Annotated in this window: 60 protein-coding genes (2 of these 60 only partly in view); 30 read left to right on the top strand and 30 right to left on the bottom strand. The window is 68.4% G+C overall.

Translation table 11 applies throughout. The annotated features are described in order from the left end of the window. The 6 genes from BLV63_RS04020 to BLV63_RS04000 all read left to right on the top strand — a co-directional run. Positions 1-3, top strand: partial view of an IclR family transcriptional regulator domain-containing protein gene (locus BLV63_RS04020; RefSeq protein ID WP_066216452.1) — the end only. 801 nt of this gene lie to the left of the window's left edge; 3 of the gene's 804 nt are visible here — the last part of the coding sequence; its start codon lies beyond the left edge, outside the window; it ends in the stop codon at positions 1-3. A 49-nt stretch (positions 4-52) separates the two neighbouring features. Beyond that, on the top strand, positions 53-244 hold the full coding sequence (locus tag BLV63_RS04015) for a hypothetical protein (RefSeq protein ID WP_066216308.1): 192 nt from the start codon (positions 53-55) through the stop codon (positions 242-244). 446 nt (positions 245-690) lie between these two features. Next, positions 691-1,107: a hypothetical protein gene (locus BLV63_RS18285; protein WP_139244642.1), complete on the top strand. Its 417-nt coding sequence runs from the start codon at positions 691-693 to the stop codon at positions 1,105-1,107. Positions 1,108-1,116: 9 nt separating this feature from the next. Next, complete coding sequence (locus tag BLV63_RS04010) at positions 1,117-1,872, top strand: ATP-binding cassette domain-containing protein (RefSeq protein ID WP_254780452.1); 756 nt, start codon at positions 1,117-1,119, stop codon at positions 1,870-1,872. A gap of 59 nt (positions 1,873-1,931) precedes the next feature. After that, a complete protein-coding gene (locus BLV63_RS04005; protein ID WP_139244641.1) occupies positions 1,932-3,212 on the top strand; it encodes a hypothetical protein in 1,281 nt (426 codons plus the stop codon). A 212-nt stretch (positions 3,213-3,424) separates the two neighbouring features. Next, positions 3,425-3,820 carry a hypothetical protein gene (locus tag BLV63_RS04000; RefSeq protein WP_139244640.1) on the top strand — a complete coding sequence of 132 codons (396 nt, stop codon included), beginning with the start codon at positions 3,425-3,427 and terminating at the stop codon, positions 3,818-3,820. 109 nt (positions 3,821-3,929) lie between these two features. Here the strand turns inward: BLV63_RS04000 and BLV63_RS03995 are convergent, their stop codons facing one another. Together BLV63_RS03995 and BLV63_RS03990 are read right to left on the bottom strand one after the other, a co-directional pair. Further along, the gene (locus BLV63_RS03995) at positions 3,930-5,405 is read right to left on the bottom strand and encodes a hypothetical protein (protein ID WP_066216295.1); all 1,476 of its coding nucleotides are present in this window, start codon (positions 5,403-5,405) and stop codon (positions 3,930-3,932) included. Positions 5,406-5,505: 100 nt separating this feature from the next. Next, positions 5,506-5,754, bottom strand: a complete 249-nt coding sequence (locus BLV63_RS03990; protein ID WP_066216292.1) for a DUF3073 domain-containing protein — start codon at positions 5,752-5,754, stop codon at positions 5,506-5,508. Positions 5,755-6,055: 301 nt separating this feature from the next. Here BLV63_RS03990 and BLV63_RS03985 point away from each other — a divergent pair, with 301 nt between their 5' ends. Beyond that, complete coding sequence (locus BLV63_RS03985) at positions 6,056-6,988, top strand: septum formation family protein (protein WP_066216289.1); 933 nt, start codon at positions 6,056-6,058, stop codon at positions 6,986-6,988. A 90-nt stretch (positions 6,989-7,078) separates the two neighbouring features. On the opposite strand, the gene clpB is transcribed toward BLV63_RS03985, so the two are convergent. Next, a complete protein-coding gene (gene clpB, locus BLV63_RS03980; protein WP_066216286.1) occupies positions 7,079-9,670 on the bottom strand; it encodes an ATP-dependent chaperone ClpB in 2,592 nt (863 codons plus the stop codon). Positions 9,671-9,849: 179 nt separating this feature from the next. Here clpB and BLV63_RS03975 point away from each other — a divergent pair, with 179 nt between their 5' ends. Together BLV63_RS03975 and BLV63_RS03970 are read left to right on the top strand one after the other, a co-directional pair. After that, positions 9,850-10,767: a DUF4031 domain-containing protein gene (locus tag BLV63_RS03975; protein WP_066216284.1), complete on the top strand. Its 918-nt coding sequence runs from the start codon at positions 9,850-9,852 to the stop codon at positions 10,765-10,767. Further along, entirely contained in the window at positions 10,767-11,549 is a 783-nt protein-coding gene (locus BLV63_RS03970; RefSeq protein WP_066216281.1) for a 2-phosphosulfolactate phosphatase, read from the top strand. The genes BLV63_RS03975 and BLV63_RS03970 overlap by 1 nt, the downstream gene beginning before the upstream one ends. A gap of 26 nt (positions 11,550-11,575) precedes the next feature. On the opposite strand, the gene BLV63_RS03965 is transcribed toward BLV63_RS03970, so the two are convergent. The 4 genes from BLV63_RS03965 to BLV63_RS03950 form a co-directional block, all read right to left on the bottom strand. Continuing rightward, positions 11,576-12,703: a sensor histidine kinase gene (locus tag BLV63_RS03965; RefSeq protein WP_066216278.1), complete on the bottom strand. Its 1,128-nt coding sequence runs from the start codon at positions 12,701-12,703 to the stop codon at positions 11,576-11,578. Beyond that, on the bottom strand, positions 12,700-13,380 hold the full coding sequence (locus tag BLV63_RS03960) for a response regulator transcription factor (protein WP_066216276.1): 681 nt from the start codon (positions 13,378-13,380) through the stop codon (positions 12,700-12,702). Before BLV63_RS03960 ends, BLV63_RS03965 begins: the two co-directional genes overlap by 4 nt. A 43-nt stretch (positions 13,381-13,423) precedes the next feature. Next, the gene (locus BLV63_RS03955) at positions 13,424-14,023 is read right to left on the bottom strand and encodes a M15 family metallopeptidase (protein ID WP_066216447.1); all 600 of its coding nucleotides are present in this window, start codon (positions 14,021-14,023) and stop codon (positions 13,424-13,426) included. Between the two features lie 80 nt (positions 14,024-14,103). Continuing rightward, positions 14,104-14,505, bottom strand: coding sequence for a YccF domain-containing protein (locus tag BLV63_RS03950; protein ID WP_066216274.1), 402 nt, complete (start codon positions 14,503-14,505; stop codon positions 14,104-14,106). A 201-nt stretch (positions 14,506-14,706) separates the two neighbouring features. Between BLV63_RS03950 and BLV63_RS03945 the strand changes: the two genes are divergently transcribed. After that, positions 14,707-16,146: an amino acid permease gene (locus BLV63_RS03945; protein WP_066216272.1), complete on the top strand. Its 1,440-nt coding sequence runs from the start codon at positions 14,707-14,709 to the stop codon at positions 16,144-16,146. Between the two features lie 92 nt (positions 16,147-16,238). On the opposite strand, the gene BLV63_RS03940 is transcribed toward BLV63_RS03945, so the two are convergent. Further along, positions 16,239-16,838 (bottom strand): phosphoribosylanthranilate isomerase, encoded by a 600-nt coding sequence (locus tag BLV63_RS03940; RefSeq protein WP_066216269.1) that lies wholly within the window; start codon positions 16,836-16,838, stop codon positions 16,239-16,241. A 147-nt stretch (positions 16,839-16,985) separates the two neighbouring features. Between BLV63_RS03940 and BLV63_RS03935 the strand changes: the two genes are divergently transcribed. Together BLV63_RS03935 and BLV63_RS03930 are read left to right on the top strand one after the other, a co-directional pair. Then, the gene (locus tag BLV63_RS03935) at positions 16,986-17,594 is read left to right on the top strand and encodes a HutD/Ves family protein (RefSeq protein WP_066216267.1); all 609 of its coding nucleotides are present in this window, start codon (positions 16,986-16,988) and stop codon (positions 17,592-17,594) included. 53 nt (positions 17,595-17,647) lie between these two features. Further along, positions 17,648-18,298, top strand: a complete 651-nt coding sequence (locus BLV63_RS03930) for an MBL fold metallo-hydrolase (protein ID WP_066216265.1) — start codon at positions 17,648-17,650, stop codon at positions 18,296-18,298. Positions 18,299-18,403: 105 nt separating this feature from the next. On the opposite strand, the gene BLV63_RS03925 is transcribed toward BLV63_RS03930, so the two are convergent. Beyond that, on the bottom strand, positions 18,404-20,041 hold the full coding sequence (locus BLV63_RS03925; RefSeq protein WP_066216263.1) for a DEAD/DEAH box helicase: 1,638 nt from the start codon (positions 20,039-20,041) through the stop codon (positions 18,404-18,406). A 58-nt stretch (positions 20,042-20,099) separates the two neighbouring features. Further along, complete coding sequence (locus BLV63_RS03920) at positions 20,100-21,473, bottom strand: MFS transporter (protein ID WP_066216261.1); 1,374 nt, start codon at positions 21,471-21,473, stop codon at positions 20,100-20,102. A gap of 331 nt (positions 21,474-21,804) precedes the next feature. Between BLV63_RS03920 and BLV63_RS03915 the strand changes: the two genes are divergently transcribed. Beyond that, positions 21,805-22,200: a VOC family protein gene (locus tag BLV63_RS03915; RefSeq protein WP_066216260.1), complete on the top strand. Its 396-nt coding sequence runs from the start codon at positions 21,805-21,807 to the stop codon at positions 22,198-22,200. A gap of 13 nt (positions 22,201-22,213) precedes the next feature. Here the strand turns inward: BLV63_RS03915 and BLV63_RS03910 are convergent, their stop codons facing one another. Further along, entirely contained in the window at positions 22,214-23,728 is a 1,515-nt protein-coding gene (locus tag BLV63_RS03910; RefSeq protein ID WP_082724273.1) for an MFS transporter, read from the bottom strand. On the opposite strand from BLV63_RS03910, the gene soxR reads away from it, so the two are divergent. Then, positions 23,727-24,242 carry a redox-sensitive transcriptional activator SoxR gene (gene soxR / locus BLV63_RS03905; RefSeq protein WP_066216259.1) on the top strand — a complete coding sequence of 172 codons (516 nt, stop codon included), beginning with the start codon at positions 23,727-23,729 and terminating at the stop codon, positions 24,240-24,242. The genes BLV63_RS03910 and soxR overlap by 2 nt on opposite strands. Positions 24,243-24,365: 123 nt before the next feature. Continuing rightward, entirely contained in the window at positions 24,366-25,052 is a 687-nt protein-coding gene (locus tag BLV63_RS03900; RefSeq protein ID WP_066216258.1) for a hypothetical protein, read from the top strand. Between the two features lie 7 nt (positions 25,053-25,059). Here BLV63_RS03900 and BLV63_RS03895 read toward each other — a convergent pair whose 3' ends face one another. Beyond that, entirely contained in the window at positions 25,060-26,247 is a 1,188-nt protein-coding gene (locus BLV63_RS03895; RefSeq protein WP_254780586.1) for an MFS transporter, read from the bottom strand. Positions 26,248-26,497: 250 nt separating this feature from the next. Between BLV63_RS03895 and BLV63_RS03890 the strand changes: the two genes are divergently transcribed. From BLV63_RS03890 to BLV63_RS03880, 3 genes are read left to right on the top strand one after another with little or no spacing between them, the layout of a single operon-like run. Then, a complete protein-coding gene (locus tag BLV63_RS03890; protein ID WP_066216254.1) occupies positions 26,498-27,853 on the top strand; it encodes an MFS transporter in 1,356 nt (451 codons plus the stop codon). 20 nt (positions 27,854-27,873) lie between these two features. Next, a complete protein-coding gene (locus BLV63_RS03885; RefSeq protein WP_066216253.1) occupies positions 27,874-28,638 on the top strand; it encodes an SDR family NAD(P)-dependent oxidoreductase in 765 nt (254 codons plus the stop codon). Then, a complete protein-coding gene (locus BLV63_RS03880; RefSeq protein WP_066216251.1) occupies positions 28,635-29,060 on the top strand; it encodes an RbsD/FucU domain-containing protein in 426 nt (141 codons plus the stop codon). Before BLV63_RS03885 ends, BLV63_RS03880 begins: the two co-directional genes overlap by 4 nt. Positions 29,061-29,205: 145 nt before the next feature. On the opposite strand, the gene BLV63_RS03875 is transcribed toward BLV63_RS03880, so the two are convergent. Next, positions 29,206-29,958: an IclR family transcriptional regulator gene (locus tag BLV63_RS03875; RefSeq protein WP_066216250.1), complete on the bottom strand. Its 753-nt coding sequence runs from the start codon at positions 29,956-29,958 to the stop codon at positions 29,206-29,208. A gap of 116 nt (positions 29,959-30,074) precedes the next feature. Between BLV63_RS03875 and trmB the strand changes: the two genes are divergently transcribed. The 5 genes from trmB (at position 30,075) to BLV63_RS03855 (ending at position 34,845) form a co-directional block, all read left to right on the top strand. After that, complete coding sequence (gene trmB, locus BLV63_RS03870; protein ID WP_066216439.1) at positions 30,075-31,025, top strand: tRNA (guanosine(46)-N7)-methyltransferase TrmB; 951 nt, start codon at positions 30,075-30,077, stop codon at positions 31,023-31,025. Next, positions 31,022-31,675: a DNA-3-methyladenine glycosylase I gene (locus BLV63_RS03865; RefSeq protein ID WP_066216249.1), complete on the top strand. Its 654-nt coding sequence runs from the start codon at positions 31,022-31,024 to the stop codon at positions 31,673-31,675. Before trmB ends, BLV63_RS03865 begins: the two co-directional genes overlap by 4 nt. A gap of 34 nt (positions 31,676-31,709) precedes the next feature. Further along, entirely contained in the window at positions 31,710-32,054 is a 345-nt protein-coding gene (locus BLV63_RS03860; RefSeq protein WP_066216248.1) for a VOC family protein, read from the top strand. 434 nt (positions 32,055-32,488) lie between these two features. After that, a complete protein-coding gene (locus BLV63_RS18280) occupies positions 32,489-33,571 on the top strand; it encodes a hypothetical protein (protein ID WP_139244639.1) in 1,083 nt (360 codons plus the stop codon). After that, positions 33,568-34,845: an MFS transporter gene (locus BLV63_RS03855; protein ID WP_066216246.1), complete on the top strand. Its 1,278-nt coding sequence runs from the start codon at positions 33,568-33,570 to the stop codon at positions 34,843-34,845. Before BLV63_RS18280 ends, BLV63_RS03855 begins: the two co-directional genes overlap by 4 nt. On the opposite strand, the gene BLV63_RS03850 is transcribed toward BLV63_RS03855, so the two are convergent. The 8 genes from BLV63_RS03850 to BLV63_RS03820 all read right to left on the bottom strand — a co-directional run bounded on the left by BLV63_RS03850 (position 34,805) and on the right by BLV63_RS03820 (position 38,924). After that, on the bottom strand, positions 34,805-35,734 hold the full coding sequence (locus tag BLV63_RS03850; RefSeq protein ID WP_066216244.1) for a diacylglycerol/lipid kinase family protein: 930 nt from the start codon (positions 35,732-35,734) through the stop codon (positions 34,805-34,807). The two genes, BLV63_RS03855 and BLV63_RS03850, sit on opposite strands and share 41 nt — an antisense overlap. A gap of 270 nt (positions 35,735-36,004) precedes the next feature. Further along, on the bottom strand, positions 36,005-36,190 hold the full coding sequence (locus tag BLV63_RS03845; RefSeq protein WP_066216242.1) for a hypothetical protein: 186 nt from the start codon (positions 36,188-36,190) through the stop codon (positions 36,005-36,007). A gap of 96 nt (positions 36,191-36,286) precedes the next feature. Next, positions 36,287-36,547, bottom strand: coding sequence for a GlsB/YeaQ/YmgE family stress response membrane protein (locus tag BLV63_RS03840; protein ID WP_066216241.1), 261 nt, complete (start codon positions 36,545-36,547; stop codon positions 36,287-36,289). A gap of 44 nt (positions 36,548-36,591) precedes the next feature. Beyond that, a complete protein-coding gene (locus BLV63_RS03835) occupies positions 36,592-37,203 on the bottom strand; it encodes a hypothetical protein (RefSeq protein ID WP_066216240.1) in 612 nt (203 codons plus the stop codon). After that, the gene (locus BLV63_RS03830) at positions 37,203-37,754 is read right to left on the bottom strand and encodes a DUF6286 domain-containing protein (protein WP_066216239.1); all 552 of its coding nucleotides are present in this window, start codon (positions 37,752-37,754) and stop codon (positions 37,203-37,205) included. The genes BLV63_RS03835 and BLV63_RS03830 overlap by 1 nt, the downstream gene beginning before the upstream one ends. After that, positions 37,751-38,143, bottom strand: coding sequence for an Asp23/Gls24 family envelope stress response protein (locus BLV63_RS03825; protein ID WP_066216238.1), 393 nt, complete (start codon positions 38,141-38,143; stop codon positions 37,751-37,753). Before BLV63_RS03825 ends, BLV63_RS03830 begins: the two co-directional genes overlap by 4 nt. 4 nt (positions 38,144-38,147) lie before the next feature. Further along, positions 38,148-38,324 (bottom strand): DUF2273 domain-containing protein, encoded by a 177-nt coding sequence (locus tag BLV63_RS18275; RefSeq protein WP_107004201.1) that lies wholly within the window; start codon positions 38,322-38,324, stop codon positions 38,148-38,150. A gap of 84 nt (positions 38,325-38,408) precedes the next feature. Further along, complete coding sequence (locus BLV63_RS03820) at positions 38,409-38,924, bottom strand: Asp23/Gls24 family envelope stress response protein (RefSeq protein ID WP_066216236.1); 516 nt, start codon at positions 38,922-38,924, stop codon at positions 38,409-38,411. Between the two features lie 165 nt (positions 38,925-39,089). Here BLV63_RS03820 and BLV63_RS03815 point away from each other — a divergent pair, with 165 nt between their 5' ends. From BLV63_RS03815 to BLV63_RS03795, 5 genes are all read left to right on the top strand, one after another. Further along, positions 39,090-39,656, top strand: coding sequence for an RNA polymerase sigma factor (locus BLV63_RS03815; RefSeq protein ID WP_074783998.1), 567 nt, complete (start codon positions 39,090-39,092; stop codon positions 39,654-39,656). Continuing rightward, positions 39,653-40,225 carry a hypothetical protein gene (locus BLV63_RS03810; RefSeq protein WP_066216232.1) on the top strand — a complete coding sequence of 191 codons (573 nt, stop codon included), beginning with the start codon at positions 39,653-39,655 and terminating at the stop codon, positions 40,223-40,225. Before BLV63_RS03815 ends, BLV63_RS03810 begins: the two co-directional genes overlap by 4 nt. Continuing rightward, a complete protein-coding gene (locus BLV63_RS03805) occupies positions 40,225-41,046 on the top strand; it encodes a glutamate racemase (protein ID WP_066216231.1) in 822 nt (273 codons plus the stop codon). The genes BLV63_RS03810 and BLV63_RS03805 overlap by 1 nt, the downstream gene beginning before the upstream one ends. A gap of 73 nt (positions 41,047-41,119) precedes the next feature. Next, a complete protein-coding gene (locus BLV63_RS03800) occupies positions 41,120-42,220 on the top strand; it encodes a D-TA family PLP-dependent enzyme (protein ID WP_066216229.1) in 1,101 nt (366 codons plus the stop codon). Positions 42,221-42,255: 35 nt separating this feature from the next. Continuing rightward, on the top strand, positions 42,256-43,137 hold the full coding sequence (locus BLV63_RS03795; RefSeq protein ID WP_066216228.1) for a DUF2262 domain-containing protein: 882 nt from the start codon (positions 42,256-42,258) through the stop codon (positions 43,135-43,137). Between the two features lie 9 nt (positions 43,138-43,146). Here BLV63_RS03795 and BLV63_RS03790 read toward each other — a convergent pair whose 3' ends face one another. Next, positions 43,147-43,839, bottom strand: a complete 693-nt coding sequence (locus BLV63_RS03790; protein ID WP_066216226.1) for an alanyl-tRNA editing protein — start codon at positions 43,837-43,839, stop codon at positions 43,147-43,149. 37 nt (positions 43,840-43,876) lie between these two features. Further along, a complete protein-coding gene (locus BLV63_RS03785; RefSeq protein ID WP_254780584.1) occupies positions 43,877-44,155 on the bottom strand; it encodes a metal-sensitive transcriptional regulator in 279 nt (92 codons plus the stop codon). 107 nt (positions 44,156-44,262) lie between these two features. Here BLV63_RS03785 and BLV63_RS19230 point away from each other — a divergent pair, with 107 nt between their 5' ends. Next, complete coding sequence (locus BLV63_RS19230) at positions 44,263-44,448, top strand: DUF8730 family Cys-rich protein (RefSeq protein WP_074783991.1); 186 nt, start codon at positions 44,263-44,265, stop codon at positions 44,446-44,448. 11 nt (positions 44,449-44,459) lie between these two features. Next, entirely contained in the window at positions 44,460-46,127 is a 1,668-nt protein-coding gene (locus BLV63_RS03775) for an FAD-dependent oxidoreductase (RefSeq protein WP_066216222.1), read from the top strand. Between the two features lie 37 nt (positions 46,128-46,164). Here the strand turns inward: BLV63_RS03775 and BLV63_RS03770 are convergent, their stop codons facing one another. The 7 genes from BLV63_RS03770 to BLV63_RS03740 all read right to left on the bottom strand — a co-directional run. Continuing rightward, positions 46,165-46,617 (bottom strand): MarR family winged helix-turn-helix transcriptional regulator, encoded by a 453-nt coding sequence (locus tag BLV63_RS03770; protein ID WP_066216220.1) that lies wholly within the window; start codon positions 46,615-46,617, stop codon positions 46,165-46,167. Positions 46,618-46,677: 60 nt separating this feature from the next. Further along, a complete protein-coding gene (locus tag BLV63_RS03765; RefSeq protein ID WP_254780450.1) occupies positions 46,678-47,706 on the bottom strand; it encodes a LacI family DNA-binding transcriptional regulator in 1,029 nt (342 codons plus the stop codon). A 157-nt stretch (positions 47,707-47,863) separates the two neighbouring features. After that, positions 47,864-49,282: a glycoside hydrolase family 1 protein gene (locus BLV63_RS03760; RefSeq protein WP_174521289.1), complete on the bottom strand. Its 1,419-nt coding sequence runs from the start codon at positions 49,280-49,282 to the stop codon at positions 47,864-47,866. Positions 49,283-49,287: 5 nt separating this feature from the next. Beyond that, positions 49,288-50,199, bottom strand: coding sequence for a carbohydrate ABC transporter permease (locus BLV63_RS03755; protein ID WP_066216214.1), 912 nt, complete (start codon positions 50,197-50,199; stop codon positions 49,288-49,290). Beyond that, positions 50,196-51,134: a carbohydrate ABC transporter permease gene (locus tag BLV63_RS03750; protein ID WP_066216212.1), complete on the bottom strand. Its 939-nt coding sequence runs from the start codon at positions 51,132-51,134 to the stop codon at positions 50,196-50,198. The genes BLV63_RS03755 and BLV63_RS03750 overlap by 4 nt, the downstream gene beginning before the upstream one ends. An 84-nt stretch (positions 51,135-51,218) precedes the next feature. Further along, entirely contained in the window at positions 51,219-52,490 is a 1,272-nt protein-coding gene (locus tag BLV63_RS03745; protein WP_066216210.1) for an ABC transporter substrate-binding protein, read from the bottom strand. A gap of 159 nt (positions 52,491-52,649) precedes the next feature. Then, a protein-coding gene (locus BLV63_RS03740) for a glycoside hydrolase family 6 protein (RefSeq protein WP_082724271.1) crosses the window boundary here: on the bottom strand, positions 52,650-53,742 show its 3' portion. It continues 509 nt past the right edge of the window; 1,093 of the gene's 1,602 nt are visible here — the last part of the coding sequence; the start codon falls outside the window, past its right edge; the stop codon is at positions 52,650-52,652.

Raw genomic sequence — 53,742 nt, 5'->3', positions numbered from 1 at the left:
TAGTCCCGGGCGAGGCGACACCAGCCCATAGCTTCACCGGACGCTCCAGAGCATGGACACCAAGTACCTCACCACCACGAATCCGGGTGGCAAGGACAGCCTGGTGGCCAGCTCCGCGGATCCCTACAACGCCCCTGTGCAGGTCAGCGCCAGTGAAGGACTGTGGCGCCTCGCCGTCCACCGGCAACCGGACGCTTCATGGGTCGTCCTCCAGATTCAGCCGCTGCCCCGTCGCGACCACTGAACATTCCACCGGCAGAAGGAGAAGCGCGACATCTGAAACCGCCCAGCCCAGCGCACTCCTGGGGAATCCGATCTGGCCCGATCTACCCCGGAATTTTCACGGCCGCAACGCCGGGGATTCCCTTTGCCGCTCAGCAAGTTGGACACCAACGAACTCATGAGCATCAAATCCTCACGGCCCGGATGCTACCGAGCAGCTGCCCTCCGGCCCCGACGAGCGAAGTCGTCCGACCGCCTCGTGCCGCGCATCTGCTGAACAACTCCGTCGAGTGGAGTTTTTCTGATCAGGCAATACTCTTGTCTGATGCTTAACGGGTTCGGCAATCCAGACGGCGCGAGACGCGTATCCAACGGGTTTGGTTATGCGCTTGACCGAATGTTCACGTTGCGGATAGCTTCGAAGGGCCGTGACATACGGCTCTCACTTGCACACGAAATGAGGAAGCGATGAAAGCATTTACACGCAAGGCATTGCTGGTTGGATCGGTCGCAGCTGGGCTGAGCGTTGCCCTGGCAGGACCTGCTTTGGCGGAAGGGTCGTGGAGCTCCAGTATCAGTGGTGCGCACAACGGATTCAGCTCGCGGTCCTGGCAGGACAATCATCGAGATGCAGCCGCGACGGTGACATCCATGTCATCGTGCTCCGTCACTGGACGGCCGTTCAACAGCGTTGGCGTAACCCTGTATGACGAGATGGGCGCTTTCCCGGACTACCGCGTTGGTGGGTGGGCACAGGCGTGCGGCTCGTGGAACTTCGGTACCATGACTCGCCCTGACGGCTACCACTTCACGATTGAGTCCATCAACGGCTCTGAGTCCAACCCCTACCCGTTCAATGCGGGCTCCGTCGTTCAGAACTACTGATAGCTGTTCGTGAACACTCTGCGGATCAATGAACTCAGCTTCGGCTACCGTGCCAGCACGAACGTGTTGAACGATTTCTCGCTCACGCTCACGTCTGGGACAACGGTTCTGCTGGGCCCAAATGGTGCCGGGAAGACCAGCCTCATCTCGCTGTGCGCCAGTGTGCTCAAGCCCTCCAAAGGACGAATTGACCTCGTAAATTCTGCCGGCGAGATCACTTCCACCCGGCAACTTCGGGACTATCGTGCCAAGGTGGCCTGGCTTCCCCAGGACTTCACCCCAGTTGCGGGATTGAGCGTGAGTGAGCACGTGCAGTATGCGGCCTGGTTGAAGGGCCTAACCAAGCGCCAGGCCAGGCTAGGAGTTGATGCTGCTCTCGAGTCCGTGGAGTTGAGCGCCTTGGCGGATCGCCCCGCCAAGGCACTCTCGGGCGGGCAGCGCCAGCGTCTCGGTCTTGCTGGGGCGCTGGCGCACGACGCTCAACTCATTTTGCTCGACGAACCAAGCGCCGGGTTAGACCCGGTCCAAAGGGAGAAGCTGCGTTCAATACTCGCGGCGATCCCCTCCGACAAGGTCGTTTTGGTCTCGACCCACCAAACCGAAGACATCGACGGCACCTATGACGATGTGGTAGTCCTCGATGGGGGAACGGTCAAGTACCAGGGGGCTGTCACCGATTTCCTCTCGACGTCCGAGTCATCCTCAACGGACCCGCGAGACAGAATCCGCAGCGCATATACCCGCCTGGTGAGAGGGGAGATCTGAAAATGCTCCCTTGGCACCGCCGCCCGGCATGGTGGCTACTGGCTCCGGCAGCTGTCATCGTGACCTTGTACATCTCCGGGAACGTCTCCACGGAGCAGATTGTGGCTCACCGAGAAGCGGCGATCGCGGCCTCCGCTCTCCTGCTGTTCATCACCGGCCCTCTAGCTGGCGTTTCCGCAGCGATCGAAGCGGGCCGCGAACGCCGCTCACGTGGGCTCGCGGAAACCAAGACACGCACCGACCTGCACGTGCTCTGGGTGAGGATCTGGCCCAGTATCGTCTCAGCCAGTATCGTGCAGCTCTTCGCGATCGCTTATCTGTTGGTTCGTGCAGGATCGGCGCCAGACCCGATCTCCTGGTGGATCCCCTTGGCCCTTTGCAGTGCCCTCGTGCTTCACGCCGTCGCCGGTTACGTCATAGGTCAATGGATGCCTGCAGCCCTTGCGATTCCGGCGACCGTCCTTCTGTCCTACCTGTGGGTGGCGTTCACCTGGACAGTGGAACCAACGCAGCTGCGATACATGGCCGGTCCTGCCATGGCGATGTGCTGCTCCCCTGCAGAGAAGCTGGACGGCCAAGCCCCACTGACCCTCCTGGTCTTCTCCTTAATCATGAGTGTGGCCTACTTAGGAATCGCGGCGATCGGCGGGCCTAGAGGGCTTAGACAGGGCGCATCCCTAGTACCTCGAGTCGCCACCAGCGTCCTGATAGCTGCCATCGCCTTTGGCGCTGGCATGTTTGCCGGCAACGGAATCGGCATCATGCCCGGGCGCACTCTAGCCAAATCCGAACTCCGATGCTCGGACGGAGTGCCGACCGTGTGTCTTTCAGACGTCCAGATCGCACGCGGCGATCAACGACGCCTAGTTGCCAAGACCTTCTCCATCTTCAACGACTTAGGCCTGCAGCCTGTTCGCCAGGTTGAACCGGTGCCTGCATTGCACAAGGGAGATGTCCTCAGCCCAACAGGAACGGCCCTAATTTCGATGGCCCCCGGAATGAGCGAGCTGGATACAGTACATTCGGCCGCAAGCACCTACTCTTCCCAGCTCGACCGCTTCAGCTGCGACCTGCAAGACCCAGTGAAGTGGTTTGAAACTCGCTACCTTGTTCAAGCTTGGTTCGATCAAACAGCTGCTCGCGCCCTTCTCTCGCCAGAGGACCAACAGAGCATTGTGGCGTTCAGTCTCACCGACCCTGCCACGGCCCCCGAGTTGAAGTCCGACCTTGCCGACCTCACGCGCATGACAAAGCCACAGCAGACACGATGGATACGCCAAGCATCCGAGGAACTGCTCCAGTGCAAAGTCCCTGCCTCACCGGGGAGCGCGGGACGGTGAAAAGCGCTCTCCGCACCCGGCATTTCCTCTTAGCGGCAGTCGTAGCCGTAGCATGTGGCTTCATGGCAGGAGGTCCGATGTCCCTGATAGACGTCGGATTGCCAACAATTGGAGTGCCCTCGGTCGCCCCAGTAATCCCATTTCCCGTCATCCCTGCCCTCATTCTCGGGGTAGTCTCACAGTGGGCCTCCACGGCCGGCGAAACTAGTTGGATGCGTGACTCTGCGCGCAACATCACCGCCCACTCAACTGCTGCATATCTTGGCGCATGGGGCATCGCAACGATTGTCGCTGCCACTGCCACGCTATTTGTCCCCTCAGGCGACATCCTTCTGATCGTGCGCGACTTCGCAGGCCTGGCGCTCATGGCGCTCGGAGCTCAAGCGCTCGGAGCAGGCCGATACTCTGGGGCCTTTCCGCCCGCGTACGTGCTAGTCGCCTGCCTCTTTGCACGCTCGAGAACGGGCGAGATCAACTTCTGGGCCTGGCCGTTGGACCGTAACCCCTCCAGCACCTTCGGGATCATCACCATCCTCCTGTGCGCCGTCCTCACGATCATCTACATCAAGCGACGCCAAGCCATCCTTGGCCACGTGCCATCAACTTAGCGCCGACGACGGCGTGATTAAAGGTGCCAGTAAGCCATGGCGTGTCGGCGGCCGGCAGCGTGTCGCAGGCACAGGAAAGCACTCTGGATGCGATGTCGAACGCGTGTTGTTACAGCCCTATGCCCGGGCCTCTGTCCTGCTTGGGCCGGGTCTCATCGCTCCGGCGCCGTCCCAGTTCTTCCTGTTCGGCGGCCTTGCGGGCTTTGATCCGGTCGATTACTTCTTGGACGGCGCTGGCGCTGTCGTTCTCGTCCCGCTCTGCTCCGGCGCGGTCGCGGCGGAGCTTCCGGGCCAGGGCCGCAATTCGCTCGGCGCGCTCCTGCGCCGGCGAGCGAGTGGCATCCTCGCCCCGAGCTGCTTGGAGCTCGTCGACCACGCGCTGGGCAGGGGTCAGGTCCTCGGTGATGACGGCGTGAACTTCGGCCGCTTCGGCCACGAGGGCGTTCACGTCCGGGTCGAGGTGCTCGACCTTCGTCTGGGCGCCGTACTTGTGCGCGGCGGTGATCCGGGCCTGCAGCTCGGCACCGACTCCCTTATCACGGAAGCGTGCAGGGATCGCGGCGGTCTCTTCGGCGGGGATCTTGTACTTGGTACGGAAGGCGTCGATCTCCGCGGCCAGGGTCCGCCAGGTCTCGGCCCGGCGAGGGCTGCCCGGCACTGGGCCAAGCTCAGTCGCCCAGATCGGTTGCTGAGCGGAGAGCTCCGCGCCGCGACGTGCGAGCTCGGCGTCCAGGAGCTCCCGACGTTCCAGGAGCTCCTGACGCCACGGCGCGGGGGTGTCGTGGCTGGTGGCGACGTCGGAGCGCATCATCCACTCCGGCACCCGATCGGGGATCCGCGACGGCGTCGTGGTGGTCTGCCGGCGGCGGAGCTCCAATTCGGTGTTCAGGCGCGAGACGAGGGCGCCGGCGATACGGCTGCGCGAGGACGCGCCGCGTTCGAAGGCTTCATCTTCGCGCTGCGCGGCGGGCATCTGCTCGCGGCGCGCGGCTTCGTGGTGCAGGGAGGCATTCAGCCACCGGGCCTTGCTCATCGCCTCGGGGTCGTTGATGACGGTGTCGGTGCGCAGGGCTTGTTCGGCCTTGCGGATCCGCTCGGCCAGCTTCTCATCGGTGAGGTCTCCGTGCAGGCGCCTCTGCCAGGGGGTCTCGGGACGCTGCTTGAGCCAGTCACGCATGACCTGCCGGCGGTCGACGTCGACATCCCGGCGGTTGGCGTCGACGCGGGCGCGCATGAGATCCCCGATCGCGCGGCGTTGCAGCCGCTCGAGGTGCTCGATGCGCCAGGCCAGGCCGGCACCGTGGTCCTCGGAGGCGCCGAAGTCTGCCTCGTCGACGGCGTCCTTCAGGAGGGCTTCGTCGTTGAACCCGTCACGGGCGGCTGCGCGCAGGTGGGTGGCGCCCGCTCCCCACGAGGTGGCCTTGATGAACGGCTCAGCGACGCCGTCGCCGAGCCATGGTCGCTGCGCTGCGGGCCTCAGCGCGGGCGGCGACCAGTTCTTCGTGGGCGGTGAGGTTGCCGTCGTGGTTCGCAGCGACCTTGGCCAGCAGGGAATCCAGAAGGGTCCGGCACCTCCTCGCCCCACCCGATCGAGTGAGACGAGGCGCGGGCACGACGAAGGCCCCGGGGCCGGATCACTCCGGCCACGGGGCCTATCAGGGGAGGGGACTCATCCCGTCATCGCATCAGCTGATGCGGCGGGTATCAGTCTCATCCTCCTCGTCGAACGCGTCGGCGTACTTGTCCTCGTACTCCGAATAGTCCGGTTCAAGAGGGTCCGCTTCGAAAGACGCCGCGGAACCACGACGACCGGATACCTGAGAATTGGCGGAGCCAAGCTCACGTTGCAGTGCTGAATAGTCAGTGCTCGGAGAGTAGTACTTGATGTCCCGAGCCTGCTTGGTTGCCTTAGCCTTTTGACGGCCGCGCCCCATGGCGTGACCCCCTCTGTACGTCGATCCGGAGGTGGTCGCCCTGGCAGGTAGCGAGGCCCCGGAATGTTTGGTCAATGTTTCGTACTTCTAGATTACATGGTTTCGCATTATCGCGTGCGGCGGTGACCCCTCGGGACGCGTGTTTCCGGGCAGGCGAGAGTGCCATGCGGGGGTGGCTTGGGTAGAGTCATGAGTAGCATCGCCCCGCGCCACCACGCGTTCCTGCGGCCGCAATCCGGGCCGCCGGACCTTTGGTGCGGGCAGAAGAAGGCATGATGGACGACACGGTGGGAGTTTGGCTATGAGCGAACCGACGCAAGGGCACGACGACGGCGCCGGGCAGCCAGGAGTCACTCCAGGCCCAGGTCAGCCCTCCCAGGCCCCCGGTCACCCCGGGCAGCAGCCGCCCCTGCCGCCCGCCGGACAGCCGCAATCCCAGCCCGCCCAGGGCTTCCCGCAGCAGCCGCAGCCCACGCAGGGCTACCCCCAGCAGCCCCAGCAGCCCCAGCAGCCCGGCTACGGCGCCCCCGGCACTCCGGGCAGCCCCGGGAACCCCGCCGGAAGCCCGGCCCCGGGCCAGCCGTCCTACGACCCCCGCACCAACACGTACGGCGGCCAGCAGAATGGCCCTGTGTACGGCGCGCCCACCGGCTACCCGGGCGGCTACCCCGCCCAGCAGCCCCCGGCGAAGAAGAGCAACAAGGGGCTGGTGATCGGCGGCGCGGTGGTCGGCGGCGTCGTCGTGATCCTGCTCGTCGTCTGGCTGGTCAATCTGGTGGTGGGCGGCATGACGCCCAAGGCCGATCCGACCGCACCGCCGGCCACGTCCAACGGCCGCACCACCCCCGCTCCCGGGCAGAGTGGCAGCGCGGCGCCCTCGGACGCGGAGACCATCAGCGCCCTGGACGCCAAGAAGGGGCAGTGCTTCTGGGGTTACCCGGACAACAGCAACTCCCGGCTCGTGGTCGTGGACTGCGGCGAGAACCACTCCGCCCAGCTGGTGAACGTCTACTACTACCAGCAGGACGAGGCCTTCCCCGGGGTCGACACGTTCAAGACCAAGGGCCGGGAACTGTGCCGCACGGCGAGCCTGTCCAGCGATGTCGACTCCTTGAACCTGCGCCAGCGCTTCGCGTACCCGAGCCAGAAGAGCTGGGACGCCGGCGACCGCCGCGTGGACTGCATCGTCTTCTCGGATGACGGCAACACGCTCACCAAGAGCCTGACCAAGTAGCCTCGCGCCGGCTTCCCGCCGCACGCACGAAGGGCCGCACCCCGTGGGGTGCGGCCCTTCGTGCGCCTGAGCCCGCCTGAGCGCGAGCGGCTACTTGCGGTTCACGGTCAGTTCGCCGAGGTCCTCGCTGGTGTCCACGAGCACGGTGTCCCCGTCGGCGATCTCACCGCTGAGGATGGCCCGTGCCAGTCGGTCGCCGATCTCCTTCTGCACCAGGCGGCGGAGCGGCCGGGCGCCGAAGGCGGGATCGTAACCGGTCATGGCCAGCCAGGCGCGGGCGCCGTCGCTGACCTCGAGGGTCAGGCGGCGGTCCCGCAGGCGCTTGGCCAGATCCTTGACCTGGATCTCCACGATCTCGTTGAGCTGCTCCACGGAGAGCGGCTCGAACATGATGACCTCGTCCAGACGGTTCAGGAACTCCGGCTTGAAGGCCGAGCGGACCACCTCCATGACGGCGGTCTTCTTGGTCTGATCGTCCAGGTTCGGGTCCACCAGGAACTGGCTGCCGAGGTTGGAGGTCAGGACCAGGATGACGTTGCGGAAGTCCACGGTGCGGCCCTGGCCGTCGGTGAGGCGGCCGTCGTCGAGCACCTGGAGGAGGATGTCGAAGACCTCGGGGTGAGCCTTCTCCACCTCGTCCAGCAGGACCACGGAGTACGGACGGCGCCGCACGGCCTCGGTCAGCTGACCGCCCTCCTCGTAGCCGACGTATCCGGGAGGGGCGCCGACCAGGCGGGAGACCGAGTGCTTCTCCGAGTACTCGCTCATGTCGATCCGGACCATGGCCCGCTCGTCATCGAAGAGGAAGTCCGCGAGGGACTTCGCCAGCTCCGTCTTGCCCACGCCCGTGGGGCCGAGGAACAGGAACGAACCGGTGGGGCGGTTCGGGTCGCTGATGCCGGCGCGGGCACGCCGCACGGCGTCCGAAACGGCGGCCACGGCCTTCTTCTGGCCGATCAGGCGCTCCCCCAGGAAATCCTCCATCTGCAGGAGCTTCTGGCTCTCGCCCTGAAGCATGCGTCCGGCGGGGATGCCGGTCCACGCTTCGATCACCTCGGCGATGTCCTCCGCCGTGACCTCGTCGGCCACCATGGCGGCGGGCTTCTCGCCGAGCTCCGCTTCGGCCGCGGCCGCGGCGCTGAGCTCGCGCTCCAGCGTCGGGATCTCGCCGTACAGGATGCGGGAGGCCTCGCCGAGGTCACCCTCGCGCTGGGCCTTGTCCGCCAGGGACCGCAGTTCGTCCAGCTTGGCCTTCAGCTCACCCACACGGTTGAGCCCGGCCTTCTCGGCCTCCCAGCGGGCATTGAGGGCTGCCAGCTCCTCCTTCTTGTCCGCCATGTCGGCGCGCAGTGCGGCGAGCCGCTCCACGGAGGCCGGATCGGTCTCGTCCGCCAGGGCCAGTTCCTCCATGGTGAGGCGGTCCACGGCGCGGCGCAGCTGGTCGATCTCCTCCGGGGCGGAGTCGATCTCCATGCGCAGCCGGCTCGCGGCCTCGTCCACCAGGTCGATGGCCTTGTCCGGGAGCTGACGGCCGGTGATGTACCGGTTCGACAGGTTCGCTGCGGCCACCAGGGCGGAGTCGGCGATGGCCACCTTGTGGTGGGCCTCGTACCGCTCCTTCAGGCCGCGGAGGATGCCGATGGTGTCATCCACGCTCGGTTCGCCCACGTACACCTGCTGGAAGCGCCGTTCGAGCGCCGGGTCCTTCTCGATGTTCTCGCGGTACTCGTCCAGCGTGGTGGCGCCGATGAGGCGCAGCTCGCCGCGGGCCAGCATGGGCTTGAGCATGTTGCCCGCGTCCATGGCGCCTTCGCCGCTGGCTCCGGCGCCGACCACGGTGTGGATCTCGTCGATGAACGTGACGATCTGCCCGTCCGAGTTCTTGATCTCCTCCAGGACGGCCTTGAGGCGTTCCTCGAACTCGCCACGGTACTTGGCGCCCGCCACCATGGACCCGAGGTCCAGGGAGATCAGGGTCTTGCCCCGCAGGCTCTCCGGGACGTCCCCGGCGACCATGCGCTGGGCGAGGCCCTCGACCACGGCGGTCTTGCCGACGCCGGGCTCACCGATCAGCACCGGGTTGTTCTTGGTGCGGCGGGAGAGGACCTGGATGACGCGGCGGATCTCCGAGTCACGGCCGATCACCGGGTCCAGCTTGCCGGAGCGCGCGACGGCGGTCAGGTCCGTGCCGTACTTCTCCAGCGCCTGGAAGGTGTTCTCCGGATCCGGGCCGTCCACCTTGCGGTCCCCGCGCACGCCCGGGAGGGCGGCGAGGAGCGCCTGAGTGCTGGCGCCGGCGTCCCGCAGAAGCCGCGCGACGGCGTCGTTCCCGGCGGCGAGGCCCAGGAGCAGATGCTCGGTGGAGACATAGCTGTCCCCCATCTTCTCCGCCTCGCTCTGCGCGGCCTGGACGGCCTGCAGGGCGGAACGCGAGAGCTGGGCCGGGGCGACGGACGCACCCGACGTGGACGGCAGCGCCTTGATGGCGGCGCTGGCCTGGACGCTCACGGCATCCGGATCGACACCGGCGGCCTTGAGGAGGGCGACGGCCACGCCTTCCCGCTGGTCCATGAGGGCCTTGAGGAGATGAGCGGGCTCGATCTGCGGATTACCCGCGGTGGAGGCATTCATGGCCGCTGCGGACAGCGCCTCCTGGCTTTTGGTGGTGAACTTGACGTCCAAAAAAGGCTCCTTTCAGCACACTCTGGACCACGGTTTGGTTCTACTCTTCATCAAAGCGCTGTCAGGTGACTCCCGTCAACGCATCTAACTTGAGTCTACTTAACTCAACTTTGGGAGTCAAGTTATCCACAGGCTGTTTTCGACGTCGTCGGGACGCTTCGCGGGCATAGGATGCGAGCATGACCGTGCTGATCGACCCGCCCTTCTGGCCCGCCCACGGCACGGTGTTCTCCCATCTGGTGTCGGACGCGTCGCTCGAGGAGCTGCACGCCTTCGCGGCCGCGGCGGGCATCCCGGAACGGGCCTTCGACGGTGACCACTACGACGTCGCAGCCCGCCATTTCGAGCGCCTCGTGGCCGCGGGTGCGACGCCCGTGGGCGGCAAGGAGCTGGTGCGACGGCTCGCCGCGAGCGGACTCCGCATCCCGGCCCGCGAGCGGCCGTCCAAGATCGTGCCTGCCCTCCGGGAACGCTGGTCGCGGCTGCTGCCCGAGGACCCGGAGCTCGGCGAGGACCTCCTGTCGCGCTGGGGCGAACCGCACCGGAACTACCACTCCCGGGTCCACCTGCTCAACGTTCTCGAGGCCCTGGACCTGCTGCTGCCCGGATCCGGTCTGCCCGTGGAACGCCACCGGCCGCTCCTGCTGGCCGCCTGGTTCCACGACGCGGTCTACCAAGGAGTGCCCGGCCAGGACGAGGAGGACTCTGCGCGCCTCGCCGAACGCGGCCTGGGCGCGCTGTCCGTTCACGGCGCCCTGGCTGCCGGGGAGGCCGCGGAGGTGGCCCGGCTGGTCCGTCTCACCACCGGTCATGATCCCGCACCGGACGATCTGACCGGCCAGCTCCTCTGCGACGCCGACCTCTCCGTCCTCGCCTGGCCCGTGCAGCGCTACGCCCGCTACCTCGCCTCCGTGCGCGCCGACTACGCCCACGTGAGCGATGCGGATTTCGCCCGGGGACGGGCCGCCGTCGTCGAGCAGCTGTTGGCCCTGGAACCGCTCTTCCACAGTCCGCTGGCGCAGGAGCTCTGGCTGGACGCCGCGCGCGGCAACCTCCGGGGCGAGCTCGAGGCATTCCGGCGGGCGGAGAGCCGCTGATGCACGCCGCTCACCGTCAGCTGCCTTTCACCGTCCGCCTCGAATGGGGGCTGCGCGGCGCTCAGGCCGTCCTTCCCGGGGCCGCGGCCGCCGTCGTGGTCGACACGCTGTCCTTCTCCACCGCGGTGTCCGTGGGAGTCGAGGCGGGACTCGCGGTCCTGCCGTTCCGCGCCGCGCCCGGCGACGGCGAGCTGCACGACGCCGCGGCCCGCCTTGCGGAGGAGCGCGGGGCTCTCCTGGCGGGACCGCGCAGTCTCAGCCGCCTGAGCCTGTCCCCCAGCTCCATCCGGGCCCATGCCGTCGCGCACGCGGGCCGCGAGCTCGTGCTGCCTTCGCCCAACGGCTCGGCGATCTCCGAGCACCTGACGGATCGCGTCCCGGAACTGCTGGCCGGGACCCTTCGTAACGCCGGCGCGACGGCGGCATGGCTCGCACACCACCTGCCCCCGTCCGCCGTGGTCGTGGTGGTCGCGGCCGGGGAGCGCTGGCCCGGCGGCGCCCTGCGGCCCGCCGTCGAGGACCAGCTCGGCGCGGGCGCCGTGCTCGCGGCGCTGCTGCGATCGGCGCCGGGCCGGACCCGGGAACAGCTGTCGCCGGAGGCCCGGTCCGCCGTCGCGGTTTTCGAAGCGTTCCGGGAGGAGCTGCCCACCGAACTGGCCGAGAGCGCGAGCGGAAGCGAGCTGGTGCTGCGGGGATTCGGGGCCGATGTGGACCTGGCCGCGGAGCTCGATGCGAGCAGCGTGGCCGCCCGCTTCAGCGACGGGGCGTTCCGGTCGGCGTGACGCCTGCGCGGCTCAGGACCCCGACGTCACTCCGCCTGCGGGAACGTGACCCGGACGCGCAGGCCGCCTTCGGGCCGAGCGGTCAGGTCCAGCCGCGCGCCGTGGGCCTGGGCGATGGCCGCCACGATCGCGAGCCCCAGGCCTGATCCGCGTCCAGGTCCGGCCTGGCGTCCACGGCCCTGCACGAACGGCTCCGTCAGACGGCCCAGCAGTTCCTGGCTGACGGTCTCCCCGGGGTTCTGAATCTCCAGGAATGCCTCGCCACCGGGTTCCTCCCCCGTGCGGAGCCAGAGGTCGCCGCCCTCCGCCAGGTTGTGCACCACGGCGTTGCGGACCAGATTGCCGACGAGCTGTGCCAGCAGGACCCGGTCGCCTTCCACGGGGGCGCCGCCGTAATCGGCCAGGACGGTGATGCGGCGGGATTCCAGTTCTTCGCGCTGAGAACCCAGGGCCTCCTCCGCCAGCTCCGCCAGATCGCAGGGTTCCGGGAGGAGCCGGGAGCCTTCGGCCCTGGTCAGCGCCAGCAGGGCCTCCACCGTGCCCGTGGCCCGGGTGTTGACCTCCCGGAGACGGCGCAGCAGGTGCGGGACGTCCACGGCGTCGGGATCCGAGGCGGCGAGCTCCAGCATGCCGCCCATCACCGCGTGAGGAGTCCGCAGTTCGTGGGACGCGTTGGCCGCGAAGCGCCGCTGCTCCTCCAGCATGGCCGAGAGCCGGTCCAGCATCGCGTCCACGGAATCCGCCAGCTCGCGGAGCTCATCACCCTTGCCCTCAAGCCGGATGCGGCGGTCCACCTCGCCCCGCTGGACGGCGAGCGCCACCTCGTGGATGCGGCCGATCGGTCGGAGCATCGCGCCGGCCAGCAGCCAGCCGCCCACCAGCCCGACCACCGCGAAGAACAGGAGGCCCAGGGCGGCCTTGGGCAGCAGCGCTTCCATGAGGTCCCGGCGGCTCGGGGCGAACCCGCCGTCGACGGTCACGAGGAACCCCGCCGGAAGGTACCGCAGCAGCAGGAGGACCAGGGCGAAGAAGCCCGAGCCGGACACGAAGAGGAACGCGGCGTAACTCAGCGTGAGCTTCAGCCGGAGCCCGAGGCCCCGGGGCCGGGGCTGGGACGGCGCGGTGGTGACCGATGCGGGAGGCAGACCGCTCATCGAAGCTCCTCTGCGGCCGGCTCGCCGAAGCGGTACCCGACGCCCACCAGGGTGTGGATCAGGCCGGGGTCCCCGAGCTTCTTCCGCAACGAGGAGATCGTGATCCGCACGGTGTTGGTGAAGGGGTCGGCGTTCTCATCCCAAGCCTTCTCCAGGAGTTCCTCGGCGCTGATGACGCCGCCGTCGGCCTGCATCAACAGCTCCAGGACGGCGAACTGCTTGCGGGTCAGCGCCACGGCCCGACCGTCGCGGCTCACCTCCCGCCGGAAGGGGTCCAGGCGCACGCCCGCACTCTCCAGGACGGGTGGGCGCGCCGCACCCGGCCGCCGGAGCAGGGCGCGCAGCCTGAGGGTCAGCTCCTTGAGCATGAAGGGCTTCGGGAGGTAGTCGTCCACCCCGGTTTCGAACCCGCTGACCTTGTCATCCAGCCGGTCCGCGGCGGTGACCATGATGAGGCGGGCGGGAAGGCCCTGCGCCACCATCCAGCGGGCGATCTCGTCACCGCTCGGGGCGGGAATGTCGCGGTCCAGGACGACGGCGTCGTAATCGTTCACGCCGAGCAGCTCCATCGCGGTGGGCCCGTCGTACGCCACATCCACCGAGAAGGCTTCACGGCGGAGCCCCTCGGCCATGGAATCGGCCAGATACGGCTCGTCCTCGACGATCAGGATCCGCATGCTCAGAGTCTAGCCATCGCGCCACGGAGGGCGCCGGTCCCGGTCATCGCTTCATCCTGGGGTCCTCGGTGGGGTCCTGGTACATGAGCGGGCAGGCACCCCGCAGAGCCGCCGCCCGGTATTCGTAATGCCATCGCTCGTTGGAGTAGATCTGGCACAGCCCGAACCGCGCCCCGTGCTGGGACAGCCAGCTCATGGCGTCCTCGCCCGCGATGTCCACGGCATCCCCGCTCACATGCGGCGACGTCTCCGGGGTCGCCACCCAGCGGGCAGCCTCCTCCTGCGAGTGGTACTTGCGGGTGGCATCGGCGAGCAGCTGGGACTGGAACTTCTGGCTGCGCCAGCCGCTGCTCACGGACAGGGTCACGCCGTCGGCCGCTGCGTAGATCGAAGCCTCCCGCAGCGCGTCGCGCAGGTCCGCCCGCAGCCGGGCGATCGCCGGCTCCTGGCTGTCCACGCCGAGCGGGCGGTCGAGCGGGATCGCGCCGTCCTCGGCGGTCGCCTGACCTCCGGATCCGACCGCGACGGCGACGGCGGACCCGCCGCCCGGCCGCGGAAGGACGGGAGCCGCGGAGCAAGCCGCCAGCAGCGCGGCGCTGATGATCGCCAGGGCGGTGGCCCGGCGTCGTCGGACGATGAACATGTCTGCCTCCAGAAGTCGGTGGATGGCATCCACTCAACTCCTGGAGGCATATCGCCAGTGTTAAGCGCCGGCGGTCCGGCTCAGCGGTAGGTCGAGACGAACGGGCGGTCCGTGGGGACGATCTCCTTGCCCAGCGGCATGAGGGACACCGGGATGAGCTTCAGATTCGCGATGCCCAGCGGAATGCCGACGATGCTGATGAACATGGGGATGGCGGTCAGCACGTGGCCGATCGCCAGCCAGAGGCCGGCGACCAGGAACCAGATGACGTTGCCCAGGAGCGCGAAACCGTTGCTTCCGCCGGGCTTCTCCACCACGGTCCGGCCGAACGGCCACAGGGCGTACGCGCCCACCCGGAAGGAGGCGATGCCCCACGGGATCGTCACGATCAGCACGCAGCAGAGCAGACCCGCGGCGAAGTAGCCGATCGCCAGCCACAAGCCCCCGAAGACGAGCCAGATGATGTTAAGAAGGGTCTTCATGACTTCAGTCTGCCAAGAATGCCTGGCAGAATCCCCCAGGGTTCCCCCTGATTGAACCCCGGACCTGACACCTTGCACCGCACCCACGCTCCGGACGTCAGACCGGCCAGGGGATTGCCCGCGCCTCGGATCGGGGCGCATAGTTCGAGGGAGGGTCTGCGCTCCGGCGCCGGCCACGACCCGGGAGAAATGAGGTCTGACATGGCAAAGACAGCGAACCCGTTCTCGGTCCTGAGGCGAAAGCCCATCGAGGACATGGATGAGGAGGTCGCCGAAGGAGGGCTCTTCCGATCCCTCGGGCTCTGGCAGCTCACGGCGATCGGCGTCGGCGGCATCATCGGCGTCGGCATCTTCTCCCTCGCCGGGCTCGTGGCCCACGGCGACGACTCGACGCCGGGCGTGGGCCCCGCGGTGCTCATCTCGTTCCTCATCGCGGGCCTGGCCTCCGCCGCCGCGGCCCTGTCCTACGCCGAGTTCGCGGGCATGATCCCGAAAGCCGGCTCCGCGTACACATACGGTTACGTGGCGCTCGGGGAGCTGATCGGCTGGTTCATCGGCTGGGATCTGCTCCTGGAGTATGTGGCGATCGTGGCCGTGGTGGCCATCGGCATCTCCGGGTATCTCAACTTCTTCCTGGCCGGCCTCGGCATGCAGCTGCCCGTCGAGCTGACCTCCACCTTCGACGAGGGCAAAGGCGGCTGGATCAACCTGCCGGCCATTCTCGTGTGTCTGCTGGTCACCTGGATCCTGAGCCGCGGCACCAAGACGTTCGGCCGTTTCGAGCTGATCGCCGTGGGCATCAAGGTGGTCCTGATCCTGTTCATCATCGGACTCGGCGTGTTCTTCGTGAACACGAACAACTACAACCCGTTCATGCCCAGCGGCTTCGGACCGGTCTTCACGGGCGCGGCCACGGTGTTCTTCGCGGTGTTCGGCTATGACGCGATGAGCACCGCGGCGGAGGAGGCCAAGGACGGCAAGAAGCACATGCCGAAGGCCATCATCCTCTCCCTCGTGATCGCCATGGTGCTGTACATCCTGGCCACCCTGGTCCTGACCGGCATGCAGAACTACAAGGACATCGACCCCAAGGCCGGCTTCGGCTCGGCCTTCAGCAACGTGGGGCTGCCCGTGATCGCCACGATCATCTCCGCCTTCGCCGTGCTGTCCATCCTGACGGTGATGCTGACGTTCCTCCTGGGCGTCACGCGCGTCTGGTTCTCCATGAGCCGCGACGGCCTGCTGCCCAAGTGGTTCTCCAAGGTGGACCACGGCGGCACCCCGCAGCGCGTCACCTGGATCGCCGGCATCGGCTCGGCCCTCCTGGCGGGCGTCCTCCCGATCCGGCAGGTCGCGGACCTCACCAACATCGGCATCCTGGCCGCGTTCGTGGTGGTGTGCATCTCGGTGATCTCGTTCCGCTACACCCGGCCCGAGGCGCCCCGCGAGTTCCGCCTGCCGCTCATGCCCGTGGTGCCGTTGATCGGCGTCGCGTCCTCGCTGTTCCTGATCTCGCAGCTGCACTGGGAGACCTGGCTGCGCTTCGGGATCTGGCTCATCATCGGCCTGATCATCTACTTCGGCTACGGCCGCAAGAACTCGATCATGAACCCGAACAGCCCCCGGCACCAGCTGAGCTGATCCGCCGGCCCACCGGACTTGTGTGCTCAGTTGTTGCGGGTGTTTCCGCGGAACACCCGCAACAACTGAGCACGCAACGGGTGGGGGGGTGGTCAGCCCGCCAGCGCGGCCGCCACGAAGGCGCGGATCTTCTCCAGGTCTTTGACGCCACGGGAGCTCTCCACGCCGGACGAGACGTCGACGCCCCAGGCAGCGGCCGTCTCCGCAGCGGCGGCGACGTTGCCTGCGTCGAGCCCTCCGGCCAGCAGCCAGCGGCGGCTGTCCAGGCAGCGCTCGCGCACGGAGGCGTAGTCCCAGGACTCGCCGGAGCCGGGCACGGAGGCGTCCACCAGCAGCAGTTCCTCGCCCCAATCGGCGAAGACGCGGTCCGGGTCGTCCATGCGGACGGCGCGGATCACGGAGAAGCCGCGCTCTTGCAGGGCGTCGACCTCTTGCGGAGTCCGCTCGCCGTGGAGCTGGATCCAGCTCAGACCGGCCTCCTCGGCCAGGGCGGCGGCCTGGTCGACATCCTCATGCCGGAAAACACCCACGGCAGCGACTTCGGCGGGGACCTCGGCCAGCAGTGCCCGCACCTGCTCCGGGCTGACTTCGCGGGGGCTCGGAGTGAGCACGAAACCGACGGCCTGCGCACCGGCCTCGACGGCGGCGCGCACCGATTCGGGCGTGCTCAAGCCGCACACTTTCACGAACATCTACTGGTCCTCCCCGTGGATTGTCACCTCCGACGGTACCAAGAGGACACCGCGCGGCCCTAAGATGCGCCCCTTCCCGAGGTTCCGATGACGCGGCCTCCCCGGGGTCCGGGCGGCGTATTAGGCTGGTCGGGACGAGAGGAACCCATGGAGATCATCCGCTTTTCCAGCATCCGGCCCGAGCCCTGGCGCAACGGCGGCGGTGTCACGCGGGAGATCGCCCGGCATCCCCGCGAGGCCTCCCCGGACGGCGCCTGGGACTGGCGCGTCAGCATCGCCGAGGTGGGCAAGGCCGGCGACTTCTCCGCGTTCCCGGGCATGGAGCGGGTCATCTCGGTGATCGACGGCGAGCTGCTCGTGCTGACGGTCGACGGCGAGGAGCACGCCATGGAGCGGTACCGTCCGTTCCGCTTCTCCGGCGACGCCGCAACCTCCTCCGCACTCCCGACCGGGGACATCCGGGACCTGAACGTGATCGCCCGCCGCGGCGCCTTCAAGGGGTATCTGTCCATCCTCGAGCTGTCCAAGAAGCGCGCGCATCCGGTCTTCGAGGGCCAGCTCGCGATCCTGCTCGAGGGCAAGGCGTCGGTGGCCGACGGTGCCGGCGACAGCGCCGGCGAGGGCTCCGGCGGTGAGCCGGTGGAGCTGGGCCGGTACGACGCCGTCGTCGGCTCTGACGAGGCGAGCCCCGAACTGCTCGGCCGGGGTTTCGTGGCGATCGTGTCGCTCGACCCCGCGGGTCCCGCGGAGTCCTGACCAGGCCCGACCCGGACCTGACCGGCATCGCGCCCGTTCCGTAGAGTGGGCGCATGGACTCACTCATACATCCGCTCCAGGACGTCACCATCCGGCGCCTCTCGGTGGGCGGGATGGACAACAACGTCTACCTGCTGACCTCGCGGTCCTCCGGTGACCAGGTGCTGATCGACGCGGCCGACGATCTGCCGGCGATTCAGGCGCTCCTCGCCGACTCGGCCGCCGACACTGAAGCCACGCCCCAGCTGAAGCTCATCGCCACGACCCATCAGCACTGGGACCACGTGCGCGCGCTGCCCGGACTTGTCGAGGCCACCGGCGCCCCCACGGCCGCAGGAGCCGACGACGCCGCGGCGCTGCCCGTCCCGGTGGACGTCACGCTGGAGCACGGGGACGTGAGCGGCTTCGACGGTTTCGCTCTCACCGCGGTGCATCTGCGGGGCCACACGCCGGGCTCGATCGCCTATGTGTACCAGGACCCGGCCGGCCCTGCGCACATCTTCAGCGGGGATTCCCTCTTCCCCGGCGGCGTCGGGAACACGGACAAGGATCCGGCCCGTTTCACCTCGCTCCTGAACGACGTGACCGAGCGCCTCTTCGACGTCTACCCGGACGACACCGTGGTGCACCCGGGCCACGGCGCCCCTACGACGCTCGGCGCCGAACGCCCACACCTCGACGAATGGCGCGCCCGGGGCTGGTGAAAGCCCCTTAAACGCCCATCGACTGCTCCATACGATGTCGTTCTCCCCGGTTTTTCGAGGATTTCGACATCGTATGGAGCAGTCGATGGTTAAGGCAGGGAGGCCTCAGCGGCCGCGGCGCTCGTTCGACGCCGGGGCGGATGCGCGACGCGGGCCCTTGCGGGGCGGACGGCCGGCGCCGGACTTCTGCCCGCCGGAGCCGAAGGAACCACCCGAGGTGCCCCCGGTGTTCGAAGACCACACGGTCGCGCTGCCGCCACGCGGGGCGGCGGAACGCTGGCCGGTGCGCGGAGCGGACGACCGCTCGCCACGTGCCGGACGCTCGCCACGGGGAGCACGCTCAGCACGAGGAGCACGCTCGCCGCGAGGCGCGCCGTGTTCCGGACGGGCCTGGGCGGGACGCTCGTTGCGCGAACCGGTGGAGCCGGCAGCGGCGGAGCCGCCCTGGCCGCCACGACGGGCACGCTTGCGCTGGGCGTTCGCACCGGTGGACTTGCCGCCGCCCTGCTGCGGGGCCTTGGCGGCCACCACGGCGGCGCGGGACGCGGGATCCACGGCCTCGGCCTGCTCGCCCACGAAGTCGAGGATCTCGGCGGAGCCGGGAGCCACGGGCGTGAACGGGGCCTTGACGCCGGCGGCGCGGAGGAGCTTCTGCACCTCGGAGCGCTCCTCCGGCAGGACCAGGGTCACCACGGTGCCCTCGGCCCCGGCGCGAGCGGTGCGGCCGGAACGGTGCAGGTACGCCTTGTGCTCCGCGGGCGGATCGACGTGGATCACGAGTTCGACCTCGTCCACGTGCACACCGCGGGCGGCGACGTCGGTGGCCACGAGGACCCGGACCTCGCCGGAGGAGAACTCCGCCAGGTTGCGGTCACGGGCGTTCTGGGACAGGTTGCCGTGCAGGTCGACGGCGGGGATGCCGTTGGCGGTCAGCACCTTGGCCAGCTTCTTGGCGGCGTGCTTGGTGCGCGTGAAGAGCACGCGCTTGCCGGCGCCGGACGCCAGATCGTTGATGAGGAGCTTCTTGGCGTCCTTGTCCTTCGCCAGGAACACGTGGTGCTCCATGGTGGTGACGGCGGCCTGGGGAGCGTCCACGGAGTGTGTGACCGGCTTCTGCATGTAGCGGTTGACCAGCTTGTCCACGCCGTTGTCCAGCGTGGCGGAGAACAGCAGGCGCTGACCGCCGGCCGGCGTCGCGTCCAGGATGCGGCGCACCACGGGGAGGAAGCCGAGGTCGGCCATGTGGTCGGCCTCGTCCAGGACGCTGATGCTCACCTGGTCCAGGGACACGATGCCCTGCTTCATGAGGTCCTCGAGACGGCCGGGGCAGGCGATGACGATGTCGACGCCGGCCGCCAGCGCCTTCTCCTGACGCGTCTGGGACACGCCGCCGAAGATCACGGTGGTGCGCAGGCCCAGGGCCTCCGCGAGGGGTGCGACCGTGCGGTCGATCTGGGTGGCCAGCTCGCGCGTGGGGGCCAGCACCAGGCCGCGCGGCTTCCGGGAGCCGGACGCGCGACGGCGAGCGCCGTCGTCGTCCGCGTCACCGGCGAGGCGGGTCACCAGCGGGATGGCGAAAGCGAGCGTCTTGCCGGAGCCGGTCTGGCCACGGCCCAGGACGTCCCGGCCGGCCAGCGTGTCCGGCAGGGTCTTGACCTGGATGGGGAAGGGTTCGGTGATGTCCAGGGTGGCCAGCGCGGAAGTGATCCCGGCTGGCACGCCAAGGGAAGAAAAAGAAGTCATAGGGAAGAAAGTCCTCAGGCAGCGTGGCTCTCGCGCTGAATCGCACAGGCCAGACGTACTAGTCTACCAGTGACCGTGTGCGGGGCGCGATCAGCAGCACCGCCACCCCGCAGGCCGCCGCCACCGCGAACACCCCCGCGTAGGCGTTCCCCGTCCCGACGAGGACCGCGAAGACCAGTCCGGAGATCGCCACGCAGAGGGCGTTCCCCAGGGAGTCCGCCATCGCGAGGGCGGAGCTGTTGAAGCCCTGCTCCCCCGGCCGCGACAGCGCCAGCACCATGACGCTCAGGCGCGGGAACATGAGTCCCATGCCCGCCCCGCCGAACAGCCACACCGCGATCAGCGCCCAGGCGGGCCCCTGGACCAGGATGACCAGGAAGATCCCGACGACGACGGCGGCCACCATCGCCGAACCGATCCGCACCGCGCGGTGATGCGGCAGCCGCGTGGCGCCGAGCCGGCCCTGGATCCCCGAACTGATGCCCCAGGAGACCGCGCTGCAGGTCAGGGCCAGGCCCGCGAACGACGGTTCGAAGTGGTAGATCTCGAACAGGACCTTCGGCAGATACACCTCGGTGCCGAAGAAGGCCGCCGAGCCGATGGCGCGGGTCAGGACGACGCTCGGGAGTCCCCGCTGCGCCGTGAGCGTGCCCCGCGGGATGAGCGGGCGGATGGCCAGGATGCAGACCGCGGCCATGGCGAGGGCGAGCACCCAGCCGACGAGCGGCACCTCGCTGCTGAGGTTCAGTCCCATGACACTCGCGGCGGCCAGCACGGCCCAGAGCAGACGGCCCCAGGGATACGGGCCGGCGCGGTTCGGCTCGGCGTGCTGCTGGTCCCGGCTGATCCTCCGGAGTGCCGGCACGAGCCCGAGCAGGGCCGGGACCACCAGGATCAGCGCGCCCAGGAAGACCCAGTGCCAGCTCGCCACCTGGGCCACCAGGCCGCCGATGTACGGGCCGAGGATCGACGGCAGCACCCAGGCCGCGGCGAAGGCGGCGAACATGCGGGCGTGCAGATCGGCGGGATAGGCCTTGCCGACCAGGACGGTCAGGGCGACGCCGTTGGCCCCTCCCGCGAACCCCTGGACGATCCGGCCCAGCACCAGCAGTTCCATGGTCGGCGCCGTGCCCGCGATCACGAGGCCGACCGTGAAGAGCGCCACCGAGGCGTAGATGGCGCCGACCGGTCCGCGGCGGTCGGACCAGCTGCCCGCCAGGACCATGCCGATCACGCTGGCGGCCATCGGACCGGCGAAGGCGAGGGCGTAGAGCTGCTGTCCGCCGAGTTCCTGGGCCGCCACGGGCATGACCGTGGTGACGGCCATCGACTCGAACGCGTTGAACACCACGAGGGCGAGCAGACCCAGGCTGGTCAGGGTGTACGGAGGGCTGAAAACACCGTGGTGGGAGGAGGGGGCGGCAGATGGCACAGCACCTATTTGAGCGCCTGCCCGAGCCCCGTGCCAATGTCCCGGGAACGCCGTCCAGTCAACCGAACACGAGTGCACAGCGGGGGTGGTTTTCTCCGGCGCCGAAGCGGCTTCCCGGTGGGTGCCGGCCCGCCTTCCCCGGCCTTCCGGGCCTTCCCCGGCGCTGTGGCGGCGGGGACCGCCCACACGGGCGGGGAGACACACGGCGGCAGCGGATGAACGACGTCGGCGGCTCCGGTGGGCCCGCGCCGGGACCGCCGCGGGTTCCGCATCGCCGCGGTCGCGCCTAGGCTGAGAGCACATCACCGCATTTCAGACAGGAGAACTCCCCATGGCCTGCCGCATCAGTGAACTCGTCTTCGGCTGCCGCGAGCCCGAGGTCCTCGCCGACTTCTGGTGCAAGGTCCTGGACTTCGTGGTCCTGGGCCGGGAAGACGACGGTTCGGTGGAGATCGGCGCACGGGACGGCTTCGGCGGCTCGCAGCCCACCCTGTTCTTCAGTTACCGGAAGCAGCCCGAACCGGGCAAGTCCCGCCTGCACATCGACCTCAACGCGACGGACCAGGAGCAGGAGGCCGAGCTCGAACGGCTCCTGGCCCTCGGCGCACGTCGCGCGGACATCGGACAGACGGGCGACGAGTCGTGGCACGTCCTCGCCGACCCGGAGGGCAACGAGTTCTGCCTGCTCAAGCCGCGCATCGCCCCGGTCCCGGTGCCGGCGGGCTGATACCTCCTAGGAATCACCCCTCCGTCCGGACGCGCCCCGCGCACGCCACGGAGAGCAGCGCCACGCACGCCGTCAGCGCGAAGACCCCCAGGAACGCCCCACCCGCTCCGAGCAGGTGGAACACCAGACCTGTCGCGGCCAGGGAGAGCGCGGCGCCCACGGAGTCCGCCACGTTCGCCGCGGACCCGTTGAACCCCTGGTTGCCCGGCCTCGAATACGACAGCACCATCACGCTCAGGCGCGGACTCATCAGCCCCATGCCGCCGCCCGCCAGGATCCAGCCCCCGATGATGACCGCCGGGGGCAGGCCGCCGAACGTGGCCGTGAGCACGATCAGGATCGACAGCGCCAGCGACGCCGCACCCAGCCGCACCGCGCCCACGTTCGAGAGCCCCGTGGACAGCCGCCCCTGGATCGCCGAGCCGACGGACCACGCCACCGCGGAGAGCGTCAGGGCCAGGCCCGCGGTGGCGGGGGCGAAGTGATGATGGTCCATCAGAAGGTACGGGACGTAGACCTCGGCCCCGAAGAACGCCGCGGCGATCAGGAACTTGACCAGGATCACCGACGGCAGGCCGCGCCGTCCGAGCAGCACACCGGCCGGCAGAAGCCTCCGCACCGCGAGCAGCGCGACGGCCGCCGCGAGCACCGCCACCGGCACCGCCCACGGGCCGGTCTCCACCGACAGGTTCAGCCCCAGCACGGCCACGCCCACCACGGCGGCCACCGCGAGGCGCCGGCCGGTGGACAGGCGGGAGCCTGGCTCGGCGCCGCCCGCCGAGGTTCCGTCCGGCACTTCCCCGCCGACGACGCCGTCCCCCGCCCCCTCCGGCGACCCGTCCGCGGGCGCCGGGCCGGCGTCGTCGTGCGCGGGCTGGGCGGCCAGTCGCCGCAGTGCGGGCAGCAGCAGAAGCAACGCCGGCACCACGAGGACCACCACGCCGAGGAAGACCCAGTGCCAGCTGATGTACTGCGCCACGAGTCCCGCGCCGAACGGCCCCACCATGGACGGCACCACCCATGCGGCCGAGAACGCGGCGAAGATCTTGGGGTGCAGCGCGGCGGGGTAGGCGCGGGCGACGAGCACGTAGAGCACGACGTTGATCGCGCCCCCGCCGAGGCCCTGGATGAGCCGGCCCACAAGGAAGACCGGCATGGACCCCGCCAGGCCCGCGACCAGGAGTCCCAGCGCGAAGACCGCCGTCGACGCGAAGAGCGGGAGGGCCGGGCCTCGGCGGTCGGTCCAGGCGCCGGCCAGGACCATGCCGATCACGCCGCTGGCGAGCGGTCCCGCGAAGGCGAGGGCGTAGAGGGCGCTGCCGTCGAGATCGCGGGCGACGAGCGGCATGACGGTGGTGACGGCCATGGCTTCGAACGCCGCGAGGAACACGAGGGCGCAGGTTCCGAGGGTCGTGAGGAGGTGGGCGGGAGAGAGCACGCCCGGGGTCCAGGTCGGAGCCGTCTCCGGTCGCGCGCCGGGCGGCAGCTGGTCCTCCCGGGTGGCGGAGGAGGTGCGAGGGGATTCCATGGTCCCGACGCTACGACCTCAACTATGGTTGAGGTCAAAGCCCAGAGCGAGGAGGATCAGCGTGCCCCAGATCCACGGTGGAAAACAGCACGAACTGAGCATCGGGGAGTTGTCCGCCCGCAGCGGCGTCCCGGTCTCCGCGCTGCACTTCTACGAGCGGCAAGGCCTGCTGCGCGCCGAGCGGAACAGCCTCAACCAGCGCCGGTACGCCCGGGACGCGCTCCGACGGGTGGCGTTCATCCGGACGGCGCAGCGCGTGGGGATGGCTCTCAAGGACATCGGCGCGGCACTGGATTCGCTCCCGGAGCAGCGCACGCCCACCAAGCGCGACTGGACCCGCCTCTCGCGGCTGTGGCGCGAAGAGCTCGACGCCCGGATCGCCGCCCTCACGCACCTCCGGGACGACTTGGACTCGTGCATCGGCTGCGGCTGTCTCAGCCTGAAACGCTGCACCCTCCAGAACCCCGACGACGAACTGGGCCGCACCGGCAGCGGCCCGGTCCTCTGGAAGTAACCCCCTCCCCCGCCTTCCATCGACTGCTCCATACGATGCTCCCAACCCGGCGTGTCGCGGGGAGAACGACATCCTGTGGAGCAGTCGATCAGAGGGCAGCCCGCAGTCACTAGGATCGGAGCCATGATCCCCGCGTCTCCCGCCCCGTCGGCGTCCGCCACCGGCGCCTCCCCGGTCCGGCAGATCCTGTGGGTGATGCTGACGGTGGTCGTCGGGGTGCCGGCGTTCATCGGGTCGTGGATCGGGCTCCTGTTCCTCGGCGAGCACCTCGACTGGGGCCTGAGCGCCAACCAGGTGTTCGCGTGGGAGCTCGCCGCCGTCGTCGCGGTCCTGCTGTGGCCGCTCGCGATCCGCGGCTCCCTGCGTCAGTTCTGGCACCAGCGCGGTCGGCGCCCCGATCAGGTGACCGCCTGGGGATCCGAACCCACGACGCCGGTGCCCAGAGTTCCACTCAGCGTCGCGCAGCGCTTCGCCCGGGTGGCGGTGGTGCTGCTCGGAGGGGCGGGAATCCTCGCGATCTGCGGGCCGCAGGAGGTCTCGTTGCTGGTGCTGCGGGCGCTGGGCGTCGTGAGCATCGGGCCGGCGTCGCTGTGGGGCGCGCTTCAGCTCGTCACGTTCCTGCTGCTGATGGCGCTGTTCCTCCCCGTCCTCGCGCTCACGGAACGCTCACTGCGGAAGCACCCGCACGGCAGCGAGGAGCGCTTCCGCCTGGAGGTTCAGCAGCTCTGGTACCTGGCGGCCGTCACGGCGTGGGTCATCTGCGTGGCGATGGGCCTGATGTTCGCCTGGCTCGTGGTCGCCTACCTCTGATCCGGCGCTACTCCACCAGCCGCCGTCGCCCGGCCAGGTAGCCGAAGACCGCGCCCAGCACCGAGATGCCCAGGAACACCCAGCCGGCCAGGGTGAACGCGCCCGTCGCCTGGTGCACCTGCGCCACCATGAGCGTCCCGACGGAACCCACGCCGTAGCCGACGCCCTGCATCATGCCCGACAGCCGGGCCGCGGTGTGCTGGTCCTCGGTGCGCAGCATGATCAGGGTGAGCGCCACGGCCGTGAGGGCGCCCTGGCCCAGGCCCAGCAGGGAGATCCACGCCCAGATGCCCTCGATCGGACCGAGGATGCTGAGGGCGAACCCCGCCCCGGTCATGAGCGCCAGCACCACGTTGATCCCGCGCTGATCCCAGAAGCGGGCCGCGAGCGCAGGCGCCACCAGGGAGCCGAGCATTTGCAGCAGGATCGACACGGACACCATGATCCCGGCGGTGCTCCCGTCGATCCCGCGGTCGCGCAGCACCGGCGCCAGCCACGCGAAGACGCTGAAAGAGCTCATCGCCTGGAGCGCCATGAACGCCGTGACCTGCCACGCGACCGGCGAGCGCCACACATTCGCGCCGTCGTGGTCGACGGCCTCGCGGTGGTGCGGCACCTTGAGCGCGAGCGGGGCGAACAGGAGCGCGACGACGGCGGCCGGCACCGCCCAGGCGAGCAGCGCCGTCGTCCACTGGCCGGTGAGTTCGAAGAGCGGGTACGTGAATCCCGCGCCGAGGGCCGCCGACGCGCAGATGGCGGTGGTGTAGAGGCCGCCCATGAGGCCGAGCCGGTGCTGGAAGTCGCGTTTCACGACGGTCGGCAGGATGACGTTGCACAGGGAGATGGCCGCGCCGCACAGGGCCGTTCCAAGGAGGAGCATCGGCAGGTGGCCGAGGGTCCCGAGGTCGGCTGGACGGACCAGGAGGCCCCCGGTGAGGACCACCATCGCCCCGAGCAGCACGCGTTCGGCCCCGAATCGCCGCGCCAGGACCGGGGCCAGCGGGGCGAAGACCCCGAGCAGGGTGGCGGGAACCGTGGTGAGGGCTGTGACGGCCCATTCCGGGATGGCTCCGGCGGCGCGGATCTCGACGAGGACCGCCGCGAAACTCGAGAACACGGTGCGCAGATTCAGACCGATCAGCACCAGACAGACCCCCAGGAATGCGAGACGGGTACGGCTGGGGGCTGGGGTCATGGTCTGCGTGTGCACGGTATCCATTGTGGTCCTCCCTGCCGAAACAGTGAGTTTCCGCCGAAACAGCGTGTTTACTACACGGTTTCGGCGGAAACTCACTGTTTCGCGGGCCCGGCGAACAGACCCGGCGAGCGCGAGCCGGAATCACCTCCTCCAAAAACCTCTTGTGCACATCTTGCACACGTAGTGCAGATATCGCTACTGTGATGTAGGCCTCATCAGAGACCGCGCAATGAAGCGAGGAGTCATCATGAACATCCCAGTGCCGGAGAACGCTTCCGCCACCCGTCGGCCGGATCCTGGATCCCTGCCGGAAAGGACCCTGAGGAAGGTCCGGTGGCGCATCGTCCCGCTGATCGTCCTCCTGTATCTGATCGCCTTCCTGGACCGGAACAACGTCGGATTCGCCAAAGGACCACTCACCCACGACCTCGGCATCAACGACGCCGCCTACGGCCTGGGAGCAGGAATCTTCTTCATCGGCTACGTCCTGATGGAGATCCCCAGCAACGCGGGCATGTACCGTTTCGGGGCCCGGCGCTGGATCGCCAGGATCCTGATCAGCTGGGGCATCCTGGCGACCGCCATGGCCTTCGTCTGGAACGAACCGTCCTTCTACACGGCACGGTTCCTGCTCGGCGCCGCGGAGGCCGGGTTCTTCCCCGCCGTGCTGTTCTACTTCACCCTCTGGTTCCCCACGGCTCAGCGAGCGGCCGTCCTGGGCCTGTTCATCCTGGCTCAGCCCGTGGCCAACGCGCTCGGTGCCCCGCTGTCCGCCTCGCTCCTGAACCTGGACGGGTTCCTCGGGCTCACCGGCTGGCAGTGGATGTTCATCATCGAAGGCGTCCCGGCCGTGGTGCTGGGTGTCTTCGTGCCGCGGCTCCTGACCGACCGCCCGTCCGAGGCCCGCTGGCTGGCCCCGGACGAGAAGGCCTGGCTCACCTCCACCATGGAAGCCGAGTACGCGGCCAAGGCCCTCCCGGGCAAGCACTCGTTCCTTCAGGGACTCCGCGAACCGCGGGCCTGGGCATACGGCCTACTCAACTTCGGCATGGTCTGCGGCATCTACGGTCTCGGCCTGTGGCTGCCGACCATCGTCAAGGGCCTGGGCGTCAAGGACAACACCACGCTCGGCCTCCTGGTCATGATCCCGTACGCCGTCGCCATCCCCTTCGTGTACTGGTGGGCGAAGCGCGCGGACCGCACCGGACGGCGGGCCCTGCACGCGTCGCTCAGCATGGTGCTCGCAGCCGTCGGCCTGCTCGGCGCGGCGTATCTCCTGCCCGTGAACGCGGCCTGGGCCATGGCCGCGCTGTCCGTGGCCGCCGTCGGGATCTTCTCGGCCGGCGCGCCCTTCCTGTCCATCCCGTCCGCGGCGTTCGCCGGCGCGACGGCGGCCGCGGCCCTGGGCCTCATGAACTCCCTGGGCAACGTCGGCGGCTTCGTCGCCCCGTACCTGGTGGGCCTCATCAAGCAGGCCACCGGGAGCGATCAGCTCGCCCTCACCTTCCTGGCCGGTTGCCTCACCCTGACCGCCGTGCTCGTGTACGCCTACGCGAACCGGCGGCCGGAGGGCAACTCCCGCATCCCGCAGACCACCCCGTGAAACACCATCTGGAGGAAACCATGACCACGCAGCACCTCGCCGGCGCCACCGCCCTCGTCACCGGAGGAAGCATCGGGATCGGACGCGGGATCGCCCTGTCCCTGGCCCGCGCCGGAGCCCGGGTGGCCCTCACCTATCGCAGCCACGCCCCGGAGGACTCGCTCCTGGACGAACTCCGGGCGCTGTCCGGAGCGGAACCCCTGGCTCTCCAGGTCGACGCCACGGATGAAGCCCAGGTGAAGAACCTGGCGGACGCCGTCAGCCGGGAGTTCGGCCGGCTGGACGTCCTGGTCAACAACGCCGGCGGCCTGGTGCAGCGCGCCACGCTCCGCGAACTGGATCTGGACCTGTGGCACCGCATCCTCAGCGTCAACCTGGACACCACGTTCCTGATCACCCACCACCTGAAGCCCCTGCTGCCCCAGGGCCGCGGCCGCATCATCAACATCGCTTCCCTGGCCGGGCACAACGGCGGGCATCCCGGCGCCCTCGCCTACGCGACGTCCAAAGCCGCGATCTTCGGCTTCACCCGCTCGCTCGCCCGGGAGGTCGCGCCCGAAGGCATCACGGTGAACGCCCTGGCACCCGGCTTCATCGAGGCCACACCGTTCCATGACACCTTCACGACGGCGGACTCGAAGAACGCGACCATCGCCACCATCCCTGCGGGCCGGGCGGGCGTCCCCGACGACGTGGCGGACGCCGTGCTCTGGCTCGCCGGGGAGGGATCCGCTTTCGTCACGGGAACGGTGATCGACATCAACGGGGGTCAGTACGTCCGATGATCCGCGGACCTCTCAAACACCCCGTCGTCCTGGCGGCCCTGGCGGGCGCGGGCCACAAGTCGACCGTGCTGATCGCGGACCTCAACTACGCGGCCTCCACCGCCGTGGCCGCCGGAACCCCGACGGTCCACCTGGCCCTGACCGCGGGGACCCCCACGGTGCCGGAGGTGCTGGACGTGGTCCGGGGCGTGATCCCGGTCGAGCACGCCACGCAGATCCGCCCCTCCGAGGACGCGCTGCCGAGCCCCGTGCAGGACGAGGTGCGGACCCTGCTCGGCGTCCCTCCGGAGCTCGTGAGCCGCGAGGACTTCTACCGGCTCGCCCGCTCCGAGGACCTGGCCCTGGCGATCATCACGGGTGACACCCGCCGCTTCGGCAACGTCCTGCTCCGGATCGGCGCGCTCACCGAGCCACCCTACTGACCGGGCCGCGCGAACACGCCGAGTGACGACGACGGCGGCGCTCCGCACGGCGGCGCCCCCACCACCGTGCGGGGCGTCGCCGTCGTCGTCACCCGGCCGCCTCATCGCTCAGTCACCCTGTCGCGGAGTCAGCGAGGACGCCCGCTCAGGACGCCGTCGGGCTCCAGCCGAGCGACTCGGACACGGCGCGGGCGGTCTCCAGCAGATCCGGGAGCAGTTCCCGCAACCGGGTCAGGTCCATCTGGGACTTGATGGCGGTGATCGAGATGGCGCCGGCCGCGGTCCCCGCGTGGTTCCAGACCGGGGCGGCGATGCAGTTGGAGATCTCCTCGTACTCGCCGTCGTCGTAGGCCCAGCCGGTGTCCCGCACCTCGTCCAGGCGGCGCAGGAATTCCTCACGCGAGGTGATCGAGGAGGAGGTGAAGGGCCGGAAGGTGATCCCGTCCACGATCCGGTCCCTCTGTTCCGGGTCCATGAAGGCCAGCAGCGCCTTGCTCACCCCGGCGGTCTGCACCACCACCTGCCCGCCGATGCGGGTGTCGAGGTGGATCGAGTCGGCCGGTTCGATCTTGTCGACGTAGACCACCGCGTCGCCGTCGGGGACGGCGAACTGCACGGTCTGCCCGACGCGTTCGCTCAGGTCCAGGATGAACGGGTGCACCATGGTGCGCAGATCGAACTGTCGGAGCGCCGAGTCGGCCAGGGCGGCCAGCCGGAAGCCCACCCCGTAAAGGCCCCGCTCGTCCCGCCGGATCAGCCCGCCACCCGCCAGGGTCTGCACGAGGCGCAGCGCCGTGGTGCGGTGCACGCCGATCATGTCCGCGATCTCCAGCAGGGTCCGGGGCCGGACGCTGCAGAACTCCAGGATGTCGATGGCTCGCTGGACCGTCTGACTCATGGGGGCCTCCCTTCAACTGTGCAATAGTTGCACACGCCGGCCCCTCGCCCAAGGCACGTCCACCCCGGATGAATCCCTGTCGGCCCTCCCCGGTACTCTGGAAGACGATGAACGGCATGGATTCCCCCGACCCCGCGAACGCCTCCGAGAGCGCCTCCGCCTCCGAGCCGCGCGCTCCGCACCGCCCCGTCACCGAAGGCAGCCAGGCCTCCTTCGGGACCTACCGGCGCAACCCCGTGAGCTTCGTGCGGCGCGGCACCCGGCTCCAGGGGCGCCGCCAGGAGGCCTGGGACGAGTATGCGGACCGCTTCGTGGTGGACGTGCCGCGCCATGTCGCCGACACCTCGGTGCACCCCGACTACCGCTTCGACGCCGAGGCCGAATTCGGCCGCAAGGCTCCGCTCGTGGTGGAGGTCGGCTCCGGCCTGGGCGAGGCCGTCACCCACGCCGCGGCGGAGCACCCCGAATGGGACTTCCTGGCCGTCGAGGTCTACACGCCGGGTCTCGCCAACACCCTCGTCAAGATCGCGCAGGCCGGCCTGACGAACGTCCGCGTCGTCCAGGCGAACGCCCCCGAGGTCCTGACCACCATGCTGCCGGCGGGCTCGGTGCATCAGGTGTGGGTGTTCTTCCCGGACCCCTGGCACAAGGCGAAGCACCACAAGCGGCGTCTGCTCCAGCCGGCGTTCGCGGAGCAGGTCGCCCAGGCGCTCGAGCCCGGCGGGCTGTGGCGGATCGCCACCGACTGGTCCAACTACGCCGTGCACGCACGGGACGTCGTGAACGCCTCACCGGACTTCGAGAATCTGCACGACGGCGAGCGCGCCGGTGAGGAGAGCCCCCTCACGCAGGTGTGGGCGAGCGGCGTGGAGACCGTGGTGGGCGGCGCACCCGTGCGGGAGGGCCGCGCTCCCGTGAGCACCGGCCACACCGGCCCGAACGAAGGCGTCGACGAGCTGGGCGGCTGGGCCCCGCGCTTCGAAGGCCGGACCCTGACGAGTTTCGAGCGCAAGGCCCTGGAGGCCGGGCGCATGGTGTTCGATCTGACATACCGGAGGAAGCCATGACCGAGACGCTCGAGCCCGCCGCGGCCCGCGAGGCCACCGCTCAGGGCGCCCCGGCGAGCGGCGCCGTGCTGTGCGAGGACGGTCTGCGCCGCCCGGCGTGGGCCGCCGTCGACGGCATGATGCGCGAGTACTACGACACCGAGTGGGGCATGCCCGTCCGTGACGAGCAGGGCCTGTTCGAGCGGATCTCGCTGGAGGGGTTCCAGGCGGGCCTGTCGTGGGCGACCATTCTGCGGAAGCGGCCGGCGTTCCGGACCGCGTTCGCGGACTTCTCCCCGGACGCGGTCGCGGCCTTCACGGACGACGACGGCGAGCGGCTCATGGCGGACGCCGGCATCGTGCGGAACCGGGCGAAGATCCTGGCCACCATCGCCAACGCGCGCGCCACCGTGGCACTCCGCGAGGAAGGCGGACTCGTGGATTTCGTCTGGTCCTTCAAGCCTGCCGAAACGCCGGCGCCGCGCACGTTCGCAGACGTCCCGACCGTCTCGGACGAGTCCAAGGCCCTGTCCAAGGCCCTGAAGAAAAAGGGCTTCAACTTCGTCGGGCCCACCACCATGTACGCGCTCATGGAAGCCATCGGCATCGTGGACACGCACCTGGTGGACAGCCACCGCCGCGGGACGTCCGGGGTGTGGCCGAGCGCCTGACGACAAGCAAAACCACCAGCAAGAGGAGCACAGCATGTCCGCAGCACTGACCCGCGTGGTGATCTCCGTCCGCGCCCTGGAACCGGCCCTGGCCTTCTACCGCGACCTCCTCGGTCTGCCGGCGGAGCTCACCCCGGGCTTCGCGATGCTGACCGCGGGCAACGGTGTCGAGGTGTTCCTCCACGAACGGGAGAGCCAGGCGAGCGACCTCTCCGTCGCCGCCACGTTCACCGTCCCGGGGCTGGACGCGCTGTGTGAAGCGTGGGCGGCGCAGGGCGGCGAGGTCGTCGACGCACCGGAGACCCGGCCGTGGGGCGACCGGATGGCCGTGGTCCGCGACGCCGACGGCCACCTGGTCTGCCTCGTCGAGGAGCGCTGAGGAGCGCCCTTCGAATTGACCCCGTCGATCTGGGCAAACCGTCCACATCTCCTGATGTCGCGCTCCGCGACGACTCGGCGCACTTTCATCGCATAGACCGAGGTAGCGGCACACCTCAGGTCCGACAGATGCGCTCTGCATCTCGTCTCACCCTGGCCACAGGATGGTGTCAGCAGACTCTGAGCACATCACATTCCGACAGCCCCAACACGTGCAACATGACTTGTATTGACGTTCACGATACAAATCGAGTCACGTACCCACGGGAAGGAGGAATGATGTCCAAGCTGTTCAAGAAGATCATGGGTGCCGGCGCCATCTGGCACCGCACTGCGTACTCGAACCAGTACGGAGGAGGCAACTGAGAACTCGTGCGGGTGAGACTGCTTTCAGGTCTCACCCGCACTACCGCTCGATGAAAACCAGGACACTTGGTGACGAATTTTGCTTTTTACCTGACTTTTTACCGCGCGCTGGCGCGCCTCGGGGTACGTCGACTTCGCATGGGAGATACGCGTGTGATTCTCACCTCGCGGGGACTTGAAGAGGTGCGCGACTGTCTTCAAACGCATTCTTCGCAGCTTCCCGCTTTCACCCGGATCGGGTCGGTCCCTTTACCTTTGGAAACTCAAAAGGAAATCCATCGCGAAATCCTACGAATACTCCGGTCGCCGAAGGCGTCGGAATGCTTCACCAGCCCAGTGGCACCCGGGCCGATAGAACTGGCTGGCTGGGGTGTGCGTGAGACTTGGCGCAGACTAAAACCACTGGTCATACCTCGGGTGCCTCATTCGGAATCCATCGAGTCATTTCTCACGGAATACATCGAGAACGTAGCGATCCGCGCTAACATACGGTCCACGGATCACCTGACAAACCGAAGCGCCCAGAACATCTGGAATCTGATGGCGAATTGCATGGCAAAGGCCGAACCACATCGCCGCACGCGACCGGAGGACCATGCGACCTTGCTGGACCTTGTCAACTCGGCCGGCACGGGCCTCAGCTGGGAGGAAAAAGCAGAGGTACTCAGCAGGCTGGTTCTTTCCCTAGTAGGCTTCACGGGCGTATCCCTCGAATGGGCACTCTTGGAACTTGCCTGCTCCAAGACAACGCACCCGCGAGAGGTCCTGCATCGTTCACTTCAGACAAACCCGTCGGCCTGGAAGATCCTGCGCGCCCATGAACGATGTCCCAGGATGAAGGAAGAACGAATCATCATCATCAGCGGAACTCAGATGATGTCCCACAGAACTGTCGGCACGGCTTTCGGCATCTGGGGCGGACGATGCCCTGCGGAATCCCCGGCGCTCGAGTACCTCGAGAAGACGATTTCGACCATACAAAGCACATTGACGGTCCACACCTCACGCAGCATGCGCTTGATCCGAGGACGGCGCCTCACCGCCATTCTCGACTCGCCCCCTCGGCACAAGCTTCGATTGGAACTCAAGGAACGAGAAGACGCCCCTGGGATTCGCCATAGCACTCTGAGCACCTGGAGGCGCACTCCATGACATTACGTCTCGCCCCTCTCTACTGGGTGTCCATGGCGTCCTCAGCGGTCGCGGCGTCGTTCATCTCGCAGAGCAACGACTTCATCCTCGTTCAGACACTCCACGCCCGTCCCTCCGATATCGGAATCGCCAACGCGATCGAGTCCTTTGGCTTCCTGGTGCTGTCGATTCCCTTAGGGCATCTGCTGGCCCGCTTCCGAGCCAGCAAGATCTCTGCATTCTGCGCTCTCATCAATGCCTCCTTGGTCGCGGTCCTCCTCTTCAGCTACCTGTCCGGCAACCTGAGCGTCAATTTAATCTGGTCGATCACCGCGATCAACGGCGTCGTAGCCGTCGCTTCGGGCATCGCCGGATCATCCCAGGTCGGACGCCTATTTGCTGATCATCAGATCGTCAAGGTCTCTGCGCGCAGAGGCGTTGTCAGCCAGACCGTTTCAGTCGTCGTTCCCCTGCTTTCCGGCTTCGCCCTGCAAGCTGGGGCCACACCTCTCCTGCTCATGGGAGCGATCATGTGTGCATTGTCAGCATCATTCGCATCACACCTGCTCAGCATCTACGAGCCGTTTCAAACCCGGTTCCCTGGAGAAGGTGCGCCGGCAGAATCGCGAGACGGCCCCCTTCGACGCATTCCGCTGATCCTCATTTCTCTCTTGCTGATCGTGTGCAATGCGTCGCTCGCGTTCGCGTCATCCGTGGAGGTCCTGTACCAACGAAATGATCTCGGCATGGACTTCGGTCTGATCGGCACCGGGGTGGCGATCGGGGCGGTGGGTGGCGTGCTGGGAGCCGTGGCTGCGGAACCGATCATGGCCAGGTTCCCTCACCACGCGATACAAATAGCGAGCGCCGCCGCGCTCGTCGTCGCAGTCTGTCTGTTCTACTCCGCTTCTCAGGTGCGCCCACCACAGGCGGTGGTCTTGGTATACGTCTTTTCGTTCACCTACGCGGCGGCCATGTCCACTTTCAATATCTCGCTTTTCTCTTATGTCTCCCTAGGGTTTCCTCCTCACCAACTCCCCCGGGTGTTCGGAGTACTTCAAACAGCGGGGATGGGATGCGTTCCGCTCGGCTCCTTACTCGGGGGACTCTCCGGCAACCTCCTTGGCAGTTCCGCCACAATCCTCATCTGGGTGGGCGGGGTAGTCCACCTTCTCCTCCTGTCCATCCTGGCGGCCCCGGCGCTCTCGGCATACGCGGCTTCCGTGGCCAATCCGAAAGCAGAGACCTCCCGCCTCAGCGGACCGTCAGGGCGCCCTCCTGGATGCTCACGGTGAACGAGGACACCTCGCCCAGGTCCTCGCCGTCGATCTCCAGAATCCGCGGCTCCGAGAGCGTCACGGTGAGGCGCCGGGCCTGCCGGTGGGACACCGACTCCGAATCGACCGTGGATTCCTCCTTGCCGATGAACTTCCGGATCCCGTTGTCCCAGAGGTAGGAGCGTGCGGTGTCGAGCCAGGTGCCGATGCCGTCCGCGCTGAGGACGGCCAGGTCGAGGAGCCCGTCGTCCGGCTCGGCGTCCGGGAAGACCACCATGCCGCCCTGGATGGTGCCGCAGTTCCCCACCAGGAGGGTGTGGGCCGAGGTCTCCCACGGGTCCTCGTCGTCGAGGGTGAGCGTGAGGTCGAGGACGTCGCTCGTGCCGATCGCACGGCCGATCGCCTCGACATAGGCGAGCCAGCCGGCACGGGACTTGAGGTCGTCGTCGGTCTCCGTGATCATGTGGGCGTCGATCCCGATGCCGGCCATGACGGCCGACGCGTGCTTCTCCGCGACGCCGTCGATCTCGGCCTCCACCCACGCCAGGTCGATCTTCCGGGGCTCCTCCCCCGCGAGCGCACGTCCGAGCGCGTCCTTCAGGCTGCCGAGCGGGACGCCGAGATTGCGGGCCAGGAGATTCCCGGTGCCCAGGGGAACGATGCCGAGCGGCACCCCGGCGTCGCTCCCGGCGAGCGTCTCGGCCACGGCACGGACGGTGCCGTCCCCGCCCGCGGCCACGACGACGTCGGCCCCGTCCTCCAGGGCTCGCCGCGCGGCGCCCTGGCCCGGATCCTCCGGGTCGGTCTCCCACCAAGAGACCTCGGTGTCCGGGAACTCGGCGAGCGCCGCTTCCAGATCCTCACGGGAGACTTTCGACGGATTCCAGACCAATCCGATGCGCTGCATCGGCCCCTCCTTCTCGTCCGGGCGGGACAGGTCCGGGCCGGGAGCGACGCCCCTCAGCCCAGACTCCTCCGCACCGCTTCACTGCGAATGATGTTGTTATTCTCAGGCATTCCCGGCGAACAACCTACGGGTGCCCGCGGCATCCGCCGGACCGACAGCTGTGGCCCGGGCATCGCCCGGGCCACAGCCTCTTCAACCGCCGCGCCGTGGGATCGCCACGGCCGCGGAGCGCTGAACCCCTGGATTCAGGGGTTCACCTGGATTCAGGGATCACGCGCCCTGCCGGCTGACCTTGGCAAGCTTCCGGCGGACCTTCTTGGTGGTGTTCCCGGTCAGAAGGCGCTCGACCTGATGACGGAGATCCTCGTAGTCCCCGTCCCGCTTCTTCGCCTTCTCCACACCGATGCGGTACGCCGCCGCGGCGACCAGTGCCAGGATCAGAATGTTCTTTCCCATGACGACCTCATTTCCTCCAGATGCTTGAACTCTCCGTGGACCGGATCAGCTCCGGCCCCGGCTCCGGGCAGACCACCGCCCGGCGCCTGTGCCGCGTCAGGAGCGGCGCTTGGTGACGAATCCCCAGATGACCAGCACGATCAGCGAACCGCCGATCGCCAGCAGCCAGGAACCCAGCGACCAGAAGCTGTTGATGCCGGTGTTGAACACGGCGGACCCGATCCAGCCGCCGAGCGCGGCGCCGATGACGCCGAGGATCAGCGTCGCGAACCAGCCGCCGCCCTGCTCACCCGGCATGATCGCCTTGGCGATGGCGCCGGCGATGAGGCCCAGAACGATCCATCCGATGAAACCCATGTGTCTACTCCTCTTTCAGGTGTTGGTGAAAAGTCCGGCCGTGGTCAGCCGGAGTGGGACGCCGCAGCGCCCGCAAGATTCAGATGCCCCGGATCCTGCTTGGCCGGAGCGGAGACGTCGAACCGCACGTGCCGTCGCGTGAAGCCCACGCCCAGCACGGTCTCCATGTCGGGGATGAGCCGCTGCTCCACCAGTTCCATCGCCTCCACGGCGTCGGCGTCCGAGCGAAGCGTGTACTTGGCGTAGAGCACGGGCTCCTTCGCACTGCCGCTGATGCGGACTCCGGCCGCGCTCACGGTCGGGTGGGACGTGGCGGCGTTCTCCGCGGCCCGGGCGATCACCCCGGTGTCGATCTGGGTCATCGCTCCTCCTGAGCGGTCGCTGTGGAAACGGAAGGTGTGGGTGGCGGGCTTCGACGGCAGCGCCGTCAGGATCACCCAGAGGGCCAGCAGCACCAGGACGGCGCCCGCGACCACCACCGCGACCCCTGCCTGATCGCCCTGCCACGGGATCAGCCCGACGGGCTTCTCCGGCACCGTCACGCCCCAGGAGGGAAGGACGGTCCGGCCGAGCAGCACCAGTGCCGCAGCGGCTCCGAGGACCAGGACCGCGAGGATCAGGAGCACCCGCTGCCGGGGTCCGTGGGTCTTCCACATCAGCCTTCTCCCTTCCTGAGGACCTGCACCTGGACCTGCGGCACACGCCGCAGCGGCAGGCTGTCGAGCACGGTCTCCGCGCGGCGCCGGACATCGTCGCGGATGGGCGCGGTGGTCCGGACCGGAGTGCGCACGACGACGCGCACACTCTTCTCACCGGACGTCACCGAGGCGGAGGAGACTCCGTCCGCGCGCTCGGCGGCGGCGCGCACAAGGGCGGAGAGCCCCGCGGCGGCCAGCACTTCCTCGCGGCCGGCGCCGGCGTCGTCGCCCTGGAGCAGCAGGGTGGCCCTGCCGCCCGGGAGGACCGCCGCCAGCAGGAACACCAGCGCGAGCACGGCCAGGACGGCGCCGATGCCCACCCAGACAGGGTCCTGCCAGCCGGCCGCGGCGAGCTGGGAGAACCAGCCGTTGACCGGGTCCGGCCAGGAGCCATTGGACAGCCGCGCGGCACCGGCCCACAGGCTGAGGCAGCCGACGGCCAGCGCGAGCAGCGCGGCGAGCAGGATCGCCACTGTGCGCGCCGGGCGCACATGCCAGAAACGCTTCACAGGAGCCTCCTTCGCTCGTTCGTGTCCTCTGCGTTCAACCAGGACACCGTGATGTCCACCTGGGTCCGGGTGACGCCCGCGTCACGCCGGAGCCTGTCGTCGACCCGCTGCCGGACGGCATCACAGGTCTTCTCGACGGGGCTTGGATAGCGCAGGCCCAGATCCAGCCGCACCACCGCGGTGCTGCCGAGGATCTCGACCTCGGCGCGTGGCCTGCGGTCGAAGTCCCGTCGCTGCGACACGCCCAGGACTCCGCCTGCGGGCGCGCCGACCCCGTCGACTTCCCGGGCCGCCTGCGCCGCGATCTTGGCCAGCACGGCGGCCGGGATGTGCGTGTTGCCCCGGCCGTCCGGCCGGGAGTCCGCTGTCGCGATCTCATGAGTGGTCATGAGCTCACCTGCGGCGTTGCTTGAGGAACCCGCTCACATCGGTGCGGTTCTGCAGCACCCATCCGACGGCGCCGCCCACCAGGGTGAAAAAGGCGACGACGATCAGCTGGGTGAACGAGCCGAACGCGATGATCAGGCCGATCACGATGCCGGCGGCCAGGCCCCAACGTGTTGCATTCATGTCTGCTCCTTGTGTGGCAGCTTGCTCTGGCGGCTTACGGGCCACCGCGCGGGGCGGCCGGGAAAGCCGCCCCGCCCGCGGTGGTCACTTCAGTTCGTCACGCCCGGAGTCGGACGAGGTGTCGTCGTCATCCTCGGGCAGGTGCACGTCGGAGACGTCCACGTTGACCTCGATGACCTCGAGGCCGGTGGCGCGCTCCACGGCGGAGATGATGTTCGCGCGGATGTCCTGGGAGACCTCCACGATGGAGAACCCGTACTCGACGACGATGGTCACGTCGATGGCGGCCTGCTGCTCGCCCTTCTCCACGTTCACGCCGCCGGCGGTGTTGGCCGACGCGCCCGGGATACGCTCCGCGATGGAGTTGAACGTCCGGCGGGCCGCGTTGCCCATGGCGTAGACGCCGGGGACCTCACGGGCTGCGATCGAGGCGATCTTCTGGACCACGCGGTCCTCGATGGTGGTCTTGCCGTGGTCGGTGTGCAGCGGGCCCGTGGGACGGGTCTCCTGCTGCTCGTGCTGCTGCGCTGCTTCGCGCTTCGCCTGGCGTTCCGCTTCCTCACCGGTGGGCTTCACGACGGGGCTGACATTCTGCGACATGGTCACTCCTTGCTTCTCAGTCTTGCTGTCGAAAACGCTGGACACAGAAGAAGACGGAGCGGACACCGGAATCCTCACGCGGTTTTTCCGTGATCTGCATCACATGTCGTGAGGGGTTCTGGGACCCCGCTCCCGCTTACTCCCATCCTGCCTTAGGCTGGCCACATGTCACAGGGGGTTCCCGACTCACTCGTTCCCTGGGTGGGCCGCGCCCAGGAGGGTGATCCGGCCGCCTTCGAACACCTGGTCACCCGCCTGAATGGTCCCTTGCGGAGCTTCGCCCGTGGTGTGCTCGGGCACTGGGCGGAAGCCGAGGACGCCGTCCAGGAGGCCTGGCTGCGCATCTGGCGGCGGCTCCCCCATCTGAAGGACCGTGCGGCCTTCACCGGGTGGGCGTACTCGATCACCCGCAACGTCTGCCTGGACAGGATCCGTTCGCGGGATAGGCTCAAAGCAGACTCCCTCGACGCTCAGGTCCTGGAGCTCGCGGCCCCCGAGGACGCGCAGCCCGAAGAGCAGACCGAGCGCAGACTGGAACTGGAGCGGGCGTGGAGCCGGGTGGCCGCGCTGCCGCTCGCGCAGCGCGAGGCGTTCCTCCTGGTGGCCGTGCACGGGCTGAGCTACCGGGACGCCGCACTCGCCATGGGAAGCACCGAGACCACCCTGCGCGGACGCCTGGCACGAGCCCGCGCGGCCTTGACCACCGATCCTGGAGAGGAGGCGACGCCATGAGCACCCTGCCCTGCGGCAGGACACGCGATGACGTCCTGCAGAATCTCGACGGGCCACCCGATGCCCACGAAATCCAGTGCCCCTGGTGCCACGCCGAGCGTGCCCGCCAGAAGGACCTGGATTCCGGCCTGGCCACACTCCTCCGCACCGAGGAGGAGAACCAGGGGAACGACGACGGCGCGATCGCCGCCGTGATGCGCGCGGTCCGCGAGAACCTCCGTCCTCTGCGCAGCACCCGGGCGATCGCCGCCGGCGGTGGCGAACCGGTCAAGGTGACGTCGCTGGATCTCGCCGACGCCGTGCGGAACGTGTTCGGCGGAATCGGCCGCATCCAGGTGAACTACGTGGACGTCCGGCCCGAGGACAGCGACTCCCCGCACGTGCGCTGGCGCGCGGAATGCGCCGTGAGCGTGGCCCCGGACAGTGACCTCACGGAGGTCGAGTCCACCGTGGTGAGCAAGGTGTCCGAGGGCGTGCGCGCCGTCGTGGTCGCCGAGCACCTCGTGGTCGACGTGACCCTGGAGGACGTGCACGGCGAGACCCTCCGGCACGCGGTGCGGGACTCGTGATGACGGTGGAGACCTTCACCGGCGCCGACGCGCTGCACCGCCCCGTCGGCATCTTCGACGCGGGAATCGGCAGCTACGACCTGGTGCGCCGCATCCGCGCCGCGTATCCCCGGCAGGACGTGCTGTACCTCGCCGACCGTGCGAGTTTCCCGTACGGGGCCAAGAGTGAAGAGGCCCTGCTGGCCAGCGTCGGCCGGGCGGCCCAGGCCCTCGAATCCCTGGGCGCGGCCTCGATCATCCTGGCCTCCAACGCGCCGAGCGTGACGGTCCTCGAACCACTCCGCGCTCAGATGCGCGTGCCGGTGCTCGGTGTGGTGCCTCCCGTGCGCTCGGCGCTGGCCTCGCTCCCCGGCGAAAGCACCCTGATGGTCGCCGGAGCGAGCGTCCTGATCCAGAGCGACGCGCTCGCGCAGCTCATCGAGGACGCCGTGGGCCTGGAGGCACACCGCGTGCACGCCGTGGCCGCCGACGACCTCATCGGTCTGGTCGAGTCCGGGGCTTTCCTGGACCCCGAGAAGGTCGAGCAGCCGATCGCCGCCTTCATCGCGGCCCTGCGCTCACAGCACCGGCGGCTGGGCGGGCTGTCCCTCTCGAGCACGCACCTGCCGTGGCTGGCTCCCGCGATCGCGCGGGTGGCGCCAGGCCTGCCCCTCTTCGATCCCGCGGATCAGGTCGTGGCCGACTTCGCTCCACTGGCCACGCCCGGATCCGGGCGGCTCGTCTGCATCGCCACGGCCTCCGAGGAGCATCCCCTCGACGAGTTCCAGTCGATGCTGACGAGACTGCGCCTCGACATCACCCCGGCGCTCATCGAGCTCTGACGAGGAGGAACGCCTCCTCGCCGGCGTGACCGGGCGATCGTGACCACTCGATCCGGTGCGGCAGAATGAACCCATGCACAGCATCCCGGAGGAGATCGAGACCCCTGCCATCCTGATCGAGCGGGACATCCTGCACCGCAACATCGAGCGCATGGCCTCACGGGTGCGGGAACGGGGCCTGACGCTCAGGCCCCATGTGAAGACGCACAAGATCCCCCAGATCGCGGCGCTCCAGCTCGAGGCGGGTGCGGTGGGCCTGACGGTCGCGACGATCGGCGAGGCGGAGGTCTTCGCCGACCACGGCGCCACCGACCTGTTCATCGCCTACCCCCTGTGGCTCAGCGCGGCGAAGGCGGAGCGTCTCAGGGCTCTCTCGCAGCGGGCACGGATCGCCTTCGGCACGGATTCCGTCGAGGCGGTCCGTGAGGCCGGCCGTCTGCTGGGCCCGGCTGCCGCGGACTTCGGCGTGCTGGTCGAGATCGACAGCGGGCATCACCGCAGCGGCGTGCGGCCCGAGGACGCGGCCGCGATCGCCGACGCCGCCCGCGCCGCCGGTTTCCGCGTCGCCGGTGTCTTCACGTTCCCGGGTCACAGCTACGCCCCGGGGATGCCCGGCACCGCGGTGGACCAGGAGGGGGCCGCCCTGGACCGGGCCGCCGTCGCGCTCCGGGAGGCCGGGCACGACGTCGAGGTCCTCAGCGGCGGCTCGACGCCGACCGCGCTGCTCACCGGGGACTCTGTCGCCACGGAGTTGCGGCCGGGTGTCTACGTGTTCGGAGACGCGCAGCAGCTCGAACTCGGGCGCTGCGCGCCGGAGGACGTGTCGCTGACCGTGGCCGCGACCGTGGTCAGCCGCCACGAAGGGTCTGGGGACCTTCCGCGCCGGATCGTGCTCGACGCCGGCAGCAAGATGCTCGGCGGCGACCGCCCCGCCTGGGCGAGCGGCTTCGCCCGGGTCCAGGAGGAGCCCGACGCGCGGGTCAGCGCCCTGTCCGAGCATCACGCGACGGTCCTGTGGCCCGAGGACGCACCGTTGCCCGCGCTGGGCAGCAGGCTGCGCCTCATTCCCAATCACGTGTGCGTCGCGGTGAACCTGGTGGATGAGGTCACCGTGGTCTCCGACGGCGCCGTCGTCGAGCGCTGGGAGATCGCGGCACGGGGCCGCAACGCCTGAGCGCGGGATGACTCAGGCCAGGTAGGGTGACCCGTATGTCGGGGGATCAGGAACGCCTGGATTTTGAGAAGCGCCACGCGTCGGACGCGGTGGAGATCACCGTCCTCACCGGTCAGCACACCGGTGGGGCGGGAAAAGCCGGTGGCGCGGTTCTCTGGACGGCCTCGGCCGATGTGCTGGCCTACCGTGACGAAAACGGCTCGGAAGTGGACGCATCGGGCCGCCTGTCGTGGCTCGCGACCGACGAGCAGCGCGACACGTGGATTCACGACCTCAAACCGCTGACCCAGTACGTGGTCAGGGCACGCCGCGCGACCCCGGATCCTGCCGAGTACGCCAAGTACAAGCTGCCCGTCCCCGATCTCACGCACCACTTCGCCCTCGACGAGGTGGTGGAACGGGACGTGCAGAACCGTTTCCTCCTCGAGCGGAGGGCCCAGTGGGTCCAGCCCGTCACCATGGCCACCGACCTCGGCGATTTCGAGCTCGATCGCGCCTTCGGATGGTTTTCAGGCCTGATCGCGCGGGGCGACGGCGACATCTCCGTGACGCTCGCCGTCGACGAACCCGCCATCCTGGGCGCCGAGACCTGTCATGCAGCGTTCGCCAGCCTGCACACACTGGTGGCAAACCTGTCCGTCATCGACGCGCGGTGGCGGGCCTTCGCCGCGGAGAAGCTCACCGACCTGGCCAACGATTGGCAGGACGACGCGCAGGAGGAGAACGACGAGGCAGCGCCCGAAGCTCCGATCACAGCCGACACGTTCGCCCAACGCATCCGCCTCAGCGAGCTCTCCATCGACCCGGAAGGTTCGATGACCGCCTACTACGACGATGACGACCTGTTCTGGGGCCACGTGATCCTCATCGAGGTGGCAGCCGACGGAACCCCCGGCGACGCGACCATCGCCGGGTAGGGCCTGCGGTCAGGCGTGCTCGGCCTCGTAGCGGACCTTGAGGGCGCCGCGCTTGACCTTCAGTTCGAGCACGCGGACGTCCTTCAGCTGGGACAGGTCCGAGACATGCGTCCCGCCGCACGGTTCCGCGTTCACACCTTCGATCGTGACGGTGCGGTGGCCGGAGTCGTCGGTCGTGGCGGTGACGGCGCCGCCGCGGGCGAGCACGGCGTCGAACGCCTCCTGCAGCTCGGCGCGCACCGCATCCCGCAGCTCCGGCGTCGCGAGCTCTGATTCCAGGCCCTCGGGGCTGAAGTCGAGACGCGCCTGACCCGGGTAGTGGCTGTGGCCGGCGCTCTGCCAGCCGCGGGCCTCCCCCAGGTGACCCAGGACGTGACCTGCGGTGTGGAGCGCGGCGTGCCGCTTGCGCAGGGTCTCGTCGATCGCGCAGACCACCTCGGCGCCCTCGTCCAGGGCCAGCCCGTCGCCGCTCAGCACCACGAGACCTTCCTCGGTGCGGGACGGGACCACCGGCACGCCGTTAACGGTGCCCTCATCGGACGGCTGGCCGCCGCCCTTCGGGTGGAAGATGTTCGGGCTCACGGCGACCCAGGCGCCGTCGTCGTCCTGGCCTGCGGCCACCACCTGGGCGGGGGATTCGAAAAGGTAGGTGTCCCGGTAATAGGCCTGGTCCTGCGAGGGCCCAACGTCGCTGATCGTCATACTTTCAGCTTAGGGGCAGCCAAGCGAAGAAGCCTCCTCACGCCAAGGAAAGAAACAGCTTCTCCAGCTCTTCAGGATTCATGGCGCCATCCGCTTCCGGGGCCGTGAGGCACTCCTTCAGAGCCGTGGAGATCACCAAGAAACCGGCGCGGTCCAGCGCCTTCGACACGGCCGCAAGCTGCTGCACCACATCACGACATGGCGAATCCGATTCAACTGCCGAAATCACGGCGGCAAGCTGCCCCTGCGCGCGACGGAGCCGATTGACGACCTTCCGCTTCGCATCCGCGTCATGGCCGTCAGTCACCGAGTTCATTGTCATCACGTCCCACATCTTCCCTGTCGATTCCAGCTTGACATTCAATATACCCCTACCCGTATCGTACTTATACCCCCTGGAGTATTTGAGAGCGGAGAGATGAAATGTGCTATCCCACAACGTGCAAGGTGTGCGGCAAGACGACCTGGAGTGGATGTGGCGAGCACATCGCATCCGTCAAGCGCAGCGTGCCCGCAGCACAGTGGTGCGATAAGGTCCACACGGAAGCCGAGATCGCAGCGGCCCGCGACAGCCGCCCGGGTCTGTTCTCGCGGATTTTCGGCCGGTGAGGGGGCCCTCCATGCGAGTCGTCATCGTTGGCGGCGTCGCCGCCGGCATGAGCGCGGCAGCACGTGCAAGGCGCTTGGATGAAGACGCCGAGATCGTCGTGCTGGAACGTGGGCGTCACGTCTCATTCGCCAACTGCGGTCTTCCTTACTATGTAGGCGGTGAGATCCTGGAGGCCGAAGACCTCCTGCTTCACAACCCAGCATCCTTGAGAGCCGCGTTGAACATCGATGTGCGACTTGAACACAGCGTCATCGGGCTGGATGCCTCCGCACACCACGTGACCGTGGAAACGCCTGCCGGAGAACAGCAGATCCACTACGACGAACTGATCCTCGCCCCCGGAGCCTCGGTGTTCCGCCCGGCCATTCCTGGACTCGATTCACCGCGTGTTCACACCCTCCGCACCGTTGACGACGCGTTGGCACACCGCACGGCGCTCGAATCAGGAGCGCGGCATGCAGTCGTCCTGGGTGGGGGCTTCATCGGCGTTGAGGCCGCCGAAGCCTTTGCAGCCCAGGGCCTCAAGGTAGACCTCGTCACACGCGGTCCGCACATACTGTCCCCTGTGGAAGCTGAGCTGGCCGCCCTCGTCACCACCGAAGCGAGCAGGCTCGGCATCACCGTTCACTCCAACGCGACGGTGGAAAGGATCGTGTCCGGCGACACGCGCGACACGGTCGTCCTCTCTGACGGCCACCAGGTCCAGGCGGACCTCCTCGTCCTGGCCGCCGGCGTCCGGCCGGACACGGCCATCTTCGAAAAGGCCGGAGTGGCGTGCGAACGGGGCGCCATAGTCGTGGACGAGTATGGTCGCACCAACCTCCCCGGGGTGTACGCAGCTGGGGATGCCACCCTGCAGACCGACCATGTGACCGGCACTCGTCACCCCGTCACCCTCGCCGGACCCGCGAATCGCTCAGGTCGTCAGGTCGCTGATCACCTCGTGCGACCGGAATCGGCCCGGCCCGCACCGGCAACGACGGGGACTGCAATCATCCGCGTCGGAGAACTCACGGCCGCAACCACCGGTGCAAACCGGGCCTCACTGCGGAAGGCCGGCGTCGACCACCAAACCCTCCATCTTCATCCATCGAATCACGCCGGATACTTCCCCGGGGCAACTCCGCTTTCCCTGGTGGTTCACATCCGCAAAGACGACGGTCTGTTGCTTGGAGCACAAGCGGTCGGGAAAGAGGGCGTCGACAAGCGCATAGATGTTCTTGCCACTGCCATCCGTGCTGAATTCCATGTCGCAGACCTGATCGATCTCGATCTCGCGTATTCGCCTATCTACGGAAGCGCGAAAGACCCGGTGAACCTGGTCGGAATGGTGGGCCAGAACGCCCTCGACGGCACCCTGCGCTTGTGGTACGCCGAGGAGTGGGAGCACCTCCGTCACGACGCTTTGATCCTGGATGTCCGCAGCCGTGACGAGTACGCCTCTGGACACCTGCCGGGGTCGCTCAACATCCCGCACACCGAACTTCGCGGGCGCCTCGACGAGTTGAAAGCCACGGTCGACAACCGTCCAGTCAGAGTGCTGTGCGGATCCGGGGTACGCTCGCACATCGCCCACCGAGTCCTGGACCACGCCGGTTTCGATTCCGCATCTCTGTCCGGGGGGATGCAGACCGCTCGCGCGATCCTCGGCGATCACATCCTGCATTCGGTCGGATGACTGCTCCTGCGCGACCGGGGCCTCCCGGCGCTACGTCCTAGTTCTCCCCCATGGCGGCGTTGAAGCGGTCCAGCATTTCGGCGAACGCCTCCAGGTCCTCGTTGGACCAGTCGGCGAGCCGTTCGATCATGACTTCATTGAGCAGGCGGGCCGAGGTCTCCAGCGCCGCCTCGCCCTCCGGGGTGAGGCGCAGGGCCTGGCTCCGTGCCGTGGACTCCGGATCCACCACGGCCATGAGGCCCATGCGGGTGAGCGCCGCGAGCTGCCGGGACACCGTGGACCGGTTGAGCTCGAAGTGGGTGGCCATGTCCACGGCGCGGCACCCGGGGTGCGAACGGATGTACTCCAGCATCGAATGGTCCACCGGCGAGAGCGTCTGGTTGGAGCGCCTCAGCCGGGCGCTCCCCCGCCTGCTGACCGTGGTCAGGCCCGTCTGAATACGGGCCACGGCGGCGTCGTGCTCGGCGTGCTCCTTCTCCGGTGTCACCATCCCTCCAGCCTAGTGCCGCGGCTGTCACGCCGGGGTTACGCCGGACCGGAGGGCCAGGACTCAGGCGGATCCGCGCACCACGAGCTCGGTCTCCAGGACAGTCCTGCGGGGCGGCGTGGCCCCGGTGAGCAGGTCGATGAGGACGCCGGCCGTCGCCTCGCCCAGCGCATGGAGGGGCTGGCGGATCGTGGTCAGGGGCGGGTTCGTGGAGATCGCGACCGGGGAGTCGTCATAACCGACGATCGCGACGTCTTCCGGAACCCGGATCCCTTCCGCGGTGAGGGTCTCCAGCGCGCCCCGGGCCATGAGATCGTTCGCCGCGAAGATCGCATCGGGCAGCCGCCCGCCCGGTTCCGCGGCCCGGGCGAGCAGCTCGCGGGCGGCCCGGACACCGTCGGCCTCGAAGTAGTCGCCGGGGACTTCCGCGAAGGGTTCCAGCCCGGCGTCGAGGAGCGCCTTGCGGAATCCCTGGAGCCGGTCCTCCGCGGCCCCCATCGACAGGGAACCGGTGATGGTCGCGATCCTGGTGCGTCCCGTGCTGATCAGGTGGTCGGCGGCGTACCGCGCGCCGGTGACATTGTCGACGTCGACGACGTAGTCGCTCTCCCGCTCGGCCCACGGGCGGCCGCCGAAGACCACGGGAACGGCCTCGACGATGCTGTCGATGAAGGCATCGCTCGTGTGATACGAGAGGACGATCGCCCCGTCCACGCCGCCGTTGCGGACGAAGCCGGTGACCCGCCCGTCCGGATCGTCGCTGGCCACCAGCAGGTTCAGGACATAGTCCGAACGGGCGATCCGGTCACTGATCCCGGCCACCACGGCGGCGAAGAACGGGTCTCCGAAGAAGCGGGTGGTGTCCTCTGGAACGACCAGGGCGATCGCATGGGTCTGGCGGGTGGCCAGGGAGCGTGCGGCGCGATTCGGCACGTAGCCGAGCCGTTCGATGGCGGCTTCCACTGCTTCCAGGGCCTCAGCACTCACCGCGGTGGAACCGTTCACCACCCGCGACACCGTGGATCGGGACACCCCGGCAGCGGCCGCGACTTCTTCCAGTGTCGGCCGGGCCGCGTTTTCCTTGTGATCCACCCCTGCTCCGTTCTCCTGCATACGCTTCGGGTTCGTCGCGGATGACAGCCGTGATCTTACACTGCCCGCCTTTCGGGCAGCGGCGGGGCCACGCACCGGTGCGGACCGGGGATCCCCCGATCCGCACCGGTGCGTGAGCCGGGCCGCGCGGACGGCCTCACACGGCGCGTTCGGCGATGATGCGCCGGTATTCCAGCCCCGAGTCCTTCACCAGGCGCTCCTGCGTCTCGTAGTCGACGCGGACGATCCCGAACCGCTTCTCGTATCCCCAGGCCCACTCGTAGTTGTCGAGCAGCGACCAGTAGAAGTAGCCGCGGACGTCGGCTCCCGCGTCGATCGCCGCGAGGACGGCGCCGAGGTGGTCCTTCAGGAACGCGGCGCGCTCCGTGTCGGGAACCCGGCCGTCCACGAGTTCGTCGTCGTACGCCGCACCGTTCTCGGTGACGTACAGCGGCAGGCCGGGGGCGGACTCGGCGACGCGCTGCAGCACCCGCCGCAGGCCGTCGGGCTGCACCTCCCAGTCCATGCCGGTGCGCGGGAGCCCGCGTTCGACCCAGTGCACCCCCTCGGCGGCCGGGAACGGCGACTCCGTGCGCCGGGAGACGTGGGCATCGCCTCCCGGCGCCTGCTCGTCCGCGCGCCGGGGAGCATGCCCCGACACGAGCTCACCGTGGTAGTAATTGACGCCCAGCCAGTCGAGTGGCGTGGACATCGAGGCGAGGTCTCCGTCCTGGACGGCCGCCTCCCACCGTGTCACCGCTTCCGGGTGCGCCGCTCGGATGTCTTCCACGGTGTCCTCCGGGTAGGAGCCCTGGAGCACCGGGTCGAGGAACCACCGGTTGAACTGTCCGTCGATCCTCCGGGCGGCGTCGAGATCGGCGGGATCCTGCGGATCCGCGGCGTCCGCGACCGTCAGGTTGAGCGTGATCCCGCATTCCAGCGCGTCATCCCGCTCGCGCAGGGCCTCGATCATGCGGCCGTGGGCGAGCAGCAGGTGGTGGGCGGCGAGCAGTCCGTCGCCGACGTCGTACCGGCCCGGGGCGTGCGCCCCCGCGGTGTAAGAGAGGAACGACGAGCACCACGGCTCATTCAGCGTCGTCCAGTGCCGCACCCGGTCGCCGAGCGCGTCATGCAGGGTGAGCCCGTACTCGACGAACCGGTCCGAGGTCTCGCGGACGGTCCAGCCGCCCTTCTCCTCCAGTGCCTGCGGCATGTCCCAGTGGTAGAGCGTCAGCCAGGGCAGGATGCCCGCTTCCAGGAGCTCGTCGACCAGGCGGTCGTAGAACGCGACGCCGGCCGGGTTCACCGCCCCGCCGTCCGGCCGCACGCGCGACCACGACGCCGAGAACCGGTAACTCTGCAGGCCCAGTTCCCGCATGAGCGCGACGTCCTGGGGGTACCGGTTGTAGTGGTCGCACGCCACGTCCCCGGTGTCGCCGTTCACCACGGCCCCGGGGACCCGGCTGAACGCGTCCCAGATCGACGCGGTGCGCCCGTCGTCGAAGGCGGCGCCCTCGATCTGATACGCGGCGGTCGCGGCGCCGAAGAGGAACTTCTCCGGGAAGGGTCGGGACATACGGGTCATCCTTTCACCGCACCCTGCATGATGCCGCTGACCAGTTGCTTTCCTGCTCCGGCGAACAGGATCAGCAACGGGATGGTCGACAGCAGCACACCTGCGAGCACGATCGAGTAGTCGACGAAATGGTTGGACTGCAGCAGCGACAGGGCCACCGGAAGGGTCGGGTCCTGCCGGTCGAGCACGATGAACGGCCAGAAGAAGTTGTTCCAGGCCGAGACGAACGTGAACAGCCCGAGCATCGACGCCGCGGGACGGGCTGCCGGCAGGCCGATGGTCCAGAAGGTGCGGAAGGAGCTGGCCCCGTCCATCCGGGCCGCCTCGATCAGCTCATCCGGCACCGCCTGCTGCAGGTACTGGGTCATCCAGAACACGCCGAAAGCACTCACGAGCGCGGGGACGATGACGGCGCCCGTCTTGCCCGTCCAGCCGAGCTCATTGAAGAGCACATACAGCGGGACGACACCCAGCTGGGTCGGCACCGCCATGGTCCCGACGACGAACGCGAGCAGCCAGCCACGCCCACGGAAGCGGAGCTTGGCGAACGCCCAGCCTGCGAGCGTCGAGAAGAACACCACGGAGAGCGCGATCAGCGCCGAGGTGAAGACCGAGTTCCACAGGGCCTTCCAGAAGTTCAACGCCGGATCGTTGACCACGGTCAGGGCGTTGGCGAGGAAATTGCCGCCGGGGATCCAGGACATGTGAGGGTCCCGGAGCGTGTAGGCGTCCCCCGAACCGATCAGGAACGACCAGTAGAACGGGAAGACGCTTCCGGCCAGGACGAGGCCGAGGCACCCGTACACGAACCATCCGGGGCGGGCGCCGCGGACGCGTCGGGTGCGCGGCGAGGCGGGCGGGGTGGGCGCCGTCGTGGTGACGCGGTCACGGGCGGTGGTGCGCGTCGCGGTGGTCATCGCTGGTCTCCGTCCGTGCGCACCAGGGCGCGGGTGATGAGCATGTTGATCGCGCCGATGACGAGCACGATGAGGAACAGGAGCCAGGCCAGGGCGGCCGCGCGTCCGAAGTTCCATTCGCCCCAGCCGATGTTGTAGAGGTACAGGGAGATGGTCAGCCACTGGCTGTTCGACCCCCCGGTCCCGTACTGGTCATACATCCGGGGCTCGTCGAATATCTGCAGACCGCCGATGGTGGACGTGATGACGACGAAGATGAGCGTCGGGCGCAGACTCGGCAGCGTGATGGCGAAGAACTGGCGGAACCGGCCCGCGCCGTCCACCGTCGCGGCCTCGTAATAGTCGCGGGGGATGGCCTGCATCGCGGCCAGCAGGATCAGCGTGTTGTAGCCCGTCCAGCGGAAGTTCACCATCGTGGCGATCGCGATGTGACTGGCGAAAGCGTTGGTGTGCCACGGGATCGGCTCCAGGCCGATGCCCTGCAGCGCGGTGTTGACGAGGCCGTACCGGTCACCGAACAGATTCGAGAAGATGAGCGCGACGGCGACAGGCGCGACGACGTAGGGCAGCAGCACTCCCATGCGCCAGAAAGTCTTCGCGCGCAGGTTCTGGTCGAGGAGCGCGGCGAGGAACACCGCGAACACCATCTGAGGAACGCTGGAGAGCAGGAAGATGCTGAAGGTGTTGCGGAGGGCGATCCAGAACTTCGGCTGGCCCAGCACGTAGGCGTACTGGTCGAATCCGATCCAGGTCCCTTTGCCGCGGACCTGGTCCCAGTCCATGAACGAGATGATCGCCGTATAGGCGATGGGGAAAAGCCCCACGACGAGGAACAGCAGGAAGAACGGCGAAATGTAGAGGTAGGGCGAGAACTTCAGGTCCCAGCGCGAGAGGCGCGCTCCGAAGCCGAAACGCCGCGGCGTGACAGTGGTCATGACAGGTCCTAGTGGGTTGTCCGGGCGGGAAGGCGGGTAGGGGCGGGGCCGCCCTGATGAACGGGAAGCGGCCCCGCCGCGGCGTTACTTCAGTGCCTTGACTTCGTCAGTCCACTGCTTCCAGGAGGTCTCCGCGTCCTGGGTCCGTTCCTCCACGCGGGTCAGGGCCTTCTGCATCGCGTCGTTGATCGGGAAGTAGCGCTGCCCCTTGAACGGCGCCACCGTCACGGCCTTCGCGCGCTCGGACAGGATCTTGCCGACGGGCGCATTGTTGAAGTACTTGTCGGTCGAGCCGAGCAGGGTCTTGTCAGTGAGCGCCTTCTGCTGGCTCGGGAAGGTTCCGGCGTTGGAGAACGCCTTCATCTGCTGAGCGGGGTCCGTCAGCCAGTCCGCAAGCTCCTGCGCGGCATTGACGTTCTTCCCGTTCTTGGGCACCGTCAGATACGAACCGCCCCAGTTGCCGCCGCCGTTGGGGAAGACATTGGCGATGTCCCAACCCTTGACGCCCTTGGCATTGCCCGAGATCACGCCCAGCATCCATCCGGGGCAGAGCATCGTGGCGAAGGAGCCGTTCGACAGGCCCTTCATCCAGTCGGGTGACCACTGGCTGAGGTGCGCCGACTGCGTCCTGCTGGCCTTCAGAACCTTGTCGTAAGCCGTCTTGACCTCGGCGTTCGTCGTCGCGGTGACCTCACCGCTCTTGGGGTCCTCATAGGCGGCCTCGATCTGGTTGACGATGCCCTGGTAGGTCCCGCCGGCCGAGTCGAAGAAGGGCTTGCCCGTGGCGGCGGTGTACTTCGCGCCCACGTCGAAGTAGTGGTCCCAGTCGCCCTGGAGCAGCTTGGCCACGGCTTCACGATCGGTGGGAAGACCGGCGGCGGCGAACAGGTCACTGCGGTAGCAGACAGCTTCCGGGCCGATGTCGGTGCCGTAGCCGATGAGGTTTCCGTCCTTGTCCGTGGCGGCCGCGGTCTTCCAGTCGAGCCAGCGGTCCTTGAGTTTCGCGTCGACCGGTGCGAGCAGATCGGAGTACTTCATGACCTCGGGAAGCCAGTCGACCTCGATGGCTTCGACGTCGGCCAGGCCGGACTTGCCGATCTTCTGGAAGTAGTTCTCGCGGGCCTCGTTGCTGGTGGCGGCCCGGTTGTGCACGATCTTCACGTTCGGGTGGGACGCCGTGTACTCCTTCAGCAGCGCATCGGTGTACCCGAAGTCGTTGAAGGTTGCGACGGTGAGGGTGACGGGGGCATTCGGATCGGACGGGGTGTCGCCACTGGAACAGCCGGTCAGCACCAGGGATGCGGCGGCGACGGCCGCCGCGACGGGGACGAGCAATCTGCGTGGGGTGAGTTTCACGGGCACTCCTTTGTGTGCGTGTGATGATGCGAGAGGTGGGGCGTGGGAGCGCTCCCAAAAGGAATTTGAGTGTATGAGAGCGCTCCCACGCGTGTCAATGGATTTCATTGATCCCGGATTCTTCAGGCGGAAGGTCCCCCTCCGCCGGCCCGGGCGGGCTCAGCGGGTCGCGCAGGCCGCGCCGTTGAGGCGGAACTGCCACGGCGCGTCGGCCGCTCCGACGCCCCGCACGACGAGGGACGTTTCAGCGCCGGGCGCCAGGGACGTGGCCCTGCCGCGCGCACTGACCGACACCTCGGCGCCACGCTGCACGAACGTCGCGCCGGGCACGGCCTTGACCTTCTGGTCGCCGCCGAAGGTCCAGCTCAGCACCCAGGGCGTAGCCGTCTCCGACCCGAGATTGCGGAGGCGCAGGGTCTGCGAGAACGAGGCACCGTGCCCGGTCGGCGTCACCGTCACCTCGCACGTGAGCGGCGCCAGCGCGGGCACCGCGTTCGCGACGAGTTCACGCGCCTGCTCAGGGAACCACTGCCCGGCCGGCGGATCCTGGATACCCCGCGCCGGGTCCAGAGGCCCTGCCGTGCCGCGATAGCACTGCCCGTCAGACTCGCCCGGAACCTTGACCCACAGGTACGCGTCCGCGAGATCCACACCCGTGCTGGTGGTGGGCCTCTGACCCGCACCTCGCCCAGGAGGGTTGCACCAGTCCTCGTGCTGCGGATACACGCCCACCGGATACTGCCAAGGACCGATGCCGTTGCGGCTGGTGTCGACGATGAAACGCGCGGTCGGCTTGACGCCACCCAGCTGGGCGGCGTACCGCGAGTCCACCCCCGCCGTGTCGAGCGCGGGGTCCGCGGCGCCCGCGCTCCACTCGCCGTATTGCGACATCGCGACACCCTGCCAGTCGTTGGCCGGGCCGCCATTCCAGAACTGGTCCCCACAGTCCTTGAACCTGCCCGGGGCGACCTCGGTGGCGTAGGCGATGCAGGACGAGACCCACGTGCCGTAGGCGTTCGAGTTCTTCGTGTACAAGTAGTTCGACACGTTGAGGAAGAACCCGGTCGTCCGGCCCACGCCGGCGCGGACGAGACGCGAGGAGATCTCCCCGACGTTCAGCCACGCGGCATTGGTGCCGTCGAGATACGTGGCCACGGAGGGCAACGCGCTCAAGGCGTCGACGGCGTGGTTCAGCTGCTCGAATCGCGCGTCCGAGGCGCTCTCGGGGTCGGCCCCTTCGGGCCGGCAGGAA

This window comes from Arthrobacter woluwensis (genome assembly GCF_900105345.1).
GTDB lineage: Bacteria > Actinomycetota > Actinomycetes > Actinomycetales > Micrococcaceae > Arthrobacter_E > Arthrobacter_E woluwensis.
The sequence above is the reverse complement of the archived record's forward strand: the minus strand, read 5'-3'. Positions and strand labels throughout refer to the sequence as shown.

Excerpts from the sequence above, each read along its gene's own strand:
- BLV63_RS04015 (WP_066216308.1), top strand. The coding sequence starts at position 53 with ATGGACACCAAGTACCTCACCACCACGAATCCGGGTGGCAAGGACAGC.
- BLV63_RS18285 (WP_139244642.1), top strand. The coding sequence starts at position 691 with ATGAAAGCATTTACACGCAAGGCATTGCTGGTTGGATCGGTCGCAGCT.
- BLV63_RS04000 (WP_139244640.1), top strand. The coding sequence starts at position 3,425 with ATGCGTGACTCTGCGCGCAACATCACCGCCCACTCAACTGCTGCATAT.
- BLV63_RS03990 (WP_066216292.1), bottom strand. The coding sequence starts at position 5,754 with ATGGGGCGCGGCCGTCAAAAGGCTAAGGCAACCAAGCAGGCTCGGGAC.
- BLV63_RS03985 (WP_066216289.1), top strand. The coding sequence starts at position 6,056 with ATGAGCGAACCGACGCAAGGGCACGACGACGGCGCCGGGCAGCCAGGA.
- BLV63_RS03975 (WP_066216284.1), top strand. The coding sequence starts at position 9,850 with ATGACCGTGCTGATCGACCCGCCCTTCTGGCCCGCCCACGGCACGGTG.
- BLV63_RS03970 (WP_066216281.1), top strand. The coding sequence starts at position 10,767 with ATGCACGCCGCTCACCGTCAGCTGCCTTTCACCGTCCGCCTCGAATGG.
- BLV63_RS03965 (WP_066216278.1), bottom strand. The coding sequence starts at position 12,703 with ATGAGCGGTCTGCCTCCCGCATCGGTCACCACCGCGCCGTCCCAGCCC.
- BLV63_RS03960 (WP_066216276.1), bottom strand. The coding sequence starts at position 13,380 with ATGCGGATCCTGATCGTCGAGGACGAGCCGTATCTGGCCGATTCCATG.
- BLV63_RS03955 (WP_066216447.1), bottom strand. The coding sequence starts at position 14,023 with ATGTTCATCGTCCGACGACGCCGGGCCACCGCCCTGGCGATCATCAGC.
- BLV63_RS03950 (WP_066216274.1), bottom strand. The coding sequence starts at position 14,505 with ATGAAGACCCTTCTTAACATCATCTGGCTCGTCTTCGGGGGCTTGTGG.
- BLV63_RS03945 (WP_066216272.1), top strand. The coding sequence starts at position 14,707 with ATGGCAAAGACAGCGAACCCGTTCTCGGTCCTGAGGCGAAAGCCCATC.
- BLV63_RS03940 (WP_066216269.1), bottom strand. The coding sequence starts at position 16,838 with ATGTTCGTGAAAGTGTGCGGCTTGAGCACGCCCGAATCGGTGCGCGCC.
- BLV63_RS03935 (WP_066216267.1), top strand. The coding sequence starts at position 16,986 with ATGGAGATCATCCGCTTTTCCAGCATCCGGCCCGAGCCCTGGCGCAAC.
- BLV63_RS03930 (WP_066216265.1), top strand. The coding sequence starts at position 17,648 with ATGGACTCACTCATACATCCGCTCCAGGACGTCACCATCCGGCGCCTC.
- BLV63_RS03925 (WP_066216263.1), bottom strand. The coding sequence starts at position 20,041 with ATGACTTCTTTTTCTTCCCTTGGCGTGCCAGCCGGGATCACTTCCGCG.
- BLV63_RS03915 (WP_066216260.1), top strand. The coding sequence starts at position 21,805 with ATGGCCTGCCGCATCAGTGAACTCGTCTTCGGCTGCCGCGAGCCCGAG.
- soxR (WP_066216259.1), top strand. The coding sequence starts at position 23,727 with ATGGTCCCGACGCTACGACCTCAACTATGGTTGAGGTCAAAGCCCAGA.
- BLV63_RS03910 (WP_082724273.1), bottom strand. The coding sequence starts at position 23,728 with ATGGAATCCCCTCGCACCTCCTCCGCCACCCGGGAGGACCAGCTGCCG.
- BLV63_RS03900 (WP_066216258.1), top strand. The coding sequence starts at position 24,366 with ATGATCCCCGCGTCTCCCGCCCCGTCGGCGTCCGCCACCGGCGCCTCC.
- BLV63_RS03895 (WP_254780586.1), bottom strand. The coding sequence starts at position 26,247 with ATGACCCCAGCCCCCAGCCGTACCCGTCTCGCATTCCTGGGGGTCTGT.
- BLV63_RS03890 (WP_066216254.1), top strand. The coding sequence starts at position 26,498 with ATGAACATCCCAGTGCCGGAGAACGCTTCCGCCACCCGTCGGCCGGAT.
- BLV63_RS03885 (WP_066216253.1), top strand. The coding sequence starts at position 27,874 with ATGACCACGCAGCACCTCGCCGGCGCCACCGCCCTCGTCACCGGAGGA.
- BLV63_RS03880 (WP_066216251.1), top strand. The coding sequence starts at position 28,635 with ATGATCCGCGGACCTCTCAAACACCCCGTCGTCCTGGCGGCCCTGGCG.
- BLV63_RS03875 (WP_066216250.1), bottom strand. The coding sequence starts at position 29,958 with ATGAGTCAGACGGTCCAGCGAGCCATCGACATCCTGGAGTTCTGCAGC.
- trmB (WP_066216439.1), top strand. The coding sequence starts at position 30,075 with ATGGATTCCCCCGACCCCGCGAACGCCTCCGAGAGCGCCTCCGCCTCC.
- BLV63_RS03865 (WP_066216249.1), top strand. The coding sequence starts at position 31,022 with ATGACCGAGACGCTCGAGCCCGCCGCGGCCCGCGAGGCCACCGCTCAG.
- BLV63_RS03860 (WP_066216248.1), top strand. The coding sequence starts at position 31,710 with ATGTCCGCAGCACTGACCCGCGTGGTGATCTCCGTCCGCGCCCTGGAA.
- BLV63_RS03855 (WP_066216246.1), top strand. The coding sequence starts at position 33,568 with ATGACATTACGTCTCGCCCCTCTCTACTGGGTGTCCATGGCGTCCTCA.
- BLV63_RS03850 (WP_066216244.1), bottom strand. The coding sequence starts at position 35,734 with ATGCAGCGCATCGGATTGGTCTGGAATCCGTCGAAAGTCTCCCGTGAG.
- BLV63_RS03845 (WP_066216242.1), bottom strand. The coding sequence starts at position 36,190 with ATGGGAAAGAACATTCTGATCCTGGCACTGGTCGCCGCGGCGGCGTAC.
- BLV63_RS03840 (WP_066216241.1), bottom strand. The coding sequence starts at position 36,547 with ATGGGTTTCATCGGATGGATCGTTCTGGGCCTCATCGCCGGCGCCATC.
- BLV63_RS03835 (WP_066216240.1), bottom strand. The coding sequence starts at position 37,203 with ATGTGGAAGACCCACGGACCCCGGCAGCGGGTGCTCCTGATCCTCGCG.
- BLV63_RS03825 (WP_066216238.1), bottom strand. The coding sequence starts at position 38,143 with ATGACCACTCATGAGATCGCGACAGCGGACTCCCGGCCGGACGGCCGG.
- BLV63_RS18275 (WP_107004201.1), bottom strand. The coding sequence starts at position 38,324 with ATGAATGCAACACGTTGGGGCCTGGCCGCCGGCATCGTGATCGGCCTG.
- BLV63_RS03820 (WP_066216236.1), bottom strand. The coding sequence starts at position 38,924 with ATGTCGCAGAATGTCAGCCCCGTCGTGAAGCCCACCGGTGAGGAAGCG.
- BLV63_RS03815 (WP_074783998.1), top strand. The coding sequence starts at position 39,090 with ATGTCACAGGGGGTTCCCGACTCACTCGTTCCCTGGGTGGGCCGCGCC.
- BLV63_RS03810 (WP_066216232.1), top strand. The coding sequence starts at position 39,653 with ATGAGCACCCTGCCCTGCGGCAGGACACGCGATGACGTCCTGCAGAAT.
- BLV63_RS03805 (WP_066216231.1), top strand. The coding sequence starts at position 40,225 with ATGACGGTGGAGACCTTCACCGGCGCCGACGCGCTGCACCGCCCCGTC.
- BLV63_RS03800 (WP_066216229.1), top strand. The coding sequence starts at position 41,120 with ATGCACAGCATCCCGGAGGAGATCGAGACCCCTGCCATCCTGATCGAG.
- BLV63_RS03795 (WP_066216228.1), top strand. The coding sequence starts at position 42,256 with ATGTCGGGGGATCAGGAACGCCTGGATTTTGAGAAGCGCCACGCGTCG.
- BLV63_RS03790 (WP_066216226.1), bottom strand. The coding sequence starts at position 43,839 with ATGACGATCAGCGACGTTGGGCCCTCGCAGGACCAGGCCTATTACCGG.
- BLV63_RS03785 (WP_254780584.1), bottom strand. The coding sequence starts at position 44,155 with ATGAACTCGGTGACTGACGGCCATGACGCGGATGCGAAGCGGAAGGTC.
- BLV63_RS19230 (WP_074783991.1), top strand. The coding sequence starts at position 44,263 with ATGTGCTATCCCACAACGTGCAAGGTGTGCGGCAAGACGACCTGGAGT.
- BLV63_RS03775 (WP_066216222.1), top strand. The coding sequence starts at position 44,460 with ATGCGAGTCGTCATCGTTGGCGGCGTCGCCGCCGGCATGAGCGCGGCA.
- BLV63_RS03770 (WP_066216220.1), bottom strand. The coding sequence starts at position 46,617 with ATGGTGACACCGGAGAAGGAGCACGCCGAGCACGACGCCGCCGTGGCC.
- BLV63_RS03760 (WP_174521289.1), bottom strand. The coding sequence starts at position 49,282 with ATGTCCCGACCCTTCCCGGAGAAGTTCCTCTTCGGCGCCGCGACCGCC.
- BLV63_RS03755 (WP_066216214.1), bottom strand. The coding sequence starts at position 50,199 with ATGACCACCGCGACGCGCACCACCGCCCGTGACCGCGTCACCACGACG.
- BLV63_RS03750 (WP_066216212.1), bottom strand. The coding sequence starts at position 51,134 with ATGACCACTGTCACGCCGCGGCGTTTCGGCTTCGGAGCGCGCCTCTCG.